This is a genomic window from Streptomyces sp. NBC_00122, assembly GCF_045160845.1.
Lineage (GTDB): Bacteria > Actinomycetota > Actinomycetes > Streptomycetales > Streptomycetaceae > Streptomyces.
On the sequence record NZ_CP108191.1, the window covers coordinates 2,709,304 to 2,763,767 of the forward strand.

At 72.3% G+C, this 54,464-nt stretch carries 58 protein-coding genes, 1 pseudogene and 1 riboswitch (2 of these 60 only partly in view); of the genes and pseudogenes, 27 read left to right on the forward strand and 32 right to left on the reverse strand.

Annotation, left to right across the window (positions count from 1 at the left end; genetic code table 11):
* On the reverse strand, positions 1–960 hold the 5' portion of the coding sequence (locus OG737_RS12655) for a DNA-3-methyladenine glycosylase 2 family protein (RefSeq protein ID WP_328926297.1). 21 nt of this gene lie to the left of the window's left edge; 960 of the gene's 981 nt are visible here — the first part of the coding sequence; it begins with the start codon at positions 958–960; its stop codon lies beyond the left edge, outside the window.
* A gap of 2 nt (positions 961–962) precedes the next feature.
* Positions 963–1,370: a VOC family protein gene (locus OG737_RS12660; RefSeq protein WP_328926298.1), complete on the reverse strand. Its 408-nt coding sequence runs from the start codon at positions 1,368–1,370 to the stop codon at positions 963–965.
* Between the two features lie 101 nt (positions 1,371–1,471).
* On the opposite strand from OG737_RS12660, the gene OG737_RS12665 reads away from it, so the two are divergent.
* Positions 1,472–1,900 carry a MarR family transcriptional regulator gene (locus OG737_RS12665; RefSeq protein WP_328926299.1) on the forward strand — a complete coding sequence of 143 codons (429 nt, stop codon included), beginning with the start codon at positions 1,472–1,474 and terminating at the stop codon, positions 1,898–1,900.
* Positions 1,901–2,061: 161 nt separating this feature from the next.
* On the opposite strand, the gene OG737_RS12670 is transcribed toward OG737_RS12665, so the two are convergent.
* Complete coding sequence (locus OG737_RS12670; protein WP_328926300.1) at positions 2,062–3,051, reverse strand: aldo/keto reductase; 990 nt, start codon at positions 3,049–3,051, stop codon at positions 2,062–2,064.
* 59 nt (positions 3,052–3,110) lie between these two features.
* The gene (locus OG737_RS12675; RefSeq protein ID WP_328926301.1) at positions 3,111–3,794 is read right to left on the reverse strand and encodes a GDSL-type esterase/lipase family protein; all 684 of its coding nucleotides are present in this window, start codon (positions 3,792–3,794) and stop codon (positions 3,111–3,113) included.
* 76 nt (positions 3,795–3,870) lie between these two features.
* Here OG737_RS12675 and OG737_RS12680 point away from each other — a divergent pair, with 76 nt between their 5' ends.
* A complete protein-coding gene (locus OG737_RS12680) occupies positions 3,871–4,863 on the forward strand; it encodes a WD40 repeat domain-containing protein (RefSeq protein ID WP_328926302.1) in 993 nt (330 codons plus the stop codon).
* A 52-nt stretch (positions 4,864–4,915) separates the two neighbouring features.
* On the opposite strand, the gene OG737_RS12685 is transcribed toward OG737_RS12680, so the two are convergent.
* The 3 genes from OG737_RS12685 to OG737_RS12695 all read right to left on the reverse strand — a co-directional run bounded on the left by OG737_RS12685 (position 4,916) and on the right by OG737_RS12695 (position 7,746).
* Complete coding sequence (locus tag OG737_RS12685; protein WP_405921531.1) at positions 4,916–6,412, reverse strand: SPFH domain-containing protein; 1,497 nt, start codon at positions 6,410–6,412, stop codon at positions 4,916–4,918.
* 127 nt (positions 6,413–6,539) lie between these two features.
* A complete protein-coding gene (locus tag OG737_RS12690) occupies positions 6,540–6,764 on the reverse strand; it encodes a hypothetical protein (RefSeq protein WP_388562972.1) in 225 nt (74 codons plus the stop codon).
* Positions 6,765–6,828: 64 nt separating this feature from the next.
* A complete protein-coding gene (locus tag OG737_RS12695; RefSeq protein ID WP_328926305.1) occupies positions 6,829–7,746 on the reverse strand; it encodes a DUF3027 domain-containing protein in 918 nt (305 codons plus the stop codon).
* 345 nt (positions 7,747–8,091) lie between these two features.
* On the opposite strand from OG737_RS12695, the gene OG737_RS12700 reads away from it, so the two are divergent.
* The 4 genes from OG737_RS12700 (at position 8,092) to OG737_RS12715 (ending at position 11,642) form a co-directional block, all read left to right on the forward strand.
* Positions 8,092–9,456 carry an MFS transporter gene (locus OG737_RS12700; RefSeq protein WP_328926306.1) on the forward strand — a complete coding sequence of 455 codons (1,365 nt, stop codon included), beginning with the start codon at positions 8,092–8,094 and terminating at the stop codon, positions 9,454–9,456.
* A gap of 111 nt (positions 9,457–9,567) precedes the next feature.
* Positions 9,568–10,059 (forward strand): DUF2771 domain-containing protein, encoded by a 492-nt coding sequence (locus OG737_RS12705; protein WP_328926307.1) that lies wholly within the window; start codon positions 9,568–9,570, stop codon positions 10,057–10,059.
* A gap of 13 nt (positions 10,060–10,072) precedes the next feature.
* Entirely contained in the window at positions 10,073–10,804 is a 732-nt protein-coding gene (locus tag OG737_RS12710; protein WP_328926308.1) for a futalosine hydrolase, read from the forward strand.
* On the forward strand, positions 10,794–11,642 hold the full coding sequence (locus OG737_RS12715; protein WP_328926309.1) for a 1,4-dihydroxy-6-naphthoate synthase: 849 nt from the start codon (positions 10,794–10,796) through the stop codon (positions 11,640–11,642). Before OG737_RS12710 ends, OG737_RS12715 begins: the two co-directional genes overlap by 11 nt.
* An 81-nt stretch (positions 11,643–11,723) precedes the next feature.
* Here the strand turns inward: OG737_RS12715 and OG737_RS12720 are convergent, their stop codons facing one another.
* Positions 11,724–12,107 (reverse strand): cold-shock protein, encoded by a 384-nt coding sequence (locus OG737_RS12720; RefSeq protein ID WP_322975534.1) that lies wholly within the window; start codon positions 12,105–12,107, stop codon positions 11,724–11,726.
* A gap of 186 nt (positions 12,108–12,293) precedes the next feature.
* On the opposite strand from OG737_RS12720, the gene OG737_RS12725 reads away from it, so the two are divergent.
* The gene (locus OG737_RS12725) at positions 12,294–12,545 is read left to right on the forward strand and encodes a hypothetical protein (RefSeq protein WP_328926310.1); all 252 of its coding nucleotides are present in this window, start codon (positions 12,294–12,296) and stop codon (positions 12,543–12,545) included.
* Positions 12,546–12,581: 36 nt separating this feature from the next.
* Here the strand turns inward: OG737_RS12725 and OG737_RS12730 are convergent, their stop codons facing one another.
* Entirely contained in the window at positions 12,582–13,199 is a 618-nt protein-coding gene (locus OG737_RS12730; protein WP_328926311.1) for an HAD family hydrolase, read from the reverse strand.
* A gap of 99 nt (positions 13,200–13,298) precedes the next feature.
* On the reverse strand, positions 13,299–14,282 hold the full coding sequence (locus tag OG737_RS12735; RefSeq protein WP_328926312.1) for a hypothetical protein: 984 nt from the start codon (positions 14,280–14,282) through the stop codon (positions 13,299–13,301).
* A gap of 86 nt (positions 14,283–14,368) precedes the next feature.
* Between OG737_RS12735 and OG737_RS12740 the strand changes: the two genes are divergently transcribed.
* Both OG737_RS12740 and OG737_RS12745 read left to right on the forward strand, forming a co-directional pair.
* Positions 14,369–16,852, forward strand: coding sequence for a helicase C-terminal domain-containing protein (locus OG737_RS12740; RefSeq protein WP_328926313.1), 2,484 nt, complete (start codon positions 14,369–14,371; stop codon positions 16,850–16,852).
* 81 nt (positions 16,853–16,933) lie between these two features.
* A complete protein-coding gene (locus OG737_RS12745) occupies positions 16,934–17,539 on the forward strand; it encodes a DUF4291 domain-containing protein (protein ID WP_328926314.1) in 606 nt (201 codons plus the stop codon).
* Here the strand turns inward: OG737_RS12745 and OG737_RS12750 are convergent.
* The 3 genes from OG737_RS12750 to OG737_RS12760 all read right to left on the reverse strand — a co-directional run bounded on the left by OG737_RS12750 (position 17,524) and on the right by OG737_RS12760 (position 19,567).
* The gene (locus OG737_RS12750) at positions 17,524–17,991 is read right to left on the reverse strand and encodes an N-acetyltransferase (protein ID WP_328926315.1); all 468 of its coding nucleotides are present in this window, start codon (positions 17,989–17,991) and stop codon (positions 17,524–17,526) included. The genes OG737_RS12745 and OG737_RS12750 overlap by 16 nt on opposite strands.
* Positions 17,992–18,261: 270 nt before the next feature.
* Positions 18,262–18,711: a GNAT family N-acetyltransferase gene (locus tag OG737_RS12755; RefSeq protein ID WP_328926316.1), complete on the reverse strand. Its 450-nt coding sequence runs from the start codon at positions 18,709–18,711 to the stop codon at positions 18,262–18,264.
* Positions 18,712–18,838: 127 nt separating this feature from the next.
* Entirely contained in the window at positions 18,839–19,567 is a 729-nt protein-coding gene (locus tag OG737_RS12760) for an RNA-guided endonuclease InsQ/TnpB family protein (protein WP_405681399.1), read from the reverse strand.
* A 192-nt stretch (positions 19,568–19,759) separates the two neighbouring features.
* Here OG737_RS12760 and OG737_RS12765 point away from each other — a divergent pair, with 192 nt between their 5' ends.
* Positions 19,760–21,403, forward strand: a complete 1,644-nt coding sequence (locus tag OG737_RS12765) for a DNA repair helicase XPB (RefSeq protein ID WP_328926317.1) — start codon at positions 19,760–19,762, stop codon at positions 21,401–21,403.
* A gap of 202 nt (positions 21,404–21,605) precedes the next feature.
* Here OG737_RS12765 and OG737_RS12770 read toward each other — a convergent pair whose 3' ends face one another.
* Complete coding sequence (locus tag OG737_RS12770) at positions 21,606–21,791, reverse strand: hypothetical protein (protein WP_328926318.1); 186 nt, start codon at positions 21,789–21,791, stop codon at positions 21,606–21,608.
* Positions 21,792–22,103: 312 nt separating this feature from the next.
* On the opposite strand from OG737_RS12770, the gene OG737_RS12775 reads away from it, so the two are divergent.
* Positions 22,104–24,164 (forward strand): AAA family ATPase, encoded by a 2,061-nt coding sequence (locus tag OG737_RS12775; RefSeq protein ID WP_328926319.1) that lies wholly within the window; start codon positions 22,104–22,106, stop codon positions 24,162–24,164.
* Positions 24,165–24,187: 23 nt separating this feature from the next.
* Here the strand turns inward: OG737_RS12775 and OG737_RS12780 are convergent, their stop codons facing one another.
* Entirely contained in the window at positions 24,188–24,874 is a 687-nt protein-coding gene (locus OG737_RS12780; RefSeq protein ID WP_328926320.1) for a copper homeostasis protein CutC, read from the reverse strand.
* A gap of 110 nt (positions 24,875–24,984) precedes the next feature.
* On the opposite strand from OG737_RS12780, the gene OG737_RS12785 reads away from it, so the two are divergent.
* Positions 24,985–25,635 carry a hypothetical protein gene (locus OG737_RS12785; RefSeq protein ID WP_328926321.1) on the forward strand — a complete coding sequence of 217 codons (651 nt, stop codon included), beginning with the start codon at positions 24,985–24,987 and terminating at the stop codon, positions 25,633–25,635.
* A gap of 138 nt (positions 25,636–25,773) precedes the next feature.
* Positions 25,774–27,006, forward strand: a complete 1,233-nt coding sequence (locus OG737_RS12790; RefSeq protein WP_328930321.1) for a Cmx/CmrA family chloramphenicol efflux MFS transporter — start codon at positions 25,774–25,776, stop codon at positions 27,004–27,006.
* On the opposite strand, the gene OG737_RS12795 is transcribed toward OG737_RS12790, so the two are convergent.
* The 3 genes and pseudogenes from OG737_RS12795 to OG737_RS12805 form a co-directional block, all read right to left on the reverse strand.
* Positions 27,007–27,276, reverse strand: a complete 270-nt coding sequence (locus tag OG737_RS12795) for a DUF4031 domain-containing protein (RefSeq protein ID WP_328926322.1) — start codon at positions 27,274–27,276, stop codon at positions 27,007–27,009.
* The gene (locus tag OG737_RS12800; protein ID WP_405679648.1) at positions 27,273–27,644 is read right to left on the reverse strand and encodes a hypothetical protein; all 372 of its coding nucleotides are present in this window, start codon (positions 27,642–27,644) and stop codon (positions 27,273–27,275) included. Before OG737_RS12800 ends, OG737_RS12795 begins: the two co-directional genes overlap by 4 nt.
* Before the next feature lie 47 nt (positions 27,645–27,691).
* Positions 27,692–28,922 (reverse strand): annotated as a pseudogene (locus OG737_RS12805) (RNA-guided endonuclease InsQ/TnpB family protein).
* A 133-nt stretch (positions 28,923–29,055) separates the two neighbouring features.
* On the opposite strand from OG737_RS12805, the gene OG737_RS12810 reads away from it, so the two are divergent.
* From OG737_RS12810 to OG737_RS12830, 5 genes are read left to right on the forward strand one after another with little or no spacing between them, the layout of a single operon-like run.
* On the forward strand, positions 29,056–29,997 hold the full coding sequence (locus OG737_RS12810) for a MurR/RpiR family transcriptional regulator (protein WP_405679646.1): 942 nt from the start codon (positions 29,056–29,058) through the stop codon (positions 29,995–29,997).
* Positions 29,998–30,039: 42 nt separating this feature from the next.
* The gene (murQ, locus tag OG737_RS12815; protein WP_328926324.1) at positions 30,040–30,987 is read left to right on the forward strand and encodes an N-acetylmuramic acid 6-phosphate etherase; all 948 of its coding nucleotides are present in this window, start codon (positions 30,040–30,042) and stop codon (positions 30,985–30,987) included.
* 32 nt (positions 30,988–31,019) lie between these two features.
* Entirely contained in the window at positions 31,020–32,492 is a 1,473-nt protein-coding gene (locus OG737_RS12820) for a PTS transporter subunit EIIC (RefSeq protein ID WP_328926325.1), read from the forward strand.
* A gap of 38 nt (positions 32,493–32,530) precedes the next feature.
* Entirely contained in the window at positions 32,531–32,935 is a 405-nt protein-coding gene (locus tag OG737_RS12825) for a hypothetical protein (protein ID WP_328926326.1), read from the forward strand.
* Positions 32,932–33,522 (forward strand): GNAT family N-acetyltransferase, encoded by a 591-nt coding sequence (locus OG737_RS12830; protein WP_328926327.1) that lies wholly within the window; start codon positions 32,932–32,934, stop codon positions 33,520–33,522. The genes OG737_RS12825 and OG737_RS12830 overlap by 4 nt, the downstream gene beginning before the upstream one ends.
* A 6-nt stretch (positions 33,523–33,528) precedes the next feature.
* Here the strand turns inward: OG737_RS12830 and OG737_RS12835 are convergent, their stop codons facing one another.
* Positions 33,529–34,926, reverse strand: a complete 1,398-nt coding sequence (locus OG737_RS12835; RefSeq protein WP_328926328.1) for a hypothetical protein — start codon at positions 34,924–34,926, stop codon at positions 33,529–33,531.
* A 142-nt stretch (positions 34,927–35,068) separates the two neighbouring features.
* Between OG737_RS12835 and OG737_RS12840 the strand changes: the two genes are divergently transcribed.
* The gene (locus OG737_RS12840; RefSeq protein WP_328926329.1) at positions 35,069–35,275 is read left to right on the forward strand and encodes a hypothetical protein; all 207 of its coding nucleotides are present in this window, start codon (positions 35,069–35,071) and stop codon (positions 35,273–35,275) included.
* Positions 35,276–35,459: 184 nt separating this feature from the next.
* On the opposite strand, the gene OG737_RS12845 is transcribed toward OG737_RS12840, so the two are convergent.
* Complete coding sequence (locus OG737_RS12845) at positions 35,460–35,654, reverse strand: type II toxin-antitoxin system VapB family antitoxin (RefSeq protein WP_328926330.1); 195 nt, start codon at positions 35,652–35,654, stop codon at positions 35,460–35,462.
* A 29-nt stretch (positions 35,655–35,683) separates the two neighbouring features.
* Positions 35,684–35,902: a hypothetical protein gene (locus tag OG737_RS12850; RefSeq protein ID WP_405921532.1), complete on the reverse strand. Its 219-nt coding sequence runs from the start codon at positions 35,900–35,902 to the stop codon at positions 35,684–35,686.
* Between the two features lie 115 nt (positions 35,903–36,017).
* Between OG737_RS12850 and OG737_RS12855 the strand changes: the two genes are divergently transcribed.
* The gene (locus OG737_RS12855; protein ID WP_328926332.1) at positions 36,018–36,854 is read left to right on the forward strand and encodes a helix-turn-helix transcriptional regulator; all 837 of its coding nucleotides are present in this window, start codon (positions 36,018–36,020) and stop codon (positions 36,852–36,854) included.
* A complete protein-coding gene (locus OG737_RS12860) occupies positions 36,838–37,062 on the forward strand; it encodes a DUF397 domain-containing protein (RefSeq protein WP_328926333.1) in 225 nt (74 codons plus the stop codon). The genes OG737_RS12855 and OG737_RS12860 overlap by 17 nt, the downstream gene beginning before the upstream one ends.
* On the opposite strand, the gene OG737_RS12865 is transcribed toward OG737_RS12860, so the two are convergent.
* Together OG737_RS12865 and OG737_RS12870 are read right to left on the reverse strand one after the other, a co-directional pair.
* Complete coding sequence (locus OG737_RS12865; protein ID WP_328926334.1) at positions 37,049–38,455, reverse strand: PQQ-binding-like beta-propeller repeat protein; 1,407 nt, start codon at positions 38,453–38,455, stop codon at positions 37,049–37,051. The genes OG737_RS12860 and OG737_RS12865 overlap by 14 nt on opposite strands.
* A 60-nt stretch (positions 38,456–38,515) precedes the next feature.
* The gene (locus OG737_RS12870; protein ID WP_405679641.1) at positions 38,516–39,013 is read right to left on the reverse strand and encodes a S8 family serine peptidase; all 498 of its coding nucleotides are present in this window, start codon (positions 39,011–39,013) and stop codon (positions 38,516–38,518) included.
* 120 nt (positions 39,014–39,133) lie between these two features.
* On the opposite strand from OG737_RS12870, the gene OG737_RS12875 reads away from it, so the two are divergent.
* A complete protein-coding gene (locus tag OG737_RS12875) occupies positions 39,134–40,750 on the forward strand; it encodes a serine/threonine-protein kinase (protein WP_328926336.1) in 1,617 nt (538 codons plus the stop codon).
* A gap of 34 nt (positions 40,751–40,784) precedes the next feature.
* Here the strand turns inward: OG737_RS12875 and OG737_RS12880 are convergent, their stop codons facing one another.
* Positions 40,785–41,522, reverse strand: coding sequence for a beta-glucanase (locus tag OG737_RS12880; protein ID WP_328926337.1), 738 nt, complete (start codon positions 41,520–41,522; stop codon positions 40,785–40,787).
* Positions 41,523–41,592: 70 nt separating this feature from the next.
* The gene (locus OG737_RS12885; RefSeq protein WP_328926338.1) at positions 41,593–42,201 is read right to left on the reverse strand and encodes a phosphoribosylanthranilate isomerase; all 609 of its coding nucleotides are present in this window, start codon (positions 42,199–42,201) and stop codon (positions 41,593–41,595) included.
* 137 nt (positions 42,202–42,338) lie between these two features.
* Here OG737_RS12885 and OG737_RS12890 point away from each other — a divergent pair, with 137 nt between their 5' ends.
* Positions 42,339–42,911: a Uma2 family endonuclease gene (locus tag OG737_RS12890; protein WP_328930323.1), complete on the forward strand. Its 573-nt coding sequence runs from the start codon at positions 42,339–42,341 to the stop codon at positions 42,909–42,911.
* A 100-nt stretch (positions 42,912–43,011) separates the two neighbouring features.
* Here the strand turns inward: OG737_RS12890 and groL are convergent, their stop codons facing one another.
* The 4 genes from groL to thrC all read right to left on the reverse strand — a co-directional run bounded on the left by groL (position 43,012) and on the right by thrC (position 47,158).
* Positions 43,012–44,634, reverse strand: coding sequence for a chaperonin GroEL (gene groL / locus OG737_RS12895; RefSeq protein ID WP_328926339.1), 1,623 nt, complete (start codon positions 44,632–44,634; stop codon positions 43,012–43,014).
* 294 nt (positions 44,635–44,928) lie between these two features.
* Positions 44,929–45,135 (reverse strand): cold-shock protein, encoded by a 207-nt coding sequence (locus OG737_RS12900; RefSeq protein WP_030009783.1) that lies wholly within the window; start codon positions 45,133–45,135, stop codon positions 44,929–44,931.
* Positions 45,136–45,547: 412 nt separating this feature from the next.
* Entirely contained in the window at positions 45,548–45,823 is a 276-nt protein-coding gene (locus OG737_RS12905) for a MoaD/ThiS family protein (RefSeq protein ID WP_328926340.1), read from the reverse strand.
* Positions 45,824–45,859: 36 nt separating this feature from the next.
* Complete coding sequence (thrC, locus tag OG737_RS12910; protein WP_405679637.1) at positions 45,860–47,158, reverse strand: threonine synthase; 1,299 nt, start codon at positions 47,156–47,158, stop codon at positions 45,860–45,862.
* Positions 47,152–47,308, reverse strand: a riboswitch (SAM riboswitch). Its footprint overlaps the gene before it by 7 nt.
* A gap of 186 nt (positions 47,309–47,494) precedes the next feature.
* Between thrC and OG737_RS12915 the strand changes: the two genes are divergently transcribed.
* Both OG737_RS12915 and OG737_RS12920 read left to right on the forward strand, forming a co-directional pair.
* On the forward strand, positions 47,495–48,445 hold the full coding sequence (locus OG737_RS12915) for a glucosyl-3-phosphoglycerate synthase (protein WP_328930324.1): 951 nt from the start codon (positions 47,495–47,497) through the stop codon (positions 48,443–48,445).
* Positions 48,446–48,491: 46 nt separating this feature from the next.
* A complete protein-coding gene (locus tag OG737_RS12920; protein ID WP_328926342.1) occupies positions 48,492–49,940 on the forward strand; it encodes a trehalose-6-phosphate synthase in 1,449 nt (482 codons plus the stop codon).
* Positions 49,941–49,948: 8 nt separating this feature from the next.
* Here OG737_RS12920 and otsB read toward each other — a convergent pair whose 3' ends face one another.
* From otsB to OG737_RS12935, 3 genes are all read right to left on the reverse strand, one after another.
* Positions 49,949–50,797 (reverse strand): trehalose-phosphatase, encoded by an 849-nt coding sequence (gene otsB / locus OG737_RS12925; RefSeq protein ID WP_328926343.1) that lies wholly within the window; start codon positions 50,795–50,797, stop codon positions 49,949–49,951.
* Positions 50,798–50,830: 33 nt separating this feature from the next.
* Entirely contained in the window at positions 50,831–51,067 is a 237-nt protein-coding gene (locus OG737_RS12930; RefSeq protein ID WP_030031449.1) for a DUF3263 domain-containing protein, read from the reverse strand.
* A gap of 143 nt (positions 51,068–51,210) precedes the next feature.
* On the reverse strand, positions 51,211–52,512 hold the full coding sequence (locus tag OG737_RS12935; protein WP_328926344.1) for an extracellular solute-binding protein: 1,302 nt from the start codon (positions 52,510–52,512) through the stop codon (positions 51,211–51,213).
* A gap of 175 nt (positions 52,513–52,687) precedes the next feature.
* Here OG737_RS12935 and OG737_RS12940 point away from each other — a divergent pair, with 175 nt between their 5' ends.
* Both OG737_RS12940 and nagA read left to right on the forward strand, forming a co-directional pair.
* Positions 52,688–53,620 (forward strand): ROK family protein, encoded by a 933-nt coding sequence (locus OG737_RS12940; RefSeq protein ID WP_328930325.1) that lies wholly within the window; start codon positions 52,688–52,690, stop codon positions 53,618–53,620.
* Positions 53,620–54,464: the 5' portion of an N-acetylglucosamine-6-phosphate deacetylase gene (nagA, locus tag OG737_RS12945; RefSeq protein ID WP_328926345.1), read on the forward strand. Its footprint extends 319 nt past the window's final position; only the first 845 of its 1,164 coding nucleotides appear in the window; it begins with the start codon at positions 53,620–53,622; the stop codon falls past the right edge of the window. Before OG737_RS12940 ends, nagA begins: the two co-directional genes overlap by 1 nt.

A 54,464-nucleotide genomic window follows, 5' to 3' on the forward strand; every position in this document is an offset into this window, starting at 1 on the left:
GCCCTCCTGCACGGCGCGCGGCGCCTGGCGGTGCTCCCAGGAGACCGGCCGCTGCCAGGTCGTCGCGGCCGCGCGGGTGCGCAGCAGCAGCGCGACCCAACTGCGGTACGGGGCCCATCGATCACTGATCCCGACGCGGGCCTGCGCATCGGTACCGGTGCCGGGGCGGCCGTAGGCCTCGGCCATCGCGGCGTGGAGCCGGGGTTCGTGGTGGGGGAAGACGTCCGGGTGCCCGGCGCCGCGGATGAGGACGAGCTCCGCGGAGAAGGGGCCGATGCCGGGCAGGGTCCGCAAGTGGGCGAGGGCGTCGTCCACCGGCATCGCGCGCAGCCGGGCGGCGTCGAGGTCGCCGGCGAGAGCCGCGTCGGCAAGGACGCGCAGGCGTTCGGCCTTCACGTCGGGCAGGCCCGGTACCCGGCCGATGCCGCGCAGGACCAGCGGGGTGGGGAAGGCGTACAGCGACTGCCCGCCGACGGCGACGTGCCGTCCGAGGTGCTCGGCGATGCGGGCCTTGATCGCGGCGGCCTGGACCATCCGGATGCGGTGGCCGATGACCGACCAGGCCGCGGCCTCGTACGGAGAGTGGAAGCACACCGGCCGCAGCCCCGGGTACGCCGCCATGAGACCGGCCACGACGGGATCGCCCTCGGCGAGCCCGGGGAACCCGGAGCCGTCGACGTCGAGCGAGAGGACGCGGGCCAGTTGCGCCCGCGCCGCGCCCGGATCCCCGGTGACGTCCGCCTCGACGACGGCCCCCGGGCCCTGCGGCTGCCTCACCTCCGCGCCCACCGTCGAGTGGCCGTCGTCGGCGGGGAAGGCCAGGCGCAGCACCGTACCGTCCGTGCCGTCCGGGGCGCCGCGGTACCCGGCGGGGGTGAAGCCCGCCAGGAAACGCACGCTCGCCGCGAGGGAGAACGGCCCGCGCGGGGTGATGGCGGTGGCCGTGGTGGTGGCGGTCACGGTCAGGCGTCGTGTGCGGTGACGGTGTAGCCCTCGGGCCCGGTGAAGGTGAACATCCTGCCGAAGGGGCCGTCTTCGGGCGCCTTCACGATGGGGATCCCGGCGGCCCGGAGCCTGTCGTGCAGCCCCTGCGCGTCAGGGGTCCGGAACCACAGGGCGACCCCGAGGCCCGGCCGCGGGACGGCGTCGAGATCCACGCCCGGCAGCGGCTCGCGGACGGCGAAGGCGATCGGCTCGGTGGCGAACACCACCGCGTGGGGCGGCGAGACGGGCGCCCGGCGCAGTCCGAGGTGGTTCTCGTAGAAGGCGGCGGCCGCTTCCACGTCGCGCACCTGCAAGGCGATGAAGTCCGGCCCGCTGACGATGTCGGTATCGGCGCTGGTGCTGGTGCTGGTGCTGGTGTCGGTCATGCGTACTCCTCGGTCCACGGCTCTGCCCCGCCCTGCCCAATGTCAGGACTTTGACATAGGCGAAGTTAGGCGTCTCCGCGCACGCATGTCAAACTCCTGACATGCATGATGACGTGACCGAGCGCTTGGGGTACCGCCTCAAGCGCGCCGCCGCCGCACTGCGCGGCGCGATGGACAAGGCGCTGCGCGAGTACGGCCTGACCGTGCCGCAGTACGCCTGCCTCGAACTCCTCGACCAGCGCCCCGGGCTGTCCAACGCCGAGCTGGCCCGCGGCACCTTCGTCACCCGGCAGTCCATGAACGTCGTCCTGCGCGGACTGCAGGACGCCGGCCTCATCACCCGCCCGGCCACCACCGACCGCGGCCGCGCCCTGCCCGCCCACCTCACCGAGGAGGGCCACCGCCGCCTCGCGGCGGCGCGCTCCGTCGTCTACGCCATCGACCGGCGCATGTCCGAGGCCGTCCCGGAGCACCGCCTCGCCGAGCTCCTCGCCGACCTCGACCGCATGGCGGCGGCGGCCGAGGCGTGAGAACGGCCACGGCCCCGCCCCTCCGTGCGAAGGGCGGGGCCGGTCGCGTTAGTCTCGACGGGTGGATCCCAAGACCAGAAACCGCGTAATGGCCGGTGTGCTCGTACTGATGTTCGTCGTCGTGGCCGTGGCAGCGGCCGTCGGCCAGTAGACGGGCACCGCTACCAGGCGAACGCCTCCGGCGACGGCCCGGGACCGGGGAAGATCTCGTCCAGGCCCGCCAGCAGCTCCTCCGACAGCTCCAGCTCGACCGCGCGCAGCGCCGAGTCGAGCTGCTCCCGCGTCCGCGGTCCGACGATCGGCCCCGTGACCCCGGGACGGGTCAGCAGCCAGGCCAGCGCGGCCTCCCCCGGCTCCAGCCCGTGCTTGGCCAGCAGGTCCTCGTACGCCTGCACCTGCGCCCGTACCGAGCTGTTGGACAGCGCGTCCGCGGAGCGGCCCGAAGCGCTGCGCCCCGACTCGGCGGCCTTGCGGATGGCGCCGCCCAGCAGGCCCCCGTGCAGCGGGGACCACGGGATCACGCCGAGCCCGTACGCCTCGGCGGCCGGGACGACCTCCATCTCCGCGCGCCGCTCGGCGAGGTTGTAGAGGCACTGCTCGCTGACCAGCCCGAGCCGCCCGGTGCGGGCCGCGGTCTCGTTGGCCTGCGCGATCTTCCAGCCGGGGAAGTTCGAGGAGCCCGCGTAGAGGATCTTGCCCTGCTGGATCAGGACCTCGACGGCCTGCCAGATCTCCTCGAAGGGGGTCCGCCGGTCCACGTGGTGGAACTGGTAGAGGTCGATGTAGTCCGTCTGGAGCCGCTTGAGGCTGGCGTCGACGGCCCGCCGGATGTTCAGCGCCGACAGGCGGTCGTAGTTGGGCCAGGTTTCGCCCTCGGCGGCCATGCTGCCGTAGACCTTGGTGGCGAGCACCGTCTTCTCGCGGCGGCGGCCGCCCTGGGCGAACCAGGTGCCGATGATCTCCTCGGTGCGGCCCTTGTTCGCGCCCCACCCGTACACGTTGGCGGTGTCCACGAAGTTCAGACCCGCGTCGAGCGCGGCGTCCAGGATGCCGTGACTGGTGGGTTCGTCTGTCTGAGGACCGAAGTTCATGGTGCCGAGTACAAGTCGGCTGACCTTGAGACCGGTGCGTCCGAGCTGCGTGTACTTCATGGGGCACTAGCCAACTGCTTGGAGTGGACTCCAGGCAAGACCTCTCCGTGAAGGGGGTGTTACAGCCCCTGGTACGGGCCGCCGATGCCCCAGGCCTGGTGGAGGGCGGCCGCGAACTCCCCCGCCAGGCGGTGCTCGCCCGAGGCGTTGGGGTGGGTGCCGTCGTAGGTGTCGTGGTGGATGTCGTACGACTGCGGGCGCGCCGCCAGCAGGATCGGCGAGGCGTCGGTCGTCAGATCGGCCACCGCCTTCGCCAGGAGCTCGTTGAAGCGGGCCACCTCGGCCGCGAACGGCGCGTCCTCCTCGGCCCGGACGTTCGGGATGACGGGAAGGAGGACCATCCGGACGGCCGGACGGGCCTCGCGCGCGGCCGCGATGAAGCGGCGGGCGTTGGCGGCGGTCTCGTCGGCCTTGGTGTAGAAGCCGAGGTCTATCAGGCCGAGGGAGACCAGCAGGACGTCGGCCCGGCCCGCGCGGGCCGCGGGGCCGATCAGGGGCGCCATGTGCTGCCAGCCCTCGCCCCAGCCGGCCAGGTGGCGGCGGGCGTCCTCGGGGAAGCCCGGGTCGGCGTACTCGTGGCTGGTGGGCGCGTCGGCGGAGGTGTCGTACAGCTCGCTGCGCGGGCCGACGACCGAGAAGGGGCCGCCGAAGGTCGCGCCCAGGTGCTGCCACATCCGGTAGCGCCAGGTGTAGTCGCCCGCGCGTCCGATGGTCATGGAGTCGCCGACGAACATGAAACGCATCCGGTCATCATCGCGGATCACGCGACAGGAGCATCTGTGATGCCGGACACGCGGTCCGGCCTGGCAGGCTTGGGGGATGCGCCTGCTGCCGGTCTCGTCCGCCTCCGCCGCCCTCGTCCTCGCCCTGCTGCCGACGGCGGCCCTCGCGGCGGAGGGCCCCGGGGCTTCGTCGTTCACGATCAGCGATCCGCGGATCAAGGAATCGAGCGGGCTGGCGGCCAGCCGGATCCACCCCGGCGTGTACTGGACGCACAACGACAGCGACGACGGCCCGTACGTCTACGCGGTGGACTCGGCGACCGGCAGGACGGTGGCCCGGGTCACGCTGACCGGGATCGGGAAGCCGCGCGACGTCGAGGCGATCTCGCTGGGGCCGGACGGACAGTTGTACGTCGGTGACATCGGGGACAACCGGGACGGTACCTGGGACCACGTGTGGATCTACCGGTTCCCCGAGCCGAAGCAGCTGGCCGACACCACGGTCAAGGCCGAGCAGTTCACGGTGCGGTACGCGGACGGGCCGCGGAACGCGGAGGCGCTGATGGTGCATCCGGTGACGGGCCGGGTGTACATCGCGAGCAAGAACGAGAGCAAGGGCGGGCTCTACGAGGGTCCGGAGCAGCTGTCGGCGAGCGGGACGAACGTGTTCCGGCGGGTCGCGGACGTGCCGTGGGTGACGGACGGGGCGTTCTCCCCCGACGGGAGCACGCTGGCCCTGCGGGGTTACTTCTCTGCCCGTACGTACCCGTGGAAGGACGGTCGGCCGCAGGGCGAGGGCGAGCGGGTGAACGCGCCGTGGCAGGGGCAGGCGGAGTCGGTGACGTACACGGCGGACGGGTCGGCGCTGATGTTCGGCTCCGAGGGCGCCGACAGCCGTGTCGTCGCGGTCCCGCTGTCCACGGCGGCTCCCTCCGCGTCCGCCTCGCCGCAGCCCGGCTCTCCCTCGGAGGCGGCCCCGTTCCCGGAGCCCCCCGGCAGCTTCACCAAGGGAGCCCTCGTCCTGGCGGTCGCCCTGGCCCTGGTCGCCGCCGCGAAACGCCTCTTGCGCCGCGGCGGCTCCGCCAAGTAGCCCTGCGGCGCCGCTGCCGGGGCCGGGCCCGGACAGCGGCGCCGCCTGCCGGCTACTCCTCCCGGATCGGGATGCGGCCGTTGAGCGTGGACCCGGCGGACCCGGCGGACCCGCCCGGGCCCGCGGAACCGGTGGAACCGGCGGGGTCAGAGGTCTGCTGGGACATCGACGCCAGGAGCTGGCGGGCCACGCCCAGGCCGGTGCCGCCCATCGTGAGCGCCTTCGCGAACATCTCCGACATGCCCTCGGCCCCGTTCAGCAGGACCATGTGCTCCACGTTCCCGAAGGCTCCCGCGCCCGCCTCCACGATCGCGGGCCAGTTCTCGGCGAGCTGCTGGGCAACGACCGCTTCCTGGTTCTCGGCGAGTGCGGCGGCCCGCGCCTTGATCGCGTCGGCTTCGGCGAGGCCCTTCGCCTTCGCCGACGCCGCCACCGCGAGGCCCTTCGCCTGGGTGGCCGCGGCCTCGGCCTCACCGGTCGCCCGGGTGGCCTTCGCCGCCGCGAGACCGCGGGCTTCGGTGGCCGCCGCGTCGGCGGTCGCCGCCGTCGTCACCCGTGTGGCCTCCGCGGCGGCCGCCAGCTCCGTCTCCTTCGCCTTGGCCTGCGCCGCCGAGATCCGGGCGTCGCGCTCGGCCTCCGCCCGGGTCCGCGTCTCGTACGCCGCCGCGTCCGCGGGCTTGCGTACGTCCGCCTGAAGCTGCTGCTCGCGCCGGTGCGCCTCCAGCTCCGCGACCCGGGTCTCCTGCACGACGACTTCCTGACGCGCGGCCGCCTCCGACAGCGGACCCGCCTGCCGTGCCGTCGCCGCGGCCTTGTCCCGCTCGGCCTGGTAGCCGGCCTGGAGGATCTCGCTGTCGCGGGTGGCCTCCGACATCCGGGCGAACGCGGCCTGCTCGGCCTCGGTCGCCAGCCGGTTCGCCTCGGCCTGCGCGATCCGCGCGTCCCGCTGCACGGCGGCCGCGTGCGGCATCGCCAGGTTCTTGATGTAGCCCGTCGGGTCCTCGATCTCGTGGATCTGGAGCGAGTCGACGATCAGGCCCAGCTTCTCCATCTCGGTACCGCAGGCCGCCCGGGTCTGCCCGGTCAGCTTCTCCCGGTCCCGGATCATGTCCTCGACCGTCAACCCGCCCACGATGGAGCGAAGATGGCCGGCGAAGACGATGTGCACCCGCTCGGGCATCATCTTCTGCTGGTCCAGGAAACGGCGCGCGGCGTTGGCGATGGACACGAAGTCGTCGCCGATCTTGAAGATCACCACGCCCTTGACCCGCAGCGGGATGCCCTGGTGGGTCACGCAGTCCACGTTCAGCTGCGTCTCGTTGAGGTCCAGCGACAGCTTCCGCACCGCCTGCACCCCGGGCAGGACCAGCGTCCCGCGCCCGGTGACGATCCGGAACCCCATGCCCTCCCCGATGCCCTCGGTCTTGTGCGCGGAACCGGAGATGACGAGCGCCTCGTTGGGTTCGGCCACCCGCCACATGAGCTTGAACAGGCCGATCAAAGTCAGAATTGCGGCGAGAACGACTCCCGCCACGACGCCGATAGCCATCGGCAACGCCCCCTTATCGCGGTGCCGTTCGACACCGACGAGGGCGAGTCTGCGCCTGTCGCGCACCGGCGGGAAGACGTGCGCGAAGTCTTGTCGCCATCTTGATACGCACAGGTCGCACGAGGGGTCAGTTGTCGTAGGCCGCCATCACGTACACCGTGCGCGGCGGCAGGTACTCGACGACCGTCACCACCGTCCCGACGGCCAGCCGGCCGGTCCCCTGGACGGGGTACGCGAGGAAGTGCTCGGCACCGCCCCGGATCCGGACGATCACCTCGCCGACCAGACCCGGCCCGACCGTCCCGGTCACCCGTCCGGCCATCCCCACCATGTCCACGCCCTCGTCCCCCATGGCCCGAGGGTACGCCGCCGCGCCGGCCCGCCGGGGCTCGGCCGGGGAGGCTGGTGCGCCGGGGCTACGAGTGGCCCAGGTCCGCGGCGGGGAGGTCCGAGACCGGGACCGAGCCGGTGTCGGAGGCCGGGCGCAGGAGGAACTCGTCCGAGGCCATCGAGTCGAGCACCGGCGGCGCCGGCCGCAGCGGAGCCGGCATGACCGCGGCCTCCGAGTGCCCGCCGCAGCCGTACGACAGGGAGACCAGCCGGCCGTCGGCCGGGCTGAACTCGTTCGCGCAGACGCCGAAGGCCTGGCCCAGCGAGCCGCCGATCGCGACCAGGAAGCCGCAGGAGAGGCACGACGCGGGCGCCGCCTGCGCCATCGGGGTCTTCGCACCGAACGACTCGTCCCAGCGGTCGGCCGCGGTGTGCAGCCCGTACCGCGACAGCACGCGGGCGCGCCGCATGCCCAGTTCCTCGGCGACCGAGGTGATGGAGCCGCGCACCGGGACCACCGTGCGGTCGGTGACGTCGGCGTCCTCCGCCTCGACGAGCTCGGCCATCTCGGTGGAGACCATCGAGTTCGGCGGCGGGGCGTCCTCGCCCGACCAGCCTTGCTCCAGGCGCAGGTCGTCGGAGTCGGTGGGCAGCAGGTCGCCGGGGCCCATGTCGCCGGGGCGCAGCCGTTCGCTCCACGGCACCCATTCGGGGGCGAGCAGCGCGTCGTCGCCGGGCAGGAGCACCGTTTCGTCGAGGGTGACGTTCTTCGCGCGGGAGGCGCGGGTCACGGTGACGGCCCAGCGCCAGCCCCGGTAGCCCGGTTCCTTGGACTCGAAGAAGTGCGTGACGACCCGGTCACCCTCCGCCACGGCGGAGACGTGCGCGCCCACCACGCCGGGGAAGGCGGCCTCCTCGGCCGCCGAGCGGGCGAGTTCTACCGCCTCGACGCACAGGCGGTCGGGGGTACGCGGGGTACGGCTTCGCGTCGTCGCAGCACTCACTGGTCTCGTTCTCTCCTACGCCGTCTCACGAGTGCGCCGTCCGTACTGTCGTCCACAACGACCCGTCGGTCCTGTCCGTACGTGGAGCGGGCGGAGCGGACCAGAGGGCCGCGTCGACGTCCGCACCAGATCGGACTCCGGGCGCACCTTTATGCGATCCATTCTGCGGGATCGCGAAGAGGCGCGCGGCCAAGAGCAACCGCCGGTGGCGCGCTACGCACGCTACCTCCTCCGAAGCCTTGGGCCCACATGCAAGGTCCGATTCGCGGACAAGCCCACGAGTCAGGGCGCGTCCGCGACGCGCCGGGAGGGGTTCCCAAGGGCCCGGTGGGGCACTATGGCCAGGTGGCACCCGTACGGTCGTCCGGCGACGGCTCGGGACCGGTCAGGCGGGCCGGCCGGGCCCTGGGGCGTGCCCTGCACCTGCCGTTCACCGGTACGGCGCGCGGCATCCGGCGGGCCACGCACGCGCACGGGGCGGGTGAATCGGGCCTCGGCAAGCTGATCGAGCTGCACGCCATCAACGGCGCCGGCGATGTGATGATCACAGTGGCGCTGGCCTCGACGGTGTTCTTCTCCGTACCCACGGACGAGGCACGCGGCCGGGTGGCCCTGTACCTGGGGATCACGATGCTCCCCTTCACCCTGCTGGCCCCGGTGATCGGGCCGCTGCTGGACCGGCTGCCGCACGGGCGGCGGGCGGCGATGGCGGCCGCGATGCTGGCCCGGGCGCTGCTGGCGCTGATGATGTCGGGCGCGGTGGCCACGGGCGGACTGGAGCTGTATCCGGCGGCGCTGGGGGTGCTGGTCGCGTCCAAGTCGTACGGAGTGGTGCGCAGCGCCGTGGTCCCGCGCCTCCTCCCGCCCGGATTCCCCCTCGTCAAGGCGAACTCCCGGGTCACGCTGGCCGGCCTGCTGGCCACGGGCGCGGCGGCACCGGTGGGCGCCGCGCTGCACCTGATCGGGCCGGAGTGGCCGCTGTACGGAGCCTGCCTGATCTTCGTCTGGGGCACCGTCGCGGCGTTCACGCTGCCGCACAAGGTGGACGAGGCCAAGGGCGAGCGGCGGGCCCGGCTCTCCACCCACGAGGCGCACTCGAAGCGGCCGGGGCTGCGCACGGTCAGCCGCTCGGTCCTGTGCGGCCTGCTGGCGAACGCCTCGATGCGCGCGCTGTCCGGCTTCCTGATCTTCTTCCTGGCGTTCCTGCTGCGCGAGCATCCCCTGGCGGGGCAGAGCGCGGCGGTGTCGCTGGGGATCGTGGGCGTCTCGGCGGGCGTCGGGAACGCGTGCGGCACGGCGGTGGGCGCGTGGCTGCGGGCCAGGGCGCCCGAGGCGATCGTCGCGGCGGTGCTGAGCCTGACCCTCGCGGTCGCGATCCTGGCGGCGGCCTTCTTCAGCGGCCTCATGATGGCCGTACTGGCCGCCACGGCGGGCTTCTGCCAGGCGCTGGCGAAGCTGTCGCTGGACGCGATGATCCAGCGGGACGTCCCGGAGGCGGTACGGAACTCCGCCTTCGCCCGGTCGGAGACGCTGCTCCAGGTGGCGTGGGTGCTCGGCGGCGCGATCGGCATCGTCCTGCCGCTGAACGGCGTCCTGGGCATGTCGGTGGCCGCGGCCATGGTCGCCCTGGGCACCACGATGGCCTTCCGCGGCCTCGTGGGAGCCCCCCGCCACCACCACCCGGGCACCTCCCGCCCCCGGGTGGCCTGAAGTCCGGGGGCGGGTCCCGGGCAACGGCGCCGCACCGGGCGACCCGCGCCACAGCAGGTCAGTGGTACCCCATGCAGCGGCGCGGCCCGGCGGCCCGATAGCCTTCGGCTCATGACCGCACCGCTTATCCCGGGTAGGGCCCGCCGCAGCGTCGCGGCCCTCGGAGCCGTTTCCGCCGGCTTCCTCCTCCTCTCCGCATGCGGGGACAAGCCGACGCCCCTGGCCACCGTGACGGTCGGCACCTCGACGGTGTCCGCCGAAGCCGCCTGCCAAGAAGGCAAGGAGCCGCTCACGATGGAGAAGCTCCAGGAGTGCCTCACCGAGGCGAAGAACGCCAAGACCATCGAGTACGGGCGGGGTGACACCCTGCGTCTCGGGGTCGAGCCCGACGTCGTCGAGGGCGGCAAGAAGTGGCAGGCGGTCCTGGACGGCCAGCAGATCACCGAGCCGTCCGAGAACACCTACCGCAGCTTCCCGGGCGCCGACGTCTTCGCCACCGGCGGCCAGGGCGAGGCCCCCGCCTCGAAGAAGCTGGCCATCGTCCAGCTCGGCGAGGACGGCAAGCCGATCTCCGTCTGGACCGTCAACCTCAAGCTCAAGTAACCGGACGCCACCGGTGCGCGTGCTCGTCGTGACCGCGGTGGCGGCGGAGGCCGACTCCGTCGTCAGCGCTTTCCATGGGCCGACCCCTCATCCGGACGCCCCCGGTCCCGAGCCGCGCACCCTGGCCGGGGGCTACCACGTCACCCGGCGGGACCTTCCCGGCATCGCCTTCGACGTCCTCGTCGGAGGCGTCGGTCCGGCGGCGGCCGCCGCCGGCACCGCCACCGCCCTGGTCCTCGCCGACTACACGCTCGTCGTCTCCGCCGGGATCGGCGGCGGGTTCCAGCCCGCCGCACCGCCCGGCTCCCTCGTGGTCGCGGACGCGATCGTCGCCGCCGACCTGGGCGCCGAGACCCCCGACGGCTTCCTGGACGTCCGGGCGCTCGGCTTCGGGCACAGCGTGCACCTGCCGCCGCCCGAGCTCGCCGCCCGCGCCGCCGAGGCGACCGGGGCGCTGCTCGCGCCCGTGCTGACCGTCTCCACCGTCACCGGGACCGCCGCCCGGGCCGCCGAGCTCGCCGCCCGGCACCCGATGGCCGGGGCCGAGGCCATGGAGGGCTTCGGGGTCGCGGAGGCGGCCGCCGCGCACGGGCTGCCCGTACTGGAGATCCGCGCCGTGTCCAACGCCGTGGGCCCCCGTGACCGTGCCGCCTGGCGGATCGGGGACGCGCTCGCCGCCCTCGCCGACGGCTTCCGCACGCTGGGGCCCGTACTCGCGAACTGGGGAGAACGCCATGAGCGGTAACGCCGTGAAGATCGCCTACTCGCCGTGCCCGAACGACACCTTCGTCTTCGACGCCTGGGCACACGGCCGCGTCCCGGGCGCGCCCGCCCTCGACGTCACCTTCGCCGACATCGACATCACCAACGGCATGGCCGAGCGCGGCGAGCTGGACGTGCTGAAGGTGTCGTACGCCGTGCTGCCGTGGGTGCTGGAGGAGTACGCGCTGCTGCCCTGCGGCGGCGCCCTGGGGCGCGGCTGCGGCCCGCTGGTGCTCACCCGTGAGCCGGGGACCGGCCTCGCCGGGAAGACGGTGGCCGTGCCGAGCGAACGCTCGACCGCCTACCTGCTGTTCCGGCTGTGGGCGGCGGACGTGCTCCCGGACGGGGTCGGCAAGGTGGTCGTGCTGCCGTTCAACGAGATCATGCCGGCGGTGCGCGACGGCCGGGTGGACGCCGGACTGGTCATCCACGAGGCCCGGTTCACCTATCAGGACTACGGCCTGCACTGCCTGGCCGACATGGGCGGGCACTGGGAGTCCACGACCGGCCTGCCGATCCCGCTCGGCGCGATCATCGCCAAGCGCTCGCTGGGCGAGCAGCGGCTCCACGCGCTCGCCGAGTCCGCCCGTACATCGGTGCGGATGGCCTGGGACGACCCCGAGGCGTCCCGGCCGTACGTACGCGCCCACGCGCAGGAGCTGGACCCGGCCGTCGCCGACCAGCACATCGGGCTCTACGTCAACGAGTTCACCGCCGACCTCGGCGACGACGGTTACGCGGCCGTGCGCGGGCTGCTGACCAGGGCGGCGGCCGAGGGACTGGTACCGGCCATTTCGCCCGGCGCGCTCGCCTTCCCGTAGCCCCCGAAGCCCTCCAAAGAGCCTCGGAACGACGGTGCCCCGCCACTCTCCCGAGTGGCGGGGCACCGTACCTCGTTCAGGTCAGACGTCGAGCTGGTCGGCCACCGCGCGCAGCAGGCCGGCGATCTTCGTGCCGTGCACCTTGTCGGGGTAACGGCCGCGCTCCAGCATCGGAGTGATGTTCTCCAGCAGGGTCGTGAGGTCCTGCACGATCGAGGCGAGCTCGTCCGGCTTGCGGCGCTGGGCCGCCGCGACGGACGGCGCCGGATCCAGCACCGTCACCGAAAGCGCCTGGTCACCGCGTTGTCCGGCCACGACACCGAACTCGACGCGCTGGCCGGGCTTGAGGGAGTCGACCCCGGCAGGGAGCACCGACGAGTGGACGAAGACGTCGCCGCCGTCGTCACGGGAGAGAAAGCCGAAGCCCTTCTCACTGTTGAACCATTTGACCTTGCCGGTAGGCACGTCCGTCCTCTGTCCTTGTGCTCGTCGGGTCCGGAGTGCCGAGGAACGGCTCCGGATAACAGCGCAGCGGGCCATGGATGACCCGCCACCTCAAGGCTAATGGCCGAGGGCCGGGTGACAAGACGTTCCCCGGTCCTTCGCGGGCGGCCGCTTCGGCCGCTCCGGCCTGGGAACTACCCTGGTCGGGTGACTGTTACTCCTCATTCCGACGAAGCGCGGCCCGGCGACGCACTGGTGAAGACCGGCGGCATCGTGTTCATCGTGGGCGCCGTCGCCACGCTCGCGACGATGGCCCCGCTGTTCCTCGACGTCGACCCGTTCCCGTCGTACGCGTGGGCCGTGTGCATGCTGATGGGCGTCGGCTTCGCCATCTCCGCGGCGGGCGTGCTGCGGTCGGCCGCGGCGCAGCGCAAGGCGGCCCGGGCCTCACAGGCCTGACCCGGCCGGGGACGTGCCCTGCTTCCCCGAAGCCGCTCAGACGGGCTGCGCGGCGACGTACTGCGCGAGCCACCCCGGCAGCGCGGTGAGGTCCGGGAGCACCACGTCCGCGCCCGCCGCCCGCAGCTCCGGCTCGGGGCACGGACCGGTCGGCACGACCACGGACAGCGCGCCGGCCTTGCGGGCCCCGCGTACGTCGCCCACGTGGTCACCGACGTAGACCTGCGCCCCGTACTCGCGCAGCGCCCCGGCCTTGGCCTCCGCCCAGAGCCAGCCGATGACGGCGTCGGGCTCGATGCCCAGGTGCTCCAGGTGCAGGCGGGCGTTGGGCTCGTGCTTGGCCGTGACGACGATCGCGCGGCCGCCGAGCGCCTGGACGGCCTCGATCGCCTCGCGCGCACCCGGCATCGCCGGGGTCGGCCCGATGGCGTATGTGGGATAGATCTCGCGGTAGCGGTCGGCCATGGCCGGGATCTCGGCCTCCGGGAACCAGTACGCGAGCTCCTCGTCCAGCGGCGGCCCGAGCCGCGTGACCGCCTCGTCGGCGTCGATGAACGTACCCGTCTCGGCCGAGAGCGCCTGGTAGGCGGCCTTGATGCCCGGACGCGAGTCGATGAGGGTCATGTCGAGGTCGAAGCCGACGGTGAGGTTCATACCGCCATTGTGCCGAGGCGGGCCGACGGCGGGCCGACACCAGGCTTACAGCGGGGGAACGTACGCCCCTCGCGTCACGACGCGGCGCGGCTGGGCACGTCAGCGGCGGCGGGCCCGCCACACCAGGTAGAGGACGGACGCCAGCGCCGCGCCCCGCAGCAGCCACGGCCACATCCCGTGCACCACCCCGCTCACCTGGTCCTCGGCCAGGGTCTCGCCCCACTTCTCGTTCATCCGGCCCCACAGCCACACCGCCGCCCCCGCCAGGACCACGCCGGGCGGGCCGAAGACGACCCACTTGCGCTCGGCGGGCCGCAGCACGCGCGAGGCGTACGGCAGCAGCCAGCCGACGACGAGCAGCAGCCAATAGCCGGTGACCACGCCGACGACGAGGAAGGCCGCGGCCAGCATCAGGAAGGCGTTCGGCCGGGGCCGGGGGGCGACGGCCGCGGCTTCCGGCCCGGCGGCCTCCGCCACCGCTTCCTTCTTCGCGCGCCGCCGCTCGCGCAGGAACCGTACGAGGCTCCGCGCGCGCCCCTGCGCCGGCCCCGGCGGCTCCTTCTTCGGCTCCTCGTCCTCCCCCGGAGGCTCCTTGAACATCTCCGGGAACTCGATCCCGCCCGCGAAGCCGTCGACCTGCGGGCCCGAGCCGAACCCGCCCGCCCCGACGCGCCACCAGTCGGGCTCCGCCCCTCCGGAGGGGCCGAGTTCGTCCAGCCCGGCCAGGTGCGGCGGCACGTTCTGCGGCTCCGGCGCCGGGCGCGGCGGCGGCACCCGCTTGCGGCCCAGGCGGCCCGGACCCCGCTGGGCGGGCACCGCCGGGACCGGATCCGGCGGGGTCTGCGAAGGCCCCGACCGCGTACCGACGGTGTCCAGGACCTCCTCCGGCGTGCCGATCCGCTCCAGGATGGCCCGTACCGCGGCCGGCGTCTCCGGGTCGTACTTGGCGCGCCGACGGTCGATCTCGTCCCGCAGCCCCGACACCAGCCGCATCCGGTCACCGGAGGACAGCTGCCGCCGCTGCGCCAAGTCCCCGACGCGGCTCAGATATTCGTAGACCAACTGGTCGCTTTCGATCCCCACGCCCCGGCTCCTCCCGTACCGCCTCAACCGAAGGTAGCGCGTGCGCCCGTGGAGCAGTCGCGGACGCAGCGGATACCGTGGACCGGATGGGGACCGGCCGACTGACCGGCCGACGCGACCAGGAGGCGACTGTGCCCGAGGAAAGCACTGCGGGAGGATCCGGCGGAAGCGGCGCCCCGCGCTCCCTCGCCGAGGCGCTTCGCGCCCGCGACGACTCGGCGCTCGCCGCCCTGCTGCACGCCCGCCCGGACCTGCTCGGCCCGGTGCCCGGCGACGTGACCCAGCTGGCCACCCGCGCCGGCACCCGGGCCTCGGTGGTACGGGCGCTGGAACGCCTGGACCGGTTCGCGCTGCAGACCGCCGAGGCACTGGCGGTCGCCCCGGACCCCTGCCCGTACCCGGTGCTGGAATCGCTGCTGACCGGCGAGGAGGGCACCACCGGCGAGGACAACGGGGCCCGCGCGGCGCTCCCCCGGGCCATGGCCACCCTGCGCGACCAGGCCCTGGTGTGGGGCGACGACGACCGGCTGCGCCTGGTGCGCACCGCCCGCGAACTGCTCGCGCCGTCGCCCCAGCGGCCCTCCCCGACCGGCCTCGGCCCCACCGTCGCCGAGGCCACGGCCGGGATGTCGCCGACCCGGATCCAGGAGATCGTGGCGGCCGTCGGACTGCCCGCCACCCACGACCCGGTGTCCGCGGTGTCGGCGCTGACCGGGCTGTTCACCGACCCGGAGCGGATGTCGGCCCTGCTGGACCGGGCCCCCGCGGAGGCCCACCAGGTGCTCGGGCGGCTCGTGTGGGGGCCGCCGTACGGGGAGGTCACCCCGAACCCGGCCGCGCCGGTGCGCTGGCTGCGCGACCACGGGCTGCTGCTCCCCGCCACCGCACGCACCGTGGTCCTGCCCCGCGAGGTGGCGCTGCACCTGCGCGGCGGGCTCGCGCACCGGGACACCTCGCCGGTGGCCCCGCCCGTTCCCGCGCACCGCGAGCACCGTCCACAGCTTGTGGACGCGAACGCCGCCGGGCAGGCGCTGGGCGCGCTGTCCACCGTCGAGGAGCTGGTGAAGTCCTGGGAGCACGCCGGTCCGCTGGTGCTGCGCGCGGGCGGGCTCGCCGTACGGGACCTCAAGCGGGCCGCGGCCGCCCTGGACACCACCGAGTCCGCGGCGGCGTTCTGGATCGAACTCGCCTACGCGGCCGGCCTGCTGGCCAGTGACGGGGAGGCGGACGAGCGGTACGCGCCCACCCCCGCCTTCGACGACTGGGTCGAACTGCCGCCCGCCGAGCGGTGGTCGGCGCTCGCGGCGGCCTGGCTGCCGGCCACCCGCACCGCCGGCCTGGTCGGCGAACAGGACAGCAAGGGACGCACCCTGTCGGTGCTCGGCCCCGAACTCGACCGCTCCGCCGCCCCCGAGGTGCGCCGACGCGCCCTGGAGCTCCTGGCCGCCCTGCCCGAGGGCGCCTCCCCCGACCCGGACGCCCTGCTGGACCGGCTCGCGTGGGAGCGTCCCGTACGCGGCACCGGCGACCTGCGGGCCCGCCTCGCGCACTGGACGCTGACCGAGGCGGAGATCCTCGGCGTCAGCGGCCGGGGCGCGCTCAGCGGCTTCGGCCGCGCCCTGCTGGAGCGGCGCGACCCGGCGCCGCTGCTGAGCCCGCTGCTGCCGGAGCCGGTGGACCACGTACTACTGCAGGCCGACCTGACGGCGGTGGCCCCCGGCCCGCTGCGCCGCCCGCTCGGCGACACGATGGCGCTGCTCGCGGACGTGGAGTCCAAGGGCGGGGCCACGGTGTACCGCTTCACGCCCGGGTCGGTGCGGCGCGCCCTGGACGCCGGGCACGCCGCCGCCGACCTGCACGCCTTCCTCAAGGAACACAGCCGCACGCCGGTCCCGCAGCCGCTGGCCTACCTGATCGACGACGTCGCCCGGCGGCACGGGCACCTGCGGGTCGGTTCGGCGTCCTCGTACGTGCGCTGCGACGACGACGCGATGCTGGGCGAGATCCTGGCCGACAAGCGGTCGGCGGGGCTGGGGCTGCGCCGCCTCGCGCCGACGGTGCTGGCCGCGCAGGCCGAACCCACGTCCCTGCTGGAGGGGTTGCGGGCCATGGGGTACGCGCCGGCCGCGGAGTCCCGTACCGGCGACGTGCTGGTGGCGCGGGCCGACGCCCACCGCACGCCGGCCCGCTCGGCTCCCGTACCGGTGCCGGACGGCCCGCCGGTGCCGGACGAGACGCTGCTGCGGGCGGCCGTACGGGCGATCCGCGCGGGCGACCTGGCGGCGACGGCCGTGCGCAAGGAGCCGGTGGCCTCCGCGGCCGTGCCGGGCGAACTGCCGCGCACGAGCGCGGCGGAGACCCTGGCGACGGTGCAGGCGGCCGCGCTGACCGGGTCGGCCGTGTGGATCGGGTACGTGAACGCGGACGGGGCGGCGAGCCAGCGGGTCATCGCCCCGGTGCGGGTGGAGGGCGGCTTCGTCACCGGCTACGACCACACGGCGGACGAGGTACGGACGTACGCGCTGCACCGGATCACGGGGGTCGCCGAGCTGGCGGAGGACCACGTCTGACGCGCGAGGCCGGGTCCGGCGCGCAGGACCTCGTCCAAAAGCGCTGGCCGGGCGGGGTCCGGACCCCGCACCCTGGTCCGTATGTCCAACGCCGTGTCGTTCGGAGTACCGAACCGCCAGATCCGCGCCGCCCACACCGCCGCCACCGTCACCGTCTACCAGGCGTACTCCCCGTCCCTGGGGGTACCGGCGGCCCGCGGCGGCCGCTTCCCGCCCGCCTGGAAGCGGGAGCGGATGACGTGGATCAAGCCGTCGTTCCTGTGGATGATGTACCGCTGCGGCTGGGCAGCCAAGGCCGACCAGGAGACGGTGCTGGCGATCGACATCACCCGTGAGGGCTTCGACCGGGCGCTGCGCGAGGCCTGCCTGTCCCACTACGAGCCGGGTGTGCACGCGGACCGCGGCGCCTGGCAGCAGTCGCTGCGCGCGACGTCGGCCCGCGTCCAGTGGGACCCGGAGCGCGACCTCCACCTGAACACGCTGCCGTACCGCTCGCTCCAGCTGGGCCTGTCCGGGCCCGCCTCGCGGGCCTACGCCGACGAGTGGACGGTCGCCATCAGGGACGTCACCCCGCTGGCCCGGGAGATCCACGGCCTGCTCCGCTCCGGGGACGGGGCGACTGCACAGGCGCTGCTGCCCGTGGAAACCCCGTACGCCGCGGGCCCGTTGCCTCACCTGGGCGCGTAGTCGATCCGCCCGTGCTCGAAGGGCCACGCCTCGCGCAGCCAGCGGCTCACGGCCTCGTACAGCGGGAGGTCGAGGTGGGCCCGGTCGGCGCGCACCCAGGAGCTGACCTGGACGCTGTCCGGATCGTCCTTGCCCGGGTACATGTACAGGCAGCCGATGACCTCGTCGTCCCCTTCCAGGACCGTGTAGGTGAACCCGCGCCGCTCGGCGAAGTCCCGCGCGTGCCGGGCCAGATCGCCCCCGTTCGCCTCGGCGGACATCCCCTCCACCGGCGGCCAGCCACGCCCCACGAACCCGGGCGTGGCCCTGATGTGCTCGATGCTCCCGGTCCAGGCGGCGAGATCCCGCACGTTGTGCTGCTCCCCGAGCGGCTCCAGCCGGAAGGCGTCTTCGGTGAGAGCGCGCGGCACCTCGAAGTCGGCCGGTACGAAAGTCTGCTGATCACCACTCATGCCCGGACCGTACGCGCCCGCTCCGCCAGCGTCAGCAGCTTTTCCACGGGCCACTGGTCGTCCGCGTGCTCCCCGTAGCCGGCGGCCAGCACCCGGCGGCGCGATCCAGCAGGAACACCTCGGCGCCCTCTCCGGCGCGGGCACCGCCGCGATCGCCGGACTCCCGGCGGACGAGTACCCGTACCTGACCGAGGCCGCCCGCGGCGCCCGGTCCCTCAGCCAGGACCGGGAGTTCACGGCGGCCTCGCACTGCTCCTGCGCGGCCTGGGATCAGGCTAGTTCGCGCAGCTCCAGGTCGATGTACGGCACGGTGTCGCCCGGCAGCACGTACCGCTCGACCTCCTCGAAGCCGTGCGCGAGGGCGAACCGCAGCCCCTCCGGGCTGGACTCCAGGACCACGGTCTGGATCCGCTCGGCCCCCAGCTCCCGCGCCCGGGCCAGCCCGCGCGCGTAGAGCAGCCCGCCGTATCCCCTCCCCCGGTGGCCGGGCAGCACCCGCGCGATGACGGTGCCCACCGGCTCCCCGTCCCGGGGCGGCCGCACGGTCGTGCACCCCACCACCTCGTCACCGAGGTACGCGACCTCCAGCACGTTGCGCCCGGCCCGCTCCCGCACGTCGTCGGGGGAGAGCGGATCCGTCGGAATGATCAGATTGTGCACGTACCGCCAGTCCCGCGACGTGGCGTCGTCACCCACAGCCTCAATGCGAAGATCACACATTCCCCCAGCGAACCCACCCACCTGCCGCCCCGTCAACCACCCCACGCACACAGAACCTCCCGGCCCGCGCGGCGATGGGGCAGACTGGATTGACTCCTCTCCCCACGTGATCGGGGAGATTCCTGGCTCACGCAGCCTGGCTGCCCTGCGGGCTGTCAGGTCTTCCGCGATCAGCACCAGCCGGGTCGAGACCAGCCCGGACGAGCATGACGCGTGCAGAGTTCTTGTCCCGAGTCGAGACAGCTCCGCACGCGGTGCAGGTATAGGTACGTTCCGACAGCGGAAGTGCGTGCTTGGCTCTCGCTCCGCACCGGCCGCAGTCCGTGGTGGTGTGCGCCGGGCGCACGAGCCGCAGGTCCCGGCCGTGCTTGCGCGCCATGTTGATCAGCTCGTGCTTGGTGGCGGAGATCGCCGCGTCAGCTGCTTTACGGGCCATGGTGGACTTGGCGAGGAACCGCGGGCGGAAATCCTCCACCGCAAGGTGATCGAAATCCGTCACCACACGCTTGGCCCACTTGCGGGCAGCATCCTGGCGCTGCCGGGCGATCTTCTTGTGGATCTTCGCCGCCCGCCGCTTCGCCTTGCGGTAGCCCTTCGACGCGGCCTGCCCGCGCTTCGGCTTCCGGCGGGCCATCATCCGCTGATACCCCGCCAGCTTCCCTGCGGCTTTCCTTCCGTGCTGGGCGTGCGGGAGATCATGGTCATCGCTGGTGGTGGTCGCTGTCTCCTTCACACCCCAGTCGATGCCGATGCTCCGGCCGGTCTCGGGGAGCGGCTGCGCTGCGACAGGGACGACGAAGGAGGCGTACCAGTGCCCGAGGCCGTCGCGGTACGCAGACGCTCGACGGGTCGGCAGGCAGTTCCCGCGAACCTAGGGTCGTCATCCAGTTCTCTCCCGGGAACCCGTACGACCCACACGAACGGGTGAACGACCGCGCGAGCTCACCAACGGACCGAACCCGCTGAGCCGGACCCGAGCGCCAGGTTCCCAGCTGCCTGGGGCGTACGGCACCATGGAGGTTTGACCTGAGTGAAACGGGGCGCGCGCGTGAATGGTCCACTTATCGTCCAGAGCGACAAAACACTCCTTCTCGAGGTCGACCACGAGCTCGCCGGAGCCGCGCGGCGCGCCATCGCTCCCTTCGCCGAGCTGGAGCGGGCTCCCGAGCACATCCACACGTACCGGATCACCCCCCTCGGCCTGTGGAACGCCCGGGCCGCCGGGCACGACGCCGAGCAGGTCGTCGACGCGCTCGTCGAGTTCTCGCGCTACCCCGTCCCGCACGCGCTGCTCGTCGACGTCGCCGAGACCATGGCCCGCTACGGCCGGCTCACCCTCTCCAAGCACCCCGTGCACGGGCTGGTCCTGACCAGCACCGACCGGCCGGTGCTGGAGGAGATCCTGCGGTCCAAGAAGATCGCCCCGCTCGTCGGGGCGCGGCTCGACCCCGACACCGTGGCCGTGCACCCCTCCGAGCGCGGGCAGATCAAGCAGACGCTGCTCAAGCTGGGCTGGCCGGCCGAGGACCTCGCCGGGTACGTCGACGGCGAGGCGCACCCGATCGACCTGGCCGAGGACGGCTGGGCGCTGCGCCCGTACCAGCAGCAGGCCGTCGAGGGTTTCTGGCACGGCGGCTCCGGTGTGGTCGTGCTGCCCTGCGGCGCGGGCAAGACGCTGGTCGGCGCCGGGGCGATGGCGAAGGCCAAGGCGACGACGCTGATCCTGGTCACGAACACCGTCTCGGCCCGCCAGTGGAAGCACGAGCTGGTCAAGCGGACCTCGCTGACGGAGGACGAGATCGGCGAGTACAGCGGTACGAGGAAGGAGATCCGCCCCGTCACGATCGCCACGTACCAGGTCCTGACGACGAAGCGGAAGGGCGTCTACCCGCACCTGGAGCTCTTCGACTCCCGGGACTGGGGCCTGATCGTCTATGACGAGGTGCACCTGCTGCCCGCGCCGGTCTTCAAGTTCACCGCGGACCTCCAGGCCCGTCGGCGCCTCGGCCTGACGGCCACCCTCGTACGGGAGGACGGCCGCGAGTCGGATGTCTTCTCCCTCATCGGGCCGAAGCGGTTCGACGCGCCGTGGAAGGAGATCGAGGCGCAGGGCTACATCGCGCCCGCCGACTGCGTCGAGGTCCGGGTCAATCTGACCGAGTCGGAGCGCCTCGCGTACGCGACCGCCGAGACGGAGGAGAAGTACCGCTTCTGCGCGACGACGGCGACGAAGCGGAAGGTCACCGAGGCGCTGGTCGCCAAGCACCAGGGCGAGCAGACGCTGGTCATCGGGCAGTACATCGACCAGCTCGACGAGCTCGGCGAGCACCTGGACGCGCCCGTCATCAAGGGCGAGACGTCCAACGCGCAGCGCGAGAAGCTCTTCGACGCCTTCCGCGAGGGCGAGATCAGCGTGCTGGTCGTGTCGAAGGTCGCGAACTTCTCGATCGACCTGCCCGAGGCGACGGTCGCCATCCAGGTGTCCGGCACCTTCGGCTCGCGCCAGGAGGAGGCCCAGCGTCTGGGCCGTGTGCTGCGGCCCAAGGCGGACGGCCACGAGGCGCGGTTCTACTCGGTCGTCGCGCGCGACACCATCGACCAGGACTTCGCGGCGCACCGCCAGCGCTTCCTGGCCGAGCAGGGCTACGCCTACCGCATCATGGACGCCGACGACCTGCTGGCAACGGACTAGCCTCCGGAGGGAAGCCTCCCGCCCCTGCTGGGGGCTCTGCCCGGGACCCACGCCCGCCAGGCAGACGGCATCAGCCAAATCCAGCCCCGCCTGGGGGCACCTCCCAGCGGTAGCTGGGGGAGATTGAGGCGCGGGGTCTGGGGCGGAGCCCCAGCAGCCGGCCCGCACGGGACGCCGGCGGCGGGCGGCGGGCGGCGACGGGTCAGCGGCGGACGACGCCCGCGTCCTCGGCGTACTCGCCCAGGACGACGACGCGGACGGTGGCCTCCGCGAAGACCTTCGCCGCCCGCAGCACGCTGCCGAAGCCGAAGCGCGGATGGGAGTCGGAGGTGGCGGTGGCGCCGCTAGGGCGGCCGCCCCGGATCGGGGTGAAGGTTGCGGTGCTCATGTGTCCATGGTGCGCTTCCGCGCCGCCCGGCACATCGCTCCCGGGGCGTAATCCCCGGGCGCCCCGCCTCCTCCTCCCGGCCCATGCCGCCCCCTAGTGGCTATGCCGCAGGTCTGACGCTTGCGGCCCCGCCACCCGGACAGCGGTCCCGCGGGAAGGGGACTTCCGTCCCCCGTAATCCGTTCGCGCGGATCGGGCCCCGTGGCTAGAATCTCCGCTCTTGCCGCCTCCCGCCGCCTCGTCGGGGAGAGCCGCCCGCCGGTCGGTAACCGGCGGGCCATCTGTTCCGTACCAGCAGCTGGAGGCAGTCCCGTGCCCGCGCACGCCCCCGAATCCGACATCGGCCCGCTCGCGCGCGAGCGGGCCCACCTCACCGCCTCCCGCGCCGCGCTGCGCGCCATGCGCGCCGACGTCGAGGCCCTCGACATCCGCGACGTCACCGCGAACTGGGTCAACGCGATCGTCCTCCAGGCCCAGATCGACGACCGGATCAAGGCCCTCGCCGACCTGGCCCACACCCCCCTCTTCTTCGGCCGCCTGAACTACCTGCACGCCCCGGGCGCGGAGCTCGCCGAGGGCGCGGAGGGCGAGCAGTTCTACATCGGCCGCCGCCACGTCCACGACGCCGACGGCGACCCGATGGTGATCGACTGGCGCGCGCCCGTCTCCCAGCCGTTCTACCGCGCCTCCAAGACCGACCCGCAGGACATCGCGCTGCGCCGCCGCTTCGGCTACACGGGCGGCGAGCTGACGGCGTACGAGGACGAGCACCTGTCGGACCCGGCCGAGGGGGCCGCGGTCAGCAAGCTGCTCCAGCAGGAGATCGAGCGCCCGCGCGTCGGTCCCATGCGGGACATCGTCGCGACGATCCAGCCCGAGCAGGACGAGATCGTCCGTTCCGGCCTGTCCGGCTCCGTCTGCGTGCAGGGCGGCCCCGGCACCGGGAAGACGGCGGTCGGCCTGCACCGGGTGGCGTACCTGCTGTACGCGCACCGCGACCGGCTCGCCCGTACGGGCACCCTGGTCATCGGGCCGAACCGGTCCTTCCTGCAGTACATCGAGCAGGTCCTGCCCGCACTGGGCGAGCTGGAGGTCAAGCAGGCCACCGTCGACGACCTGGTGGCGCAGGGCGGCCTGGAGGTACGCGGCACGGACGCGGCCGAGACCGCAGTGGTCAAGGGCGACGCCCGGATGGCGCAGGTACTGCGCCGCGCGCTCGAATCACATGTCACGCAGCCTGCCGAGGCGCTGATGGTGGTCCGCGGTTCGCGCCGCTGGCGGGTGCCCTCGTACGAGCTCGCGGAGATGGTGCAGGAGCTCCAGGACCGCGACATCCGCTACGGCGCGGCCCGCGACGCGCTGCCGCAGCGGATCGCGCACGCGGTTCTCGTACGGATGGAGCAGGCGGGCGAGGCGCCGGACGACCGCGTGCAGGACGCGGTGGCCCGCAATCCGGCGGTGAAGGCGGCGGTGAAGGAGATCTGGCCCCCGGTCGAACCGGCGAAGCTGGTGCTCCGCCTGCTGTCGGACCCGGATTTCCTCGCGCTGCACGCACGGGACGTCCTCACGGCGGACGAGCAGAAGCTCCTGCTGTGGGCGAAGCCGCCGCGGACCGTGAAGTCGGCGAAGTGGTCGGCGGCGGACCTGGTCCTGATCGACGAGGCGGCCGACCTCGTCGAGCGCACGCACTCCCTCGGTCATGTGGTCCTCGACGAGGCGCAGGACCTGTCGCCGATGCAGTACCGGGCGGTGGGGCGGCGCTGCACGACGGGTTCGGCGACGGTACTCGGCGACCTCGCGCAGGGCACCACCCCGTGGGCCACGCGCAGCTGGGACGAGGCGCTGACCCACCTCGGGAAGCCGCAGGCGGTGCTGGAGGAGCTGACGGCGGGCTTCCGCGTGCCGCGCGAGGTGATCGCGTACGCCTCCCGCCTGCTGCCGTCGATCTCCCCGGGCCTGGCCCCGGTCTCCTCGGTCCGCGAGACGCCGGGCTCGCTGGTCGTCACGCCGACGGCGGACCTGACGGCGTCGGTGGTCTCGGCGTGCCGTGCCTCCCTCGCCCACGAGGGCTCGATCGGCCTGATCGCGGCGGACGCCCGGATCCCGGTGCTGGCCGATGCCCTGTTGGAGGCCGGCCTGCCGTACCTGTCGCCGGGCGAGGAGACGACGGCGGCGGCCCGGCTGACGCTGGTGCCGGCCTCGCTGGCCAAGGGTCTGGAGTACGACTACGTGGTCCTGGACGAGCCCGCGGCGATCGTGGACGGCGAGCCGGACGAGCGCACGGGCCTGCGCCGCCTGTACGTCTGCCTCACCCGCGCCGTCTCGGGCCTGACGGCCCTCCACTCGGCCCCCCTGCCGGCGGCCCTGTCCTGATCCGAGGCCGCCGGAGCGGCCGGTCAGGCCAGGGCGGCCCGCCACTCGGCGACGGCCGCCGCCGACACCGGCCGCCCCCACCCGGAGGGACGGGCCGCGCCGCCGATGTGGAACCCGTCGATGCCCGCGGCGCGCAGCACCGGCAGGTGCGAGAGGGTCAGGCCGCCGCCGACCAGGATCCGCGCCCCGTACCCCGGCTCGCCGCTCCGCGCCGCCTCCGCGCGGAGCACCGCCAGGCCCTCGTCGACGCCGGCCGCCGAGCCCGCCGTCAGGTAGGTGTCCAGACCGGGCAGATCGGCCAGTGCCTTGCGCAGGCCGTCGCGGTCCGCCGCGCGGTCGATCGCCCGGTGGAAGGTCCAGCGGCACCCGTCGAGCTCCGCCACCAGCGCCTCGACCGCCGCGAGGTCCGGGCTCCCGTCCGGGTTCAGGAAGCCGAGTACGAACTCCTGCGCCCCCTCCGCCCGCAGCTCCCGCGCCGCCCGGACCAGCTTGGAGACGTCAGCGGCGGCGAAGCCGTCCGACAGGCGGAGCATCACGCGCAGCGGGATGTCGACCGCCGCTCTGATCGCCGCGAAGGTCTCGCGCGGCGGGGTGAGCCCGTCGGCGGCCATGTCGGTGACCAGCTCCAGTCGGTCCGCCCCACCAGCCTGGGCCGCGACCGCGTCCTCCACGTCGAGGGCGATCACCTCCAGGAGTGCACGGTTGCTCATTCGATGCCGTCCTTCGTCCAGTACGCCAAAATAGGTCTAGTCCAATATTAAGAGTACGGGCCTCCGCCCTCGCTCCACCAGCACCATCACGCCACCCCCACAATGTGCGCATGGACACCAGTACCCCGCGCACCGACACCACCGCTCTCCGCGCCCGCTGGCACGCGACCGCCGTCGCCGCCGGGGCGAGCGGCGACCCCGCTCCCTACGCCGACCGCCTCCTCGCCGCCTGGGCGGAGCCGCAGCGCCGGTACCACACCACCGCGCACCTGGCCGACGTACTGGCACGGACAGACGTACTGGCGCCGTACGCGGCCGACCCCGCCGCCGTCGAGCTCGCCGCCTGGTTCCACGACGCCGTGTACCGCCCCGACCGCTCCGAGAACGAGGAGCGCAGCGCCGTCATGGCCGAACGGGCCCTGCCCGAGCTGGGCATCGACGCCGACCGCACCGGCGAGGTGGCCCGGCTGGTCCGGCTCACCGTCACCCACGACCCCGCCCCCGGTGACAGCAACGGCGAGGTGCTCTGCGACGCGGACCTGGCCGTCCTGGCCGGAGCCCCCGAGGCGTACGCGGCGTACGCGGCCGCCGTGCGCGCCGAGTACGGCTTCGTCCCGGACGACGCCTTCCGCGCCGGCCGTGCCGCCGTGCTCCGGCAGCTGCTCGCCCTGCCGAGGCTCTTCCGCACGCCGTACGGCACCGCGCACTGGGAGGCCCCGGCCCGCGCCAACCTCGCCGCGGAGCTCGCCGATCCGGCGTAGGCCGGGCAGGTCGGGAGGTCAGGCGGGTCCGTACATCAGGTCCGTGAATCGGGCCCCCGAGTCTGTCAGGTCGCGGGAATTCGATCATGTTCGCCGCAGTTGGTGAGAGTCATGCCCGCAGCCTCCGCACGCCCCCGCATGCCCGTCGCCGTCTACGTCCTCGGCCTGTCCGTGTTCGCGCTCGGCACCAGCGAGTTCATGCTCTCCGGGCTGCTGCCACCCATCGCCGAGGACATGGGCGTCACGATCCCGCAGGCGGGCCTGCTCATATCCGCCTTCGCGATCGGCATGGTCGTCGGGGCGCCGCTGCTGGCCGTGGCCACCCTGCGCCTCCCGCGCCGCACCACCCTCATCTCCCTCATCAGCCTCTTCGGCCTCGGGCAGGTCGCGGGCGCGCTGGCCCCCACGTACGAGCTCCTCTTCGCCTCCCGCGTGGTCTCCGCCCTCGCCTGCGCCGGCTTCTGGGCCGTCGGTGCGGCCGTGGCCATCGCCATGGTCGACAAGGACCAGCGGGCCCGCGCGATGGCCGTCATGATCGGCGGCCTGTCCATCGCGAACGTCCTCGGCGTGCCCGCGGGCGCCTTCCTCGGCGAGCACCTGGGCTGGCGCTCCGCGTTCTGGTCGGTCGGCGCGGCCTCCGCGATCGCCCTCGCCGGCATCCTGGCGCTGATCCCGAAGATCCCGCTGCCCGCCGAGAAGCCCTCGGTCGGGCGGGAGCTGCGCATCTACCGCGACCGCCAGGTGCGGCTCTCCATCGGCATCACGGCTCTGGCCGCGGGCGGCGTCTTCTGCGCCTTCAGCTACCTGTCACCGCTGCTCACCGAAGTGGCGGGGCTGGAGTCCGGCTGGGTCCCGTGGATCCTCGGCCTCTTCGGCGTCGGCGCGCTGATCGGCACCACCATCGGCGGCAGGGTCGCCGACGCGCACCTGTTCGGCGTGATGATCTGGGGCATCACCGCCTCGACCGTCTTCCTGACGGCGCTCGCCCTCCTCGCGTCGGCGCAGGCCGCGGCGGTCGCCCTCTCGTTCCTGCTCGGCGTCTCGGCCTTCTTCACCGCCCCCGCGCTCAACGCCCGCATGTTCAACGTGGCCGGCGCCGCCCCGACCCTGGCCGGAGCCACCACCACGGCCGCCTTCAACCTCGGCAACACCGGCGGCCCGTGGCTCGGCGGCACCGTGATCGACGCGGACCTCGGCTTCGCCGCCACCGCGTGGGCGGGCGCGGCGATGACGGTCACCGCCATCGCCCTCACCGCGATCGCGCTGCGCCTGGACCGCCGCACGCGGCCCACCGCCACCCGCGTGATCGCGTCCTCGGCATCCGCCCCGGCCGCCGTGGCCACCCCGGCCGCAGCGACCGAAGGGCTCTAGCTAGGCCTGTGCCCGGCCCTTCGGGCGGCGCAGGCCCGCCGCCGTGAGGCGGCGGACCAATTCCTTGCTGCCGATCTCCACCGCGCCCGCCCGCACCGCGTCCGCGTACCGGTACGAGGGCACGTCGTAGTGGTCCCGCTCGAACGCCCGCGGCGGGCAGCCGATGGCCGCCGCGAAGGCGTGCAGCTCCTCGTACGAGACGTCGCTGACCAGGTGCGACCACATGCGGCCGTGGCCCGGCCAGGTCGGCGGGTCGATGTAGACGGTCACCGGTGGAAGACCGGGCCGAGGCCGCCCACCGCCGCCACTCTCACGCCCGCTTCCGAGCACACCCAGTGCGGGTCGGGTCCCAGTTCCGGCTCCACGTCCAGCGCGTGCGGGTCACCGTGCGCGCAGACGGGACAGAGCGGCCAGCGCCCGTACTTCTCCAGCAACGCGTCCTGCACGTCCTGGGCGACGAGTCCGGCCAGGTAGTCGACCCCCTCCGGCCACTGCTCCACCCACCACCGGCGGTGCGTGACCGAGTCCTCGACGAGGGAGACGACATCGGCATCGGCGACCTCACCGGCGGCGAGATCGGCGAGAACAAGTGCACGTGCGACGTGCAGCGCCTGTTCCAGGGGGGTCGCGTGGTCCATGGGCCCATTTTGACACTTCCTGTCCATACCCGAACAGAATTTCTACCTCACGCTGCCTGGCGGACCGGCGGTCCGTCGGGTCTTCCACGATCAGCGGTAGCCGGGTCGAGACCAGCCCGGACGTGGGGGCACCTCCCAGCGGTAGCTGGGGGACATGACGCGTGCGGAGTTCTTGTCCCGAGGTGAGACGGCTCCGCACGCGGTGCACGTGTAGGTACGTTCCGACAGCGGCAGTGCGTGCTTGGCTCTCGCTCCGCACCGTCCGCAGTCCATGGTGGTGTGCGCCGGGTGCACGAGCCGCAGGTCCCGGCCGTGCTTGCGCGCCATGTTGATCAGTTCGTGCTTGGCGGCGGAGATCGCCGCGTCAGCTGCTTTACGGGCCATGGTCGACTTCGCGAGGAACTTCGGGCGGAAGTCCTCCACCGCGATCCGATCGAAGTCCGTCACCACGCGCTTGGCCCACTTGCGGGCGGTGTCCTGGCGCTGCCGGGCGATCTTCTTGTGCGCCTTCGCGGCCTGCCGCTTCGCTGTCCGGTATCCCCTTGAGGCGGCCTGCCCCCGCTTCGGCTTCCGGCGAGCCATCATCCGCTGATACCCGGCCAGCTTTCCGGCCGCCTTCCTCCCGTGCCGCGCGTGTGGGAGATCGTGGGCATCGCTCGTGGTGGTTGCGGTCTCCCTCACACCCCAGTCGATTCCGATCGACGCGCCAGAGGCGGGAAGCGGCTGTGCCCCGACCTCTACGACGAAGGACGCGTACCAGTGGCCGAGGCTGTCCCGGTAGACGCGCACGCTGGACGGGTCGGCGGGCAGATCCCGCGACCACACCACCGTCAGCGATATGCCGCCCGCCAGGTGCAGACGGCCGTCCTTCAACCGGAAACCACGCTTCGTGTAGTTGAGTGTCGGATCCGCGACAGCCTTCTTCTTGAACCGGGGCATGCCCGCACGCTGCCGAACCGGCATGCGCGCCTTGATGTCCTTCAACGCTTTCGCGCGGGACGTGGCGAAGTCACGGACGACCTGCTGCTGCGGCACCGACGCGCCCTCACGCAGCCAGTCACGCTCACCGCGCCAGCCGGTCAGCGCCTTGTCGAGACCGGAAGGCTCGCACTTCTCCCTGGCCTTGTGTGCCGCCCGGGACGCGCTAACGCATTGGTTCCACACCCACCGGCACCGGTCCCACTCACCCAACAAGGCCGCACCGGCGGCAGACGACAAGCGAAGCCGAAAGGTGTACCGGACGCGCCGGACCTCTCCCACCTCCGCCAATTCCGTCATGTCGCCAACCTAGAGCCGAAGTCCGCTCCCCTACCCGGAACCCCGACGCCCCATCCGAACGAGTGACCGCCCCCCGTACGCAGACGCCTCGTGGCGGCTTGACGCCCACTCCTGGTGAAAATAACTTTCACATGTGAGCGAGAACGCGAAGGAAGTTTTCACCCGCCCCACAACCTGTGTCGCGAAGGCCTCACAGTCGGCCCCGCCAGCCTCCTCCCTCCGGGCGCGCGTGCGCGGCCTCGCCCCCTCGATGACCCGGTCCGTGCTGGCCGTCGCCGAAGCCGTCGCCGCCGACCCCGCGGGCTGCGCCCGGCTCACCGTCTCCGCCCTCGCCGAGCACACCGGCACCAGTGAGGCCACCGTCGTCCGCACCGCCCGCGTGCTCGGCTACCCCGGCTACCGCGACCTGCGCCTCGCCCTGGCCGCGCTCGCCGCCCAGCAGGAGTCCGGGTCCGCTCCCGCCGTCACCGTCGACATAGCCGTCGACGACTCCCTCGCCGACGTCGTCGCCAAACTGGCCCACGAGGAGGCGCAGACCCTCGCCGACACCGCCGCCGCGCTCGACCTGACCCAGCTGGCCGCCGCCGTCACCGCCCTCGCGACCGCCCGCCGCGTCGACATCTACGGCATCGGCGCGTCCGCGCTCGTCGGCCAGGACCTCGCCCAGAAGCTGCTGCGCATCGGCCTGATCGCGCACGCCCACAGCGACCCCCACCTCGCGGTCACCAACGCCGTCCAGCTGCGTCCCGGCGACGTGGCCGTCGCCGTCACCCACTCCGGGTCGACGGGCGACGTCATCGAGCCGCTGCGCGTCGCGTTCGAGCACGGCGCCGCCACGATCGCCCTCACCGCCCGCCCCGGTTCCGCCGTCACCCACTACGCCGACCACGTCCTGGCCACGTCCGCCGCCCGCGAGACCCAGCTGCGCCCGGCCGCCATGTCCAGCCGGACCAGCCAGCTCCTCGTCGTGGACTGCCTGTTCGTCGCCGTCGCGCAGCAGACGTACGAGCGGGCCGCGCCCGCGCTCGCCGCCTCGTACGAAGCACTCGCCCACCGCCACCGCACCACCCGCTGAACACCCGCCGGACCGCCCGCCGAACCGCCAGGAGCCGCGCCCATGACCGCGTACGCCGAACTCCGCGCCCAGCTGGAGACGCTCACCACCGAGGCGTTCCGGCCCGAACTGGCCGAGATCGACCGGCTGTCCACCCTCGACATCGCCCGCACCATGAACGCCGAGGACGCCACCGTCCCTGCCGCCGTCGCCGCGCAGCTGCCGCTGATCGCCGCCGCCGTCGACGCGATCGCGGCGCGCATGGCACGCGGCGGGCGCCTGGTCTACGCGGGCGCCGGTACGGCCGGCCGGATGGGCGTCCTGGACGCCAGCGAGTGCCCGCCCACCTTCAACACCGACCCGGCGGACGTCGTCGGCCTCATCGCGGGCGGCCCCTCCGCCATGGTCGCGGCCGTCGAGGGCGCCGAGGACTCCAAGGAGCTGGCGGCGCAGGACCTCACCGCGCTGGACCTCTCCTCCGACGACAGCGTCATCGGCATCTCCGCCTCCGGCCGCACCCCGTACGCGATCGGCGCCGTCGAGTTCGCCCGTACGCGCGGCGCACTCACCGTCGGCCTCTCCTGCAACGCCGGCTCCGCGCTCGCCGCGGCCGCCGACCACGGCATCGAGGTCGTCGTCGGCCCCGAACTGCTCACCGGGTCGACCCGCTTGAAGGCCGGTACCGCGCAGAAGCTGGTCCTCAACCTCATCTCGACCATCACCATGATCCGCCTGGGCAAGACCTACGGAAACCTGATGGTCGACATGCGCTCCTCGAACGAGAAGCTGCGCGCCCGCGCCCGCCGCATCGTGGCCCTGGCCACCGGCGCGCCCGACGCCGAGATCGAGGCCGCGCTCACCGCCACCGACGGCGAGGTCAAGCACGCCGTCCTCGTCATCCTCGGCGGCGTCGACGGCCCGGCCGCCGCCGAACTCCTCGCCACCTCGCAGGGCCACCTGCGAGCGGCCCTCGCCCTCGCCCCTTCGCACGCCCACGCCCGGACCCGCTGACCTCCCCCACCTACGGCAAGGCGAACCCCACCATGTCCACTGACAAGAACCGCGCCACAGCCGCCGCGATCCTTCCTCTGGTCGGCGGCCCGGACAACATCACCTCGATCGCGCACTGCATGACCCGCCTGCGCATCACCCTGCGCGACCGCTCACTGGTCCGGGACGAGGCCCTGAAGGCCCTGCCCGCGGTCCTGGGCGTGGTCGAGGACGACACCTACCAGATCGTGCTGGGCCCGGGCGCCGTCGCACGCGTCACCCCGGAGTTCGAGGCACTGGTCGAGGAGGGCCGCCGGGCCGCGCCGCACTCGGTCACGGCGGACGAACTCGCCGCCCGGGGCGCGGCGCTCAAGGAAGCCCGCAAGGCGCGCAACGCCACCCCCTTCAAGCTGTTCCTGCGCCGCATCGCCAACATCTTCGTCCCGCTGATCCCGGCCCTGATCGGCTGCGGCATCATCGCGGGCCTGAACGGCGTGCTGACGAACACGGGCTGGCTGCCCGCCGTCGTCCCGGCACTCGCCGCCATCGCCTCCGGCTTCATGTCGCTGATCGCGGTCTTCGTCGGCTACAACACGGCCAAGGAGTTCGGCGGTACGCCCGTCCTGGGCGGCGCGGTCGCCGCGATCATCGTCTTCCCGGGCATCACCAGGATCGAGGCCTTCGGGCAGCAGCTCTCCCCCGGCCAGGGCGGCGTCCTCGGCGCGCTGGCGGCCGCCGTGCTCGCCGTGCACGTGGAGAAGTGGTGCCGCAGGTGGGTCCCCGAGGCCCTGGACGTCCTCGTCACCCCGACCCTCACCGTCCTGGTCTCCGGCCTGGCCACGATCTTCGGCCTCATGTTCCTCGCCGGTGAGGCCTCCGCCGCCATCGGCACCTTCGCCGACCGGCTGCTCGCCACCGGCGGCGCCTTCGCGGGCCTGGTCCTGGGCGGACTGTTCCTGCCCCTCGTCATGCTGGGCCTGCACCAGGCCCTGATCCCCATCCACACCACGCTCATCGAACAGTCCGGCTACACGGTCCTGCTGCCCATCCTCGCCATGGCGGGCGCGGGCCAGGTCGGCGCGGCCATCGCGGTCTACTACCGCCTCCCGCGCAACCGTTCCCTCCGTACGACCATCAAGTCCGCTCTCCCGGCCGGCTTCCTGGGCATCGGCGAACCCCTGATCTACGGCGTCTCCCTGCCGCTCGGCCGCCCCTTCGTCACCGCCTGCGTCGGCGGCGCGGCCGGCGGAGCCTTCATCGGCCTCTTCAGCCAGCTGGGCATCACCTTCGGCTCCACCGCCATCGGCCCCTCGGGCTGGGCCCTGTTCCCGCTGCTGGACGGCAGGTCGGGCATGGGCGCGACCATCGCCATCTACGCGGGCGGCCTGGCCGTCGGCTACCTGGTGGGCTTCGTCGCCACGTACTTCTTCGGCTTCACCCGCCAGATGCTGACCGACCTGAACACCGCTCCCGAACCCTCCCCGGATGCGGTGTCCGACCCCCCGAAGGAACCCGCCCTGACCTGACCCGTGCCCTTCGGGCGGGGAGCGGCGATGATGCTGCCATGCAGCTCCCCGCCGAATCCGTGTCCGCCGCCGCGCTGATCGAGGTCGTACGCCTCACCACGGAACCGGTGCGTCCCGCCGATCCGTTCACGGGTGACTCCGTCGCCCTGTGGACGGCCGAGGAGGCCGCATCGGCCCTGGACCTGATCGTCTCGCTGCCGGGCAGCGAACAGCACCGCTGCGGCTACCACCCCGGATGGGCGGTCCGCGCGTACGACAGCGATCTCGTGCTCGCGCTGTTCGAGGCGCAGTTCTGCTTCGGCTGCCACGAGGTACGGCTCCACGGCCCGGCCGTCCCGCCCCCGCTGGCCAAGCAGTTCTTCGACCCCGCGGCCCCGGAATCCCGCGTCCTGCTCGCCCGCTTCCGCGCGGCGGCCACGGCACCGGACATGATCACTCCATGACCGACTTGATACCCGATGTGGTCCCCGCCGGGCGGATGAGCGCCGTGCCGCAGCCGCAGCTCCCGCTCCCCGGCGGGATGCTGCTGCGTCCCTGGGCCCCGTACGACGCCCCCGCGCTGGTCGAGTCCTGCCTCGACCCGGAGATCCGGCACTGGAACCGCCCGGACTCCCTCACCCTGGCCGGGGCCGAGGACCGCATCGCCCGCTGGCACGGGCGCTGGCAGGCCGAAGAGGCCGCGGTCTGGGCCGTCGCCCCCGCCGCGGGCGGCCCGGCCGTCGGGCTCATCGGCGTGGCCGACCTCGATCTGCGCGGCGGCAGCGGCGAAATCGTGTACTGGCTGCTGCCCGCCGGGCGCGGCGCCGGGGTCATGGTCCGGGCCACGGACCGCGTCAGCCGCTGGGCCTTCGACGACCTCGGCCTGCACCGGCTGCGCATCACCCACTCGGTGGCCAACCCGGCCTCCTGCGCCATCGCGACGAAGGCCGGCTTCCCGCTGGAGGGCACCATGCGCGGCGCCCTCCTCCACGCGGACGGCTGGCACGACGAGCACCTCCACGCCCGCCTGCGCACCGACGCCCCGGTGTAAACCGGGCTACTCGGCCGGGCCCGCCGCCTTCCCGGTGGAGCGGGCCTTCTCCAGGAGCTCCTTGTAGGGCGTCTCCGCCGTGGTGCCACGCACCTGCGTGAGGCCGTACCGCTCGATGGCCTTTTCGTTCGCGTAGGGCCGGTTGGGATCGAAGGATATCCGTTCACCCGGTGGTGACACATCCACATTGATGTGCGGCCACTCGCCGCCGGCAACCTTCCACACGGTTACGCGCTGCCGACCGCGGGTCACGTTCAAGATTTCACTGCTGTTCGAGATCTCGGCCCGGTACCTGTATTTCGCATGGGGCGGATCCCCTTTCTCGTGTTTCGCTTCGAGCCTCCGACCCTCCACCTTGGAGCGCTCGTAATCACTGGTCATCATCATTCTGTCTTTCCTGATCACGTACACCTCGGCCTGGGCCCTGATGGCTTCATAACCGCGCCCCACCGGATCCTTTATCTCAACGACCGCATCCTGCGCCACCTCTTCCCCCGGATTCAGCGCGAGGCCCGGCTGAACGAACTCGCCATCGTAGATCAAGTCATAGTCGGCCATCTTCACGTCCGGGGGACTCGCAGGCGCGCCATGGATCCAATAGATGCTGGCGAGGACGTAGACGGGCACCTGTCCGGCGTTCTTCACGTACAGATGGACCGTCACATACATCGGCGCCCCATCCTTTTCTATGTTCGCCTCCTTGAACTCCGCCCCACTCTGTATCAGCGGGGTCGTCACATAGGGAACATAGACCTGCGAATACGCCAGGTTGGCGGCGGCCAGAAGGGTAGAAACGATCACTCCGATCGCAATCTTCCTGGGAATGCGGAGACCCTTCCATGCCCGGTATCTGACCAGTTCGAACAGGGCCACCGAAGACCAGACGGCGAGGGCCATCCCGATCAGGGTGTAGCCGGTGAAGCGTTCACCGATCTGCAGCAGAAGAACGGACATGCTACAGAGGAAGGCGATCACGACTCCGACCAGAACGACCACCCCCGAGTAACGCCATCGCCGCGTTTCCCAGAAGTCGACAGCAGCCGCGGCGGCGATCAGCTCCACCACGGCCACGACAAGAATGGTCAATCCCGCGATGCGTCCGCCGTAGGTCAGGGCATCACCACTGTCCGCTATTCCGATCTGGAACAGCGGAAATGCGGTCACGAGGAGGCCGGCGACCACGCAGAAGCCGGTGGATCGCCGTAGCCACGCTTGGTCCGGCCAGACAGTGCCGTCCTCACCGAGCCAATGGATGGGGTGTCCGTCTGCCACACCCTCACGACTCAGGAGTTCCTTGAGTTCCTTGTCGGACCAGACCCTGCCCACCGACCTGCCGTCGATCAGAACTTTCCGCAAGCCGAGGTCATCCGGCGCTCCCACGGTCACCACACGCGTGTTCGCCATGACACCAGCCTGCCGCTTGTCCGCGGGAGGCGCCTCTGGAGCGCGGGCCCCATGAACACCCCCGCGCCAGGGTGCACCCGACACGTCTCAGGGGGAAGCTGGTGTTGACGTGTTGGTGCCGCTCATCCCCGCAGGAGCCCACATGCGTACCCGACTTCTCGCCTTCACCGCCGCCCTCGCACTGGCCGTTCTCGGTGCCGCAGTTCCCGTTGCGCAGGCGGCCGTGCCGACCGTCACCGGACCGGACTGCGTGAAGGACAAGGGAACCGTGGAGTACGACGCCACCACCGGCCTGTATACCTGCGTAGGCGGCCCCCACCACGACGGCGAGCTCATCACCACGACCTGAACGCCGACCGCACGCGCCTCCAGCTTCTCGATGCCGAGGCCGGTGATGAACAACCCGTGCTCGGCCCGGATCTCCCGGCGGGCTTCGGCGACGGCATCCAACAGCCGCGCCCCCGGCCGCTCGCAGCGCAGCCCGAAGTACCCGCCGAAGTCCTCGACCACGCATCCCTGCGGCGGCCGGGCCTTCAGCCCGATGGCGCCCCGGGCACCGGCGCGGCCCCCTCGGCGTGCCGCCGCCGGGCCGCCACGAACTCCGCCAGCACGCCGTTGATCGTCGCCCGCTTACTGGTCGTGCCCAGGATTTCCGCCGCCTCGGCGAGAAGTGCCTCGTCCAGGTCCACCAGGGCGCGTGACAGCGCCTCTTCCAGGCGGGCGGCCATCGCATGACGCCGGCCGCGCGACGCCCCGGTCACGGGTTGGCCCGCTCGTGGAGTACGGCGGCCAGCCGGAGCGCGGTGTCCAGGTTGCAGCGGCCCAGGTCGACCAGCGGCAGCCCGTACGTACCGGCCGCCGAGACCCGCTCCACACCCAGGGACGGGAACAGCACCCCTACCCCGGCCAGGGATTCCCTCAGCCGCCGGACGGCCTCCTCGGCCGCCTGCGTGCGCTCCTGTGGCGTGAGCACCATGACATGTCACCTTTCTACTCTGCGTATCCGACTTCAGTACACAGAGTGGCGACGCGCTCGCTAGCCTTTCAACGCGGACACCGCAACAACCGCACGTGTTGGCCAGGGAGTTGCCATGGCAGGAAAGAACCTCGACCCCTCCTCCTCACCCCGCGCCCTGCTCGGCGCCGAACTGCGCGTGGCGCGCGAGCGCGCCGGCCTCAGCCAGGCCGAACTCGGCGAACCGCTCTTCGTCAGCGGCTCGTTCATCGGCCAGCTCGAAGCGGGCACGCGCCGCATGCACCTCGAATTCGCGCGGCAGATAGACGACATCCTCGACACGGGCGGCTTCTTCGTCCGCAACTGCGGGGCCCTGGCCAAGTCCAAGTACCCGAACCACTTCGCTGAGGCGGCCGAGGCAGAAGCGGAAGCGAAGACAATCCGCGAGTACGCGCCCTTGGCACTGCCGGGGATGCTCCAGCCGGAGGCGTACGCCCGGGCCGTCTTCCTCGCCTACCAGCCCACGGCCACGGAGGAGGTCATCACCGAGCTGGTTACGAACCGGCTAGACCGCGCCAAGCTGCTTTCCGACCCAACAACACCGTTGTTTTGGTGCGTGCTCGATGAAGCCGTCCTTCGGAGGATCGTCGGCAGTCGGGCGGTGATGGCGGAGGCCTTGCGTCACATCGCGGCCCTGATCCGTGCACGCCGGATCTTCGTGCAGGTACTGCCGTTCAGCGCAGGAGCACACTCGTCGATGGGAGGCACCTTGAAGCTGATGACCTTCGAGGGCGCTCCTCCACTCGCCTACGTCCAAGGAAACGCCATAGGCGTGCTGTTGGACGATCCGGCCACTGTTACCCGCCACTCGCTGACCTACGATCTCCTCACGGCCAGCGCGCTGTCACCCACCGAATCGCTGGCCGTGATCGAGTCCGCGGCGGAGGATTACGAACATGACCAGCACGCGTGAGTACGACCTGTCTGCGGCCACCTGGCACAAATCCAGCTACAGCGACGGCACCGGCGGCGACTGCCTGGAGATGGCCACCTGGCGGAAGTCCCCCCACAGCGGAGCCAGCGGCGGCGACACGGTCCCCGTCCGGGACTCCAAGGTCCCCGACGGCCCCCACCTCACCTTCAACGGCCCGGCCTGGGCCGCCTTCGTCACCAGCCTCTGACCCACCCCAGGGCGAAGAACGCGGGCAGTTCGCCGCCCGCGTCCAGGTTCACGAACGTGTAGCCCTCGGCCGTCTCCGGGTAGATCTCGAACCGCCTGCCCAGCGGGACGTCGCGGAGGATCGTGGGCTCGGCCTTCCGCCTGCCCGTGCTCCCGTCCAGGTGCCACAGGTACGTCCGTGCGGCGGTCGACGTCACCACGTCGGCCCCGCCCGGACTGCGGCCCTGCGCGATCCCGAGGACCGTGGCGCCGTCGAGCGCGGCGTGCCAGACACGGTGGCCGTCCACCAGGGAGTACGCGGAGACACCCGGGACCTTGTCCTTCACCGGGGTGATCAGCAGGTCGCCGCTGACCAGCGGTCCGGGCTCCGTGAGCAGGTCCTCCCGCGGGCCGGACACCGGCACGGCGCCCCGCTCGTGCCCGGAGTCGTCGAACAGCAGCACCGACTCCCCGGCCCGCAGCGCGATCGGCCGCGCCGACACCATCCGCAGTTCCGTGTGCGGGCCCGTCGTGCGCAGCGGGCTCTGCCAGGCCACGGTGCCGGTCCGCGCGTCCAGCGCCGTCAGCCGGGCCGGGCCGCCGCCGCCGGAGCAGTCCTCGACGTACAGGACCCGGCCCCCGGCCCCGTCGAGCGCGCGGACCTCGCAGCCGGCCGGGACGGGCGCCCGCCAGAGCTCGGCGCCCCCTCGCAGGTCCAGGCCGAGCAGGGCGCCCTGCGTCACGGCGACGGCCGTACCGTCCACCGCGGCCACCACCGACGCGTCCCGGTCCCGGGACGGCGCCGCCGGGAAGTCCTTGGCCCACAGCTCCCGGCCCTCCCGCAGGTCCACGGCCGACACCCGCGCGCCGCAGCCGTCCGGAGTCCGCGCGGAGGCGACCAGCCCGGTCTCGTGCGAGGTGGCCCGGCTCAGGGCGCACAGGGTGGTGCCCTCGGCGGCGGCCACCCCGCCGGCCGAGCGGCCCTCGCCGTTGTAGACGAACACGCCGTCCGTACGGGCCCGCACCAGCCCCTTGGACGGCAGCAGCCAGGCGCCGACCGGCCGGGCCGACTCCGGGTTCTCGCGCTGCCACCAGGTCCACACGTACATCTGCGGGCCGCGCATCCACGCGTACGCCTCCCAGGCGGGCCACAGCACGGCCAGCGCGAGCACCACCGCCAGCCAGCGGACCGGCGCACCCCGGGCGCCACGACGCCCCCGGGCCAGCAGCACGTACGCGAGGAGCCCCAGGGCCGGGGTGAACACCAGCAGCCAGCCCTTGCCCCGTGACCAGTCGACGAACGCCATCCTGCCGAGCAGGACCAGGTACAGCGCGGTCACGGCGGCGACCGCCACGCCGGAAACGAACAGGGCGCGCGACAGAAACCGCGCGCCCCGAGATGTGCCGTTGTCCATGATCCCCCCTCGGGCGCAGCCTAGTTGGCGCGCCCAAAGGGGGCCGGTCAACGGGCCCGGTCAGAGGCCCGAGGTGAACAGCAGCTGGTTGGGCGTGCCCTTGCTGATCTTGAGGACGGCGTCCTTGGTGGACTCGTCGGTCACGAAGTTGGCGATGTCCGCGGGCTGCTCGGAAGGGTGCGCCTGCTTGTAGAGGGCGATGACACCCGCGACGTGCGGCGCGGCCATGGACGTACCGCTCAGGGCCATGCTGCCGCCGCCGACCGTGCCCGCGACGTGCGTGCCGTGGCCCTGGCAGTCCTGACCCCTCTGGAGGGCGGCGTCCGGCATCGCGTCGAAGCCGAAGGTGGCTCGCCCGTCGAACTCGGCGTGCTCGCAGTCGATGCCGGTGTCGAGGATGTACGCGTTCACTCCGGAGCCGCTGCCCTGGGCGGTGTAGTTGTTGTCCAGGGCCAGCTCCCGCTGGTCGATCCGGTCCCGGCCCCAGGAGGCGGACGGGGCCCTGCTCGCACCGGCGGCGGGCATCTTCGGGGCGGCCACCTTCGTGTCCTCGTTCACCGCCGCCGGCTGACCGCGCAGGCCGCGCGCACGGGCTCCCCGGCAATTCCCCGCGCCCGCCCGACGCTTAGGGTGATACGGATCAACCCATCGGTTGATCGGGGGATCGGGGGGAGACCGATGGACAGCGCGACCGGGATGTTCGAGCCGCTGCGCGCGGACGATCCGCAGACCGTGCCCGGCTACCGCCTCGCGGCCCGGCTCGGCGCGGGTGGCATGGGCCGCGTCTACCTGTCGCACACCCAGGGCGGCCGCCCGGTCGCGATCAAGGTGGTGCGACCGGAACTGGCCGAAGACCCGGCGTTCCGGCGGCGCTTCCGCCGGGAGGTGGAGGCGGCCAGGCGGGTCCGGGGCGCGTACACCGCCGAGCTGATCGACGCCGAGGCGGACGGGACGCCGCCCTGGCTGGCCACCCTGTACGTGCCCGGCCCCTCACTGGCCGAGGCCGTCGCCCGGTGCGGACCGCTGCCGGTGCCCGCCGTGCTGTGGCTGGTGGCGGGGGTGGCCGAGGCGCTGCAGGCCATCCACGGCGCGGGCGTCGTGCACCGGGACCTGAAGCCGTCGAACGTGCTGCTGGCCTCCGACGGGCCCCGGGTCATCGACTTCGGCATCTCGCTGGCCTCCGGCACCACCGCGGCGACCGCCACGGGCACGGCCATCGGCACGCCCCAGTACATGGCCCCCGAGCAGGCGTCGGGGGGCGAGGTCACGACAGCCACCGACGTCTTCGCGCTGGGCCAAACGGCGGCGTTCGCGGCGCTGGGCGAGCCGCTGTACGGGGACGGGCCCTCCGTGAGCGTGCTGTTCCGGATCGTGCACTCCGAGCCCGACCTGTCCCGGCTGCCGGAGCCGCTGCGCCCGCTGATCGCCCGGTGCCTGGCCTCCGACCCGCAGGAGCGGGCCACCCCGGCGGAGATCGTGGCGTGGTGCCGGAAGCATCTGGGCAAGGACGCCGACGCGGGCGCCGGACCGGCCGTCTGGCGGGAGGTGACGGGGCCCGAGGTGGAGATCCCGGCTCCGGTCCCGTATCCCACGGCGGTGCACACGAGCCCGATGAACTGGCTTCCGCCGCAGCCGACGGCGCCGCTCGGGCCGGAGGAACAGCGGGCGCGCAGGCGGCGCATCGCGCTGATCACGGCCGCGGCGGTGACGGCGGGAACACTGCTGCTGACGGGCCTGGCCTGGCTGGGCAAGGGAGCGGCGGACCGGATGCGCGAACTGGACGCGTCCCGGGCGAAGCCGAACGGCTCGGCCGCGGGGGCCCAGGGGACGCCGTCGGGGCCGACCGGGTCGGCGGGTGACGGCAAGGCGCCGAAGACCTCCGGATCCGCACCGAGCCCGAGCCGGCCGGCGAAGCCCCTCGCCCACCCCTACCCCGGGCAGTTCCTGACCGAAGAGAACTCGATCGGCATCAAGGACCCGGTCCGGCACGACGACCTCACGGGAGACATCCGCCTGAACTGCGAGGTGACCGGCTGCCAGCTGGCGAGCGACGCGAGCGTGTTCACCATGCTGTACGCCCCGCCGGGCACCGGCACCCTCGACACGTGCAGCCTCCTCACGCGCTCCGCCACCAGCAACACGCTCCCGCTGGCCGCGGCGGCGACCGGCAGCGAGATCTGCGTCAGGCACCCGTCGGGGGACATCGCGCTGCTCGTGATCCAGACCAAGTCGACCCCGAGGTTGAAGGATCTGTCCTTCGTGACCGCTGACATGACGGTCTGGCCCGCGTCCTGACCCGGCCGCCGGGCCGCCCGCCCGCCCGGGCGGTCTAGGTCCGGTACACGGACAGCCGCGAGACCTCGTACTCCATGTCCGTCACCCCCGGGCGGGGCGCCGGGTGGTAACGCCCGGCGCAGACGGACAGGTTCACGATGAGGTACGCGCGCCAGGAGCGGCCCACGCCCGCGCGGTCGGCGAACACCCGGGCCCCGTTGACCCACCAGACGACCGACCTCCGCCCGAACTCGACCTTGAGGTCGATCCAGGCGCCCGGCCGCACCGACGGGTCGCGGTGATAGCGGTGCGCCTGGTGGACGTGGTTGGAGAGCTCCAGCAGGTCCGGGTTGTCCGGGTGGTACTCGAACACGTCGATCTCCTGGCCGCCGTCCCGCCAGGTCCAGATCGCCGGCCAGGCACCCAGCTCCACCGGGAGCCTGACCCGGGCCTCCAAGACGTCGCCGGTGCGCACCATGAAGCCCTCGTCGCTGCCCTCGGTGGTGAGCAGCCCGGTGTTCCAGTTGCCGTCGGGCCTCAGCTTGGCCCGGAAGACGCCGCTGCGGCTGTAGGCGGGATCGTCGACGAGGTGGTCCAGTTTGTTGTCGCCCGGGTTCGTCGGGCCGCCGTCGGGATACGCCCACGAGCGGCCCGCGACCCATTGGGTGGGCGAGGTGAAATCGGCGGTGAAGACAGGGGCGAGGCGCGTCCTGATCGCAGCCGCGCCGCCGGCGCCCGCCGGGGCGAGGCGCGACGTCAAGCGCCGCAGCCAGCCGAGCTTTTCCGTGTCCATGCAGGGTGTGTGCCCACAACCGGACGCACCCATGCCGGAATCATCGCGCAGGGTAATCGCGCGGAAGCATTCAGCGACCGGTGTTGCGCGCCGCCTCGATGAAGGCGCGGATCAGCTCGGGCGACTTCACCCCCCGCGCGCGCTCCACGCCGCTGGAGACGTCCACGCCCCACGCGCCGGTGCCCCGGACGGCCTCGCCGACGTTGGCTGGGGTCAGCCCGCCCGCGAGCAGCCACCGCCCCTCGGGCGGCGTGAAGTCCGCGGACCCCCAGTTCCACGGCTTGCCGGAGCCCGGGTCGGGGGCGTCGAGGAGCAGCAGGTCCTCGCCGTACTCGCCGCAGCGCTTCACGTGCTCGGCGGTGGCCCGCAGCAGCGTCCGCCCCTCGGCGCGCAGCGCCGCGAAGTCCTCGGGGCCCTCCTCGCCGTGCAGCTGCACGCCCCGTACGCCGCTCTCCTCGGCGAACCGGCGCACCTCCGCCACCTGCTGCCCCCGGAACACGCCGACGGTGAGCACCCCGTCCGGCACCCGGGCGGCCAGCTCCCGCGCGGTGGCCGCGTCGACCGTACGGGGGCTGCCGGGCGCGAAGACGAACCCGACGGCATCGGCCCCGGCCGCCACGGCCACGTCGACATCGTGCGCGGTCCGCAGCCCGCAGATCTTGACGAAGAGATCGCTCATACCCCCAGTCAATCAAAGCCCCCCGATCAGCGGTGATCCGTTTCGGCACCCGGGCGCGACCACCCCCGCGCCGCTAGCCTGGAACGAGGCTCACGCCCAGTGCACGGCACGCCACGCGGAGGACAACGGTGACGATCATGATCGAACGGGCCACACCGATAGAGCAGGCGGCACCGCCGACGTTCGAGACGCTCCTGCGAACCGTCGAGGAGATGGACACGCCAGACGGCTTCAAGGCCGAGCTCATCCGAGGGAAGATCATCGTGTCGCCGTTTTCCAAGCTTCGCTACTACCGGCGCATGCGCGCCGTACGCGAGCAGCTCCAGGCCCACGCCCCCGAGGGTCACGTCGCCGATGTAGCACCCTTCCTCTTCAGCTTCCCGGAAGCAGAGCGAGCCTACGGGCCCGACCTCTTCGTGGCGGACGAAGCGGCTTTCGACGAGGAGGGCCGCCACGCGGACAGCGCGGCCCTGTCGCTGGTCGCGGAGTTCACCTCCGTGTCGACCAGGGATGCGGACTGGAAAGAGAAGTTGGACGTGTACGGCCGCCTCGTACCCGTGTACCTGGTCGTCGACATGCAGGACTCGGAGATCACCTGCTTCTGGGATCCCTCCCCGCACGGCTACCGCTCCCGTACGACGGTGTCCTTCGGTGAGGCGCTGCGCGTTCCGGCGCCGTTCGACTGCAAGCTCGACACCACCGGCTTCTAGACACGCGGAAACGCCCGAGGGCGGCACTCCTTCCGTCAGGAAGGAGTGCCGCCCTCGTTCGAGAACAGCCGATCGACCGGCGGCCGGAGCCGCGGGAGGATCAGAAGTCCATGTCACCGCCCGGCATGCCGCCCGGGGCGCCGGCGCCGGCCTTCTCGGGCTTGTCGGCGATGACGGCCTCGGTGGTCAGGAACAGCGCGGCGATCGACGCGGCGTTCTGCAGCGCGGAGCGCGTGACCTTGGCCGGGTCGATGATGCCCTCGGCGATCATGTCCACGTACTCGCCGGTCGCGGCGTTGAGGCCGTGACCGATCGGCAGGTTGCGGACCTTCTCGACGACGACGCCACCCTCGAGACCACCGTTGACGGCGATCTGCTTGAGCGGGGCCTCAAGGGCCAGGCGCACGGCGTTGGCGCCGGTCGCCTCGTCGCCCGTGAGCTCCAGCTTCTCGAAGACCGCGGAGGCCTGCAGCAGGGCTACGCCACCACCGGCGACGATGCCCTCCTCGACGGCCGCCTTCGCGTTGCGAACGGCGTCCTCGATGCGGTGCTTGCGCTCCTTGAGCTCGACCTCGGTCGCGGCGCCGGCCTTGATGACGGCCACGCCGCCGGCCAGCTTCGCGAGGCGCTCCTGGAGCTTCTCGCGGTCGTAGTCCGAGTCGGAGTTCTCGATCTCGGCGCGGATCTGGTTCACGCGACCGGCGACCTGGTCGCTGTCACCGGCACCGTCGACGATGGTGGTCTCGTCCTTGGTGATGACGACCTTGCGGGCGCGGCCGAGCAGGTCGAGACCGGCGTTCTCCAGCTTGAGGCCGACCTCCTCGGAGATGACCGTGCCGCCCGTGAGGATGGCGATGTCACCGAGCATGGCCTTGCGGCGGTCGCCGAAGCCCGGGGCCTTGACGGCGACGGACTTGAAGGTGCCGCGGATCTTGTTGACGACCAGGGTCGACAGGGCCTCGCCCTCGACGTCCTCGGCGATGATCAGCAGCGGCTTGCCGGACTGCATGACCTTCTCCAGGAGCGGCAGCAGGTCCTTGACCGAGCCGATCTTGGAGTTGACGATCAGGATGTACGGGTCGTCGAGAGCCGACTCCATACGCTCCATGTCGGTGGCGAAGTACGCCGAGATGTAGCCCTTGTCGAAGCGCATGCCCTCGGTGAGCTCCAGCTCCAGACCGAAGGTCTGGGACTCCTCGACGGTGATGACGCCTTCCTTGCCGACCTTGTCCATGGCCTCGGCGATGAGCTCGCCGATCTGGGTGTCGGCGGCGGAGATGGAGGCCGTGGAAGCGATCTGCTCCTTGGTCTCGACATCCTTCGCCTGCTCCAGCAGGGCGCCGGAGACGGCCTCGACGGCCTTCTCGATGCCGCGCTTGAGGGCCATCGGGTTGGCACCGGCGGCCACGTTGCGCAGGCCCTCGCGGACGAGCGCCTGGGCGAGCACGGTGGCGGTGGTCGTACCGTCGCCGGCGACGTCGTCCGTCTTCTTGGCGACTTCCTTGACCAGCTCGGCGCCGATCTTCTCGTACGGGTCCTCGAGCTCGATCTCCTTGGCGATGGAGACACCATCGTTGGTGATCGTGGGCGCGCCCCACTTCTTCTCAAGGACGACGTTGCGACCCTTGGGGCCAAGGGTGACCTTGACGGCGTCGGCGAGCTGGTTCATCCCACGCTCGAGACCGCGCCGGGCCTCCTCGTCGAACGCAATGATCTTGGCCATCTGAAGTGGTCCTCCCGGACAGCGGTGGATTGCTCCCGGACCGCGCCCGCGCCCGCGACGGACGGCCTGCGTGCCCGGCGGTTCCTTCCCGCCGGACCCTGCGGGCCTCACCGACCCGGTCCTCGTTTGGTAGCACTCTCACCTGGAGAGTGCTAACGCCAATGATTAGCACTCGACCCCCACGAGTGCAAGCGGCTTGGGTGAACGCCCCCGCGAACGCACGAGGGGCCCACACCCCCGTGTCCAGGATGTGGGCCCCTCTTACGTACGCGTGGGCGGTCGATCGCGCCGGGACTAGCCGAGTGCGAGCTTGACCATGTCCGCCTGCGGACCCTTCTGGCCCTGCGAGATCTCGAACTCGACCCGCTGACCCTCTTCAAGGGTGCGGTATCCGTCCATCTGGATGGCGCTGTAGTGGACGAACACATCCGCACCACCGTCGACCGCGATGAAGCCGTAGCCCTTCTCCGCGTTGAACCACTTGACGGTGCCCTGAGCCATGCCTAACTCCCCTATAACTGGCCCTTGCGCAGGAACGCACTTCGCGCTCCCGGGTCAGAACTTGCGTCGGAACGCGTCGACCGAGGCTGAATGTATCCGCGTCGGTGCTGTCTGCAACAGGTCAATCCGACGAGAATTCTGGACACCCAGAAACATTGAAATAGAGTGAAAATTTGGCATATCGCAGGGCAACTCGGGCCCGACATATCTCGCCAAAGCCCCATACCGCGCCTGCACATTGACCCGATGTCGACCCTCACGCGACCCGTTCATATGCTGCGGGCAAGTCCAGCGGAGGGGACTTCCCCAACTCTACCGTGCCCAATCAAACAGAATTGCCCCCTCCGCTTTTAGCGGAGGGGGCAATTACGGTTTTCGTGTTTCAGCAGCCGCCGGCACGGTGCCGGTCTGGTCAGCCTCCGGCGACGGCGGGAATGATCGAGACACCGGCGCCGTCAGGCGTCGCCGCCTCCAGCCCTCCCTCGAAGCGCACGTCGTCGTCGTTGACGTAGACGTTCACGAAGCGGCGCAGCTTGCCCTGGTCGTCCAGGACGCGGGCGGCGATGCCCGGGTGGCTCTTCTCCAACGACTCGATGACCTCGGCCAGGGTCGAGCCCTCGGCCGGGACCTCGGACACGCCGCCGGTGTAGGTGCGCAGGATGGTGGGGATGCGGACGTTGACGCTCATGGCGCTACTGCCTTTCCGGTAGGGCGGAGGAGATGGTCAGGCCAGGCCGGCGGCGCGGAACGCGTCCAGGCTCGGGCGGATGGTGGCGGTCTGCCCGCTGTCCGCGGCCACCGCCTCCAGGGTCTTGAGACCGTCACCGGTGTTCAGGACGACGGTGGTGAGCGCCGGGTCGAGCTGCCCGTTCTCGATGAGCTTCTTCGTGACGCCGACGGTCACACCGCCCGCGGTCTCGGCGAAGATGCCCTCGGTCTGCGCGAGGATCTTGATGGCCTCGACGACCTGCTCGTCGTCGACGTCCTCGACGAAGCCGCCGGTGCGCCGGGCGATGTCCAGGACGTACGGGCCGTCCGCCGGGTTGCCGATGGCGAGCGACTTGGCGATGGTGTTCGGCTTCTGCGGGCGGACCACGTCGTGGCCGGCCTTGAAGGCGGTGGACACCGGGGAGCAGCCCTCGGCCTGGGCGCCGAAGATCTTGTACGGCTTGTCCTCGACCAGACCGAGCTTGATCAGCTCCTGCAGGCCCTTGTCGATCTTCGTCAGCTGCGAGCCGGACGCGATCGGGATGACGATCTGGTCGGGCAGCTGCCAGCCGAGCTGCTCGCAGATCTCGTACGCCAGGGTCTTGGAGCCCTCGCCGTAGTACGGGCGCAGGTTGACGTTGACGAAGCCCCAGCCCTCGCCCAGCGGGTCGCCGATGAGCTCGGAGCAGAAGCGGTTCACGTCGTCGTAGTTGCCCTCGATGCCGACCAGGTCGCCACCGTAGACACCGGCCATGACGACCTTGCCCTGCTCCAGGTCGTGCGGGATGAACACGCAGGAGCGGAAACCGGCCCGGGCGGCCGCGGCGCCGACGGCGCCGGCCAGGTTGCCGGTGGAGGAGCAGGACAGCGTGGTGTAGCCGAAGGCGCGGGCGGCCTCGACGGCGATCGCGACGACGCGGTCCTTGAAGGAGTGCGTCGGGTTGCCGGAGTCGTCCTTGACGTAGAGCTTGCCGGTGACGCCGAGCTCCTTGGCCAGGTTCTGCGCGTCCACGAGCTTGGTGAAGCCCGGGTTCAGACTCGGCTTGGAGGCCACGTCCGCGGGGACGGGCAGCAGCGGCGCGTAACGCCAGATGTTGTTCGGGCCGGCCTCGATCGCGGCGCGCAGGGCCTCGGGGTCGCCGGTCGGGAGGTCGTAGGCGACTTCCAGAGGTCCGAAGCACTCGACGCACGCGAAGATGGGTCCGAGCTCGAAGCGGGTACCGCACTCGCGACAGGAAAGGCCGGTGGCGGGTCCGAGATCAACAGAGGTGAGATGCGTCTGTACAGCCATGATGGCGAGGCCCTTTCTCCTCATCTTCCCCATGGCGCACTTCGCCATGAGACGGAATTGGCACCTTCCCTAGCCGGGGACCTCGCGGGGGTGCGTGAAAACGCATCGCGAGAACCGACTGGAGGGTTGCCGGGGCTTCAACGGGCCGTGTCCCTCTGCCCCTCTGGATGAGCGGTATGGCACCGGGCTACGCGCTCTACGGCGCTCCCGGGCGTTTGTGCGCAAGGACCCCCGGCATGCGGTGGTCCTTTGCGTTGTTCAAGACTGTAACCGAAGGGCCGGGCGGTTGAGACAGCCGTCCGAACCGCGAGATGGATCGCATATGGGTCCAAACAAGTGACGATGCAGGGAGTACCGAGGGTGCTGGAAGAGGTGGAGCGCTGGCTGGCAGACCGCTCCTGGTCCGCCGCCGACCGACCGCTCGACCAGCTGCTGGACCGGAAACGGGCGGCTGGGACCACGGTCAGCGTGGTGCTGCCCGCGCTCGACGAGGAGGCCACCGTCGGCGCGATCGTCGAGGTGATCCGGCGCGAGCTGATCGAGGGACTGCCGTTCCCCCTGGTGGACGAACTAGTGGTGGTCGACTCGGGCTCCAGCGACCGGACGGCCGAGGTGGCGGCGAAGGCCGGCGCCCGCGTGGTGCACCGCGACGAGATCCTGCCGCGGATCCCGGCGCTGCCCGGCAAGGGCGAGGTGCTGTGGCGCTCCCTGCTGGCCACCGACGGGGACATCGTCTGCTTCGTCGACGCCGACCTGCGGGACTTCTCGGCCGACTTCGTCTCCGGGATCGTGGGGCCGCTGCTGACCGAACCGGACGTGCAGTTCGTCAAGGCGATGTACGACCGCCCGCTGGGCGACACCCCCGGCCAGGGCGGCCGGGTGACGGAGCTGGTGGCGCGCCCGCTGCTCAACCTGCACTGGCCGCAGCTCGCCGGTTTCGTCCAGCCGCTGGGCGGCGAGTACGCCGTACGCCGCTCCCTGCTGGAGCGGCTGCCGTTCCCCGTCGGGTACGGCGTCGAGCTGGGCCTGCTGGTGGACGCGCTGCACACGGTCGGGCTGGACGCGCTGGCCCAGGTGGACGTGGGCGTACGGGTCCACCGCCACCAGGACGGGCAGGCGCTGGGCCGGATGGCCGCGGCGATATACCGCACGGCGCAGCTGCGGCTCTCGCGCGGCCACTTGGTGCGGCCGGAGCTGACGCAGTTCGAACGGGGGCCGCAGGGGTTCGTGCCGCGGACGTACGCGGTGGACACGGAGGAGCGGCCGCCGATGGCGGGCGTGAAGGAGTACGCGGTGCGCCACGCGGCGTGACGCGGGGAACGGTTTGAGCGGACCCGGGCCGGGCTAGGTTCGCCGCATGGCTTCTCAGGTGCTCGTCGCCGCCAACCGCGGCCCGCTCTCGTACGCCCTCTCCGCCGAGGGCACGCTCAGTGCCCGGCGCGGCGGGGGCGGTCTCGTCTCCGGACTCTCCGCGGCGCTGGCGGAGCAGCCGGACGCGGTGTGGATCTGCGCGGCCCTGTCGGAGGCGGACCGGGAGGCGGTCCGCCGGGGCGTGGCCGAGCCCGGTGTCCGGATGCTGGACATCGATCCCACGGTGTACGACGACGCGTACAACGGCATCGCGAACTCGGTGCTGTGGTTCACCCACCACCACCTGTACGACATCCCGCGCACGCCGGTCTTCGACGCGGCGTTCCGCCGTCAGTGGGGGTCCTACGTGGAGTACAACCGGGCTTTCGCGGCGGCGCTGGCCGAGGAGGCCGCGGAGGGCGCCAGCGTCCTGGTGCAGGACTACCACCTGGCGCTCGTGCCGGGGCAGTTGCGGGAGCTGCGGCCGGACCTGCGGATCGGGCACTTCACGCACACGCCGTGGGCCGCGCGGCAGTTCATGGACATGCTCCCGGACGACATCCGCCGGGAGTTGGTGTGGGGGATGCTCGGGGCGGACCGGCTGGGCTTCCACACCTACAGCTGGGCGCTCGCCTTCATCACGAGCGCGCAGTTCGAGGACGCGAGCGGCATCGCGCGGACCCACCTGCCGAGCGGGGATGACCCGCTGCGCGGGGTGAAGCACATCAAGGCCGGCGGCGAGGCCCGGTTCACGCACGTGACCAAGTACCCGCTCGGGGTCGACGCGGACGAGCTGCGCGAGCTGGCGCACCGGCCGGAGGTGGAGGACAAGCTGGCGGCGCTGCGGGCGGAGGTCGGCGACCTGAAGACGATCGTCCGGGTGGACCGGACGGAGCTGTCGAAGAACATCGTGCGCGGGCTCCTCGCCTACCGGGAGCTGCTGACCACGCACCCCGAATGGCGCGGCCGGGTGGTGCACCTGGCGTCCGCGTACCCGTCCCGGCAGGACCTGAAGGTGTACCGGGACTACACGGAGTCGGTGCGGGAGCTGGCGGCCGCGGTGAACGCGGAGTTCGGCACGGCGGACTGGCGGCCGGTGCACGTGTCCGTGCAGGACGACTTCGCGCGCTCGCTCGCGGCGTACCGGATGGCGGACGTCGCGCTGGTGAACCCGGTGCGGGACGGGATGAACCTGGTGGCGAAGGAGATCCCGGTGGTGTCGGAGGCGGGGTGCGTGCTGGTGCTGTCGACCGGGGCGGGGGCGTACGAGGAGCTCCGCCAGGACGCGTTGACGGTGAACCCGTACGACGTGACGCAGACGGCCGAGGCGCTGCACGCGGCGCTGTCCATGCCGGACGCCGAGCGCGCGGACCGCACGAAGCGCCTGGCGGCGGCGGCCACCGCCCTCCCCCCGGCCCAGTGGTTCACGGCCCAACTCGCGGACCTCCAGGGCTGACCCGCGGGTCAGGAGCGCAGGGCCTCGGCAAGGGCGGCCAGGAAGGACGCCACCGCGCCGGGGCCCGGCAGGACCAGGTCGGCGCGGGCGGCGAGCTCCGGGACCTCGGCGGAGCCGCTGCACACCAGCAGCCCCGGCAGGCCGTCGGCCCGGCGCTTCTCGACCGCCGAGTACGCGGCCAGGTCGCCCAGGTCGTCGCCCGCGTACAGCACCGGCCCCGCGTCCTTCTCCGCGAGGAACTCCGTCAGGGCGACGCCCTTGTCCGTGCCCGGCGGCCTGAGCTCCAGCACGGCCCGGCCCGGTTCGACCATCAGCCCGTGCCGCGCGGCCAGCTCGGCCAGGGGTTCCCGGAGCGCCGCGAAGGCCGCCTCCGGGTCCTCGGCGCGGCGGGTGTGGACCGCCAGCGCCCGGCCCTTCTCCTCGATCCAGGTGCCCCGCCAGGCCCCGATCGAGTCCAGGAATCCCGGCAGCTCGGCCCGGACCGCCGCCACCCCGGGGTGTTCGGCGGGGGCGTGGACTATCCCGGTGACGGCGTCCCAGCGTTCGGCCCCGTAGTGGCCGAGGACCACCAGGTGTTCCAGTCCGGGGACCCCGGCGAAGCCCCCGTAGCGGACGGCGACGCCCGCCGGCCGGCCGGTGACCACGGCCACCGAGGCCACCTCGGGGGCCAGCGCGGCCAGGGCGGGTACGGCTCCGGGGTGGGCCCGGGCCTGGTCCGGGTCCGGGACGATGTCGGCGAGGGTCCCGTCGAAGTCCAGGGCGACCACGGACCGGCGGGGTGCGCGGAGCAGGGCTTCGAGTCCCTCGCGTCCGGCTGCGGTGACGGGCATCGGCAAGTCGTGCGGATGGCTCCCCATACGGACGACCCTAACGGCCCAGCCGCGTGACGGCTATCGCCTGGCCCGCTGGGCCTCGCGGATCCGGCGCAGGCGGTTCACCGTGCCCGGGGCGTGCGCCAGCGCGCGGGGGTCGTCCATCAGCGCGTTGAGCAGCTGGTAGTAGCGGACCGGGGTCATCCCCAGCCCCTCCCGTATCGCGCGCTCCTTGGCCCCGGGCCCGGGCCACGTGCGTCCCTCGTACGCGAGCACCGCGGCCTCCGTGGCCGTCAGCTGCCCCTCGTCCGTCATACGGCCAGATTAACGCCGCCCACCGACACGGGCCCGACCGCCCGGGCCGCCCCGGCCGCCGCCCCGGCCGCCGCCCCGGCCGCCGCCCCGGCCGCCGCCCCGGCCAGTCGCCGCGGCCAGTCGCCGCCGCGGCCCGCCCCGCGTCAGCGCAGGTCCGCCGTCCGCGCCGTCCCGGCGATCTCCTCCAGCACCTCGTCCGGCTTCCCGCCCGGCTGGACGGACTTGCCTATGTTCTGCTTGATGTCCTCGCTGACGCCCGCCCAGGACTTCTTGCCGACCGGGTAGAGCCGCGAGCTCGGCAGCGCCTCCAGGAAGGTCTTCAGCTGCGGTGCGGCGCCGCCCTTGCCGGACTGCACCGCCCGGTAGCCGGTGGTGGTGACCGGGAGCAGGTCGTACATGTTGGTGAAGGCGGTCACGTTCTTCGCCTCGTACAGCTGGTCCAGGAACTTGCCGGACTCCTTCGGGTGGCCGTTCTTGAAGGCCATCACCCAGTCCGCGACGCCCATCGCCGAGTGATCGGCGCCGTCGATGGTCGGCATGGTCACCATGCCGAACTTGACGCCCTTCCCGGCCGCCTGCTTGATCAGCGTGGGGTGGCCGTTGAGCATGCCGACCTCGCCGCGCGTGAAGGCGTCGAAGGCGTCCTGCCGGTTCGTCTTACCCGGCTCGCCCGGCCCGGTCAGCCCCTGTCCGACCATCTTGTCCCGCAGGAACTCCAGGGCCTTGACGTTCTCCGCGGAGTCGATGGAGTACTGCTCCTCGTTGTCGGTGTAGCCGCCACCGCCCGCGAGCATCCACATCATCGTCTCGGCCTGCGCCTCCTCGCGGCCCAGCGGCAGCGCGAAGGGGGTCTGGACCCCGGCGCCCTTGAGCTTCTTCGCGGCCGCCTCCAGCTCCGCCCAGCTCTTGGGCTGCCAGCCGTTCTTGGCGTCCTTCGCGATGACCCCGGCGTCGGTCAGGAGCTTCTCGTTGTAGAAGAGCAGCCGGGTGCTGGCCACGAAGGGCAGGCCGTACTGGATCCGCTTGACCTTGCCCGCGTCGGCGAGCGGCGCGAGGAAGTCGGCCTCGGTCTTGACGGAGAGCAGCTCATCCGCCGTGTACAGCTTGCCCGCCGCCGCGTAGTCGGCGTAGGCGCCGATCTGCGCGATGTCGGGGGCCTTGCCGGCCTTGACCATCTCGGCGACCTTGGCGTCGACCTCCGACCAGGAGTAGACGCTGACCTCGACCTTGATGCCCGGATTGGACTTCTCGAAGCCGTCGGCGAGCGTCTTCCAGTACGTCGCGGACGAGTTCTGCGGATTGTCCCCGTACTCGGCCGCCACGACCCGCAGGGTCACCTCGTTGTTCCCGGTGAGTCCGCCGAGCGCTCCGCAGCCCGTCAGCGTGACCGCCGTCAGGCTCAGTGCGGCGCCGGACGCGGCCAGGCTCAGGTATCGGCGCTTCACAGTTCTCGTCCACCCCTAGTTGTACGTACGATCCACGTAAGGTCTACACCACTTTGGCGGCTCGTTCACATCCGGATCCGGACCGGGTCCCGAATTTGTTGGGCCGCTCAACAATCCCTTCCAATGGACTAGACCTTTCCCCGTCGAGCACGCGAGACTGTCCCCTGTGAAACCCGTGAAACACGTCATCGCCCTCGATGTGGGCGGCACCGGGATGAAGGCCGCCCTGGTCGCCGCCGACGGCACCCTGCTGCACGAGGCGCGCCGCGCCACCGGTCGCGAGCGGGGCCCCGACGCCGTCGTCGAGACGATCCAGAACTTCGCCGCCGAGCTCCTCGACATCGGCCGGGAGCAGTTCGCACAGCCCGCCTCGGCCGCCGGGGTCGCCGTCCCCGGCATCGTCGACGCCGAGAACGGGATCGCCGTCTACGCGGCGAACCTGGGCTGGCGCGACGTACCGATGCGCGCCCTGCTCGGCCGGCGCCTCGGCGGCATCCCGGTGGCCCTCGGCCACGACGTGCGCACGGGCGGACTCGCCGAAGGCCGCATCGGCGCGGGCCGCGGAGCCGACCGCTTCCTGTTCGTGCCGCTGGGCACCGGCATCGCCGGAGCCATCGGCATCGGCGGCCGCATCGAGGCCGGCGCCCACGGCTACGCGGGCGAGATCGGCCACATCGTGGTCCGCCCCGGCGGCCCCGCCTGCGGCTGCGGCCAGCACGGCTGCCTGGAGACGCTCGCCTCCGCCTCCGCCGTCAGCCGCGCCTGGGCGGCCGCCTCCGGCGACCCCGACGCCGACGCGGCGGACTGTGCCGAGGCCGTCGAATCCGGCGACGCGCGCGCCCGGGAGGTGTGGCTGGCCGCCGTCGGCGCCCTCGCCGACGGGCTGGTCACCGCCATCACCCTGCTGGACCCGCGCACTCTGATCATCGGTGGCGGGCTCGCCGAGGCCGGGGAAACCTTGTTCACACCACTACGGACGGCCGTGGAGGAGCGCGTGACGTTCCAGCGGCTCCCCCACATCGTTCCGGCGGCCCTCGGGGACACCGCCGGATGCCTGGGCGCAGGGCTGCTCGCCTGGGACCTACTCGCCACGGAGGTACCTGCCTGATGTCCGGAAGCGCGCACAGCACTGTTCTCTCCGGCGCCAGGGTGGTGCTGCCCACCGGGGCCGTGGCCAACGGGCGGGTCATTGTCGACGGTGACCGCATCGCCGGCAGTGCCCGGGAGGACGTGCGGGTCGTGGACCTGTCCGGGCACTGGATCGTCCCCGGCTTCGTCGACATGCACAACCACGGCGGCGGCGGCGCCTCGTTCACCTCCGGCACCGCCGAGGAGGTCCTGACGGGCGTCCGCACCCACCGCGAGCACGGGACCACCACCCTGGTCGCCTCCACCGTCACCGGGGACCTGGACGAACTGGCCCGGCGGGCCGGGCTGCTGGCCGAACTGACCCAGCAGGGCGAGATCGCGGGCATCCACTTCGAGGGGCCGTTCATCAACGCCTGCCGCAAGGGCGCGCACAAGGAGGAGCTGCTGCGCGACCCCGACCCGGCCGAGGTCCGCAAGCTCGTCGACGCCGCGCACGGCGCCGCCCGGATGTTCACGCTCGCGACCGAACTGCCGGGCGGCCTGGACTCCGTACGGCTGCTGGCCGAGCACGGGGTCATCGCCGCAGTCGGCCACACGGACTCCACGTACGACCAGACGCGCCAGGCCATCGACGCGGGCGCGACCGTGGCCACCCACCTCTTCAACGCGATGCCCGGCCTCGCGCACCGCGCCCCCGGCCCGATCGCGGCGCTGCTGGAGGACGAGCGGGTCACCGTCGAGCTGATCAACGACGGCACGCACCTGCACCCCGCCATGCTGGAACTGGCCTTCCACCACGCGGGCGCGCACCGGGTCGCGCTGATCACCGACGCGATGGACGCGGCCGGCTTCGGCGACGGGAC

What these genes read in the sequence shown, in the direction of transcription:
- OG737_RS12880 (WP_328926337.1), bottom strand. Translation starts at nt 41,522, where the DNA reads ATGGACACGGAAAAGCTCGGCTGGCTGCGGCGCTTGACGTCGCGCCTC.
- OG737_RS12790 (WP_328930321.1), top strand. Translation starts at nt 25,774, where the DNA reads ATGCCCGTCGCCGTCTACGTCCTCGGCCTGTCCGTGTTCGCGCTCGGC.
- OG737_RS12800 (WP_405679648.1), bottom strand. Translation starts at nt 27,644, where the DNA reads ATGGACCACGCGACCCCCCTGGAACAGGCGCTGCACGTCGCACGTGCA.
- OG737_RS12745 (WP_328926314.1), top strand. Translation starts at nt 16,934, where the DNA reads ATGTCCAACGCCGTGTCGTTCGGAGTACCGAACCGCCAGATCCGCGCC.
- OG737_RS12665 (WP_328926299.1), top strand. Translation starts at nt 1,472, where the DNA reads ATGCATGATGACGTGACCGAGCGCTTGGGGTACCGCCTCAAGCGCGCC.
- OG737_RS12780 (WP_328926320.1), bottom strand. Translation starts at nt 24,874, where the DNA reads ATGAGCAACCGTGCACTCCTGGAGGTGATCGCCCTCGACGTGGAGGAC.
- OG737_RS12820 (WP_328926325.1), top strand. Translation starts at nt 31,020, where the DNA reads ATGTCCACTGACAAGAACCGCGCCACAGCCGCCGCGATCCTTCCTCTG.
- OG737_RS12855 (WP_328926332.1), top strand. Translation starts at nt 36,018, where the DNA reads ATGGCAGGAAAGAACCTCGACCCCTCCTCCTCACCCCGCGCCCTGCTC.
- OG737_RS12690 (WP_388562972.1), bottom strand. Translation starts at nt 6,764, where the DNA reads ATGGGGGACGAGGGCGTGGACATGGTGGGGATGGCCGGACGGGTGACC.
- OG737_RS12680 (WP_328926302.1), top strand. Translation starts at nt 3,871, where the DNA reads ATGCGCCTGCTGCCGGTCTCGTCCGCCTCCGCCGCCCTCGTCCTCGCC.
- OG737_RS12730 (WP_328926311.1), bottom strand. Translation starts at nt 13,199, where the DNA reads ATGAACCTCACCGTCGGCTTCGACCTCGACATGACCCTCATCGACTCG.
- OG737_RS12900 (WP_030009783.1), bottom strand. Translation starts at nt 45,135, where the DNA reads ATGGCTCAGGGCACCGTCAAGTGGTTCAACGCGGAGAAGGGCTACGGC.
- OG737_RS12850 (WP_405921532.1), bottom strand. Translation starts at nt 35,902, where the DNA reads ATGGTGCTCACGCCACAGGAGCGCACGCAGGCGGCCGAGGAGGCCGTC.
- OG737_RS12715 (WP_328926309.1), top strand. Translation starts at nt 10,794, where the DNA reads ATGAGCGGTAACGCCGTGAAGATCGCCTACTCGCCGTGCCCGAACGAC.
- OG737_RS12835 (WP_328926328.1), bottom strand. Translation starts at nt 34,926, where the DNA reads ATGGCGAACACGCGTGTGGTGACCGTGGGAGCGCCGGATGACCTCGGC.
- OG737_RS12845 (WP_328926330.1), bottom strand. Translation starts at nt 35,654, where the DNA reads ATGGCCGCCCGCCTGGAAGAGGCGCTGTCACGCGCCCTGGTGGACCTG.
- OG737_RS12860 (WP_328926333.1), top strand. Translation starts at nt 36,838, where the DNA reads ATGACCAGCACGCGTGAGTACGACCTGTCTGCGGCCACCTGGCACAAA.
- OG737_RS12875 (WP_328926336.1), top strand. Translation starts at nt 39,134, where the DNA reads ATGGACAGCGCGACCGGGATGTTCGAGCCGCTGCGCGCGGACGATCCG.
- OG737_RS12670 (WP_328926300.1), bottom strand. Translation starts at nt 3,051, where the DNA reads ATGAAGTACACGCAGCTCGGACGCACCGGTCTCAAGGTCAGCCGACTT.
- otsB (WP_328926343.1), bottom strand. Translation starts at nt 50,797, where the DNA reads ATGGGGAGCCATCCGCACGACTTGCCGATGCCCGTCACCGCAGCCGGA.
- OG737_RS12685 (WP_405921531.1), bottom strand. Translation starts at nt 6,412, where the DNA reads ATGGCTATCGGCGTCGTGGCGGGAGTCGTTCTCGCCGCAATTCTGACT.
- OG737_RS12840 (WP_328926329.1), top strand. Translation starts at nt 35,069, where the DNA reads ATGCGTACCCGACTTCTCGCCTTCACCGCCGCCCTCGCACTGGCCGTT.
- OG737_RS12865 (WP_328926334.1), bottom strand. Translation starts at nt 38,455, where the DNA reads ATGGACAACGGCACATCTCGGGGCGCGCGGTTTCTGTCGCGCGCCCTG.
- OG737_RS12755 (WP_328926316.1), bottom strand. Translation starts at nt 18,711, where the DNA reads ATGTGTGATCTTCGCATTGAGGCTGTGGGTGACGACGCCACGTCGCGG.
- thrC (WP_405679637.1), bottom strand. Translation starts at nt 47,158, where the DNA reads ATGAGGAGAAAGGGCCTCGCCATCATGGCTGTACAGACGCATCTCACC.
- OG737_RS12830 (WP_328926327.1), top strand. Translation starts at nt 32,932, where the DNA reads ATGACCGACTTGATACCCGATGTGGTCCCCGCCGGGCGGATGAGCGCC.
- OG737_RS12750 (WP_328926315.1), bottom strand. Translation starts at nt 17,991, where the DNA reads ATGAGTGGTGATCAGCAGACTTTCGTACCGGCCGACTTCGAGGTGCCG.
- OG737_RS12905 (WP_328926340.1), bottom strand. Translation starts at nt 45,823, where the DNA reads ATGAGCGTCAACGTCCGCATCCCCACCATCCTGCGCACCTACACCGGC.
- murQ (WP_328926324.1), top strand. Translation starts at nt 30,040, where the DNA reads ATGACCGCGTACGCCGAACTCCGCGCCCAGCTGGAGACGCTCACCACC.
- OG737_RS12770 (WP_328926318.1), bottom strand. Translation starts at nt 21,791, where the DNA reads ATGAGCACCGCAACCTTCACCCCGATCCGGGGCGGCCGCCCTAGCGGC.
- OG737_RS12885 (WP_328926338.1), bottom strand. Translation starts at nt 42,201, where the DNA reads ATGAGCGATCTCTTCGTCAAGATCTGCGGGCTGCGGACCGCGCACGAT.
- OG737_RS12920 (WP_328926342.1), top strand. Translation starts at nt 48,492, where the DNA reads ATGGCTTCTCAGGTGCTCGTCGCCGCCAACCGCGGCCCGCTCTCGTAC.
- OG737_RS12705 (WP_328926307.1), top strand. Translation starts at nt 9,568, where the DNA reads ATGACCGCACCGCTTATCCCGGGTAGGGCCCGCCGCAGCGTCGCGGCC.
- OG737_RS12825 (WP_328926326.1), top strand. Translation starts at nt 32,531, where the DNA reads ATGCAGCTCCCCGCCGAATCCGTGTCCGCCGCCGCGCTGATCGAGGTC.
- OG737_RS12785 (WP_328926321.1), top strand. Translation starts at nt 24,985, where the DNA reads ATGGACACCAGTACCCCGCGCACCGACACCACCGCTCTCCGCGCCCGC.
- OG737_RS12660 (WP_328926298.1), bottom strand. Translation starts at nt 1,370, where the DNA reads ATGACCGACACCAGCACCAGCACCAGCACCAGCGCCGATACCGACATC.
- OG737_RS12675 (WP_328926301.1), bottom strand. Translation starts at nt 3,794, where the DNA reads ATGCGTTTCATGTTCGTCGGCGACTCCATGACCATCGGACGCGCGGGC.
- OG737_RS12890 (WP_328930323.1), top strand. Translation starts at nt 42,339, where the DNA reads ATGATCGAACGGGCCACACCGATAGAGCAGGCGGCACCGCCGACGTTC.
- OG737_RS12930 (WP_030031449.1), bottom strand. Translation starts at nt 51,067, where the DNA reads ATGACGGACGAGGGGCAGCTGACGGCCACGGAGGCCGCGGTGCTCGCG.
- groL (WP_328926339.1), bottom strand. Translation starts at nt 44,634, where the DNA reads ATGGCCAAGATCATTGCGTTCGACGAGGAGGCCCGGCGCGGTCTCGAG.
- OG737_RS12740 (WP_328926313.1), top strand. Translation starts at nt 14,369, where the DNA reads ATGGGGACCGGCCGACTGACCGGCCGACGCGACCAGGAGGCGACTGTG.